Here is a 56,107-nt window from a genome sequence, read left to right as displayed (position 1 = left end):
TCTCCTGGGCACCTTCGTCGTGCAGCCGTTCGAGATTCCCAGCAGTTCCATGCAGCCGGGATTGAGGATCGGGGACCGCGTTCTCGTAAATAAGTTGGCGTACCGTTTCGGTGCCGAGCCGCAGCGGGGCGATGTCGTGGTGTTCGACGGTACGGGGTATTTCGGTGATGCCGACTACGTCAAGCGTGTGGTCGGTGTGGGCGGCGACCATGTGGTCTGCTGCGACAAGGAGGGGAGGGTGGCGGTGAACGGCCGGTCGGTCGACGAGACGGCGTTCCTGTACGCGGGGGACCGCCCGTCCGGTGTGCCATTCGACGTCGTCGTGCCCGACGGCACTCTCTTCCTGCTCGGCGACCACCGCGACGACTCCAGCGACTCCCGCGACCGTCTGGGCTCGCCGGGCGGCGGGATGGTCCCGGTGGAGCAGGTGATCGGCAGAGCCGACTGGATCGCCTGGCCCGCCGGTCACTGGACCCGGCTGGAGCGACCCGACGCCTACGCGCGCGTGCCCGCCGCGGACGGTGCCCATGGGTAATCGCGGCAAACCGCGCGGAGCCCCCAGCACCGCCGCCGACAATCTGCTGCCCACCGGCTCCCGGCGGGCCGGCGGCGCCGCCCGCCCCGGCCGGGCCGAGCGGCGCAAGCTCGCCCGCAAGGTCAAGCGGCGCAGACGCCGTTCCGCGATCAAGGAGATCCCCCTCCTCATAGGCGTAGCGGTGCTGATCGCGCTGGTGCTGAAGACGTTCCTGGTGCAGGCCTTCGTGATCCCGTCGGGCTCCATGGAGAACACCATCCAGATCGGCGACCGGGTCCTCGTCGACAAGCTCACCCCCTGGTTCGGTTCCAAGCCGCAACGCGGTGACGTGGTCGTCTTCCAGGACCCGGGGAACTGGCTCGCGGGCGAGAAGACCACCCCGAAGAACGACCCCGTCGTCGTCAAGCAGGTCAAGGAGGGCCTGACCTTCATCGGCCTGCTGCCCTCGGACAACGACAAGGACCTGATCAAGCGGGTTGTCGCGGTCGGCGGCGACACGGTCAAGTGCTGTGACGCGCAGGGCAGGGTGACCGTCAACGGGACGCCCCTGGAGGAGCCCTATATCCACCCGGGCAACAAACCGTCGGCGTTCGACTTCGAGATGACCGTGCCCCAGGGACGCCTGTGGGTCATGGGGGACCACCGCGCCAACTCCGCCGACTCCCGCTACCACCGCTCCGACAAATACGGCGGCACCGTCTCGGAGGACTCCGTCGTCGGCCGCGCCATGGTCATCGCCTGGCCGCTCGGCCACTGGACCCGGCTGAAGGAACCGGACACGTATGCCTCCGTGTCCACAGGGTCGGCCACCGCTCTCGGCCCGTCGCATAGGGTGGCGTCCGCGGATCGATACGGATTGATCCCCCTCCCGAGCCCTGCGGAACTCCCGCTCGTTATGGGAGTGGTGGGCCTGCGCCGGATGCGGCGCGGGCGGCGGCACGGACTGAGGAGTGGATGTGGGGGATTTGGCGGTCGGCGCACGATCCGGACACGAAGGCCCGGAAGAGCGGCCGGAGCGGGACGGCGACGCGGCTCCCCCCGCGGTGGAGCACGGCGCCGGCGCCGGCCCGGACTCCGCGAGTGAGCCCGTCGGTGCCGGGGACGGCCCGCCGCGGGCCGGGCGGGACGGCGAGGAGCCCAAGGGGGCCAAGGACCCGAAGAAGCAGCGGTCGTTCTGGAAGGAACTGCCGCTCCTCGTCGGCATCGCGCTGGTGCTCGCCCTGTTGATCAAGACCTTCCTGGTCCAGGCGTTCTCGATCCCCTCGGACTCGATGCAGAACACCCTGCAACAGGGCGACCGGGTGCTGGTCGACAAGCTGACCCCGTGGTTCGGCTCGGAGCCCGAGCGCGGCGAGGTCGTCGTCTTCCACGACCCCGACGAGTGGCTGGCGGGCGAGCCCACGCCGAACCCGAACGCCCTGCAGACGGCCCTGAGCTGGATCGGCCTGATGCCGTCCGCCGAGGAGAAGGACCTGATCAAGCGGGTCGTCGGCGTCGCGGGCGACACCATCCAGTGCGAGGGCTCGGGCCCGCTGAAGGTCAACGGCAAGGCGCTGAACGAGCCGTACGTCTACGCGGGGAACACCCCGTGCAGCGTCGACGACCAGGGCGGCCAGTTCAAGGTGACCGTGCCCAAGGGCAAGATCTGGGTGATGGGCGACCACCGGCAGAACTCGCTGGACTCCCGCTACCACCAGCAGGACAAGAACGACGGCTTCGTGCCGGTCGGCAACGTGGTGGGCCGCGCCGTCGTGATCGCCTGGCCGCCCACCCGGTGGAACACGCTGCCGGTGCCCGACACCTTCGACCAGAACCTGAGCGCGGCCGCTCCGGGCGCCCTCGGACTGGCCGGCGCGGTGCCGCTGGTGCTGTGGCGCCGGCGGCGGACGAACGCCGTCAACACCAGGGTTACCGGGCGCGGTACCGCCGGGTAGGGTGCCGTCCCAGATCGCCGATCTTCCGCGGCCCGCGCCCCGGGCCGCGACAGGTCGAATCTCCGAGCTGGGGAGCACTGGGATGAGCAGCACGACAGGCCGTACGGACGAGGGCCGCGGACGGCTCGGCAGCACGCTGTCGGGATTGGCCGTGGCCCTCGGCTGTGTGCTCTTCCTCGGTGGGTTCGTCTGGGGCGCCATCGTCTATCAGCCGTACACGGTGCCGACCGAGTCCATGTCTCCGACCATCGCCGCCGGAGACCGCATCCTGGCCGAGCGGATCGACGGCGGTGAGGTCAAGCGCGGTGACGTCGTCGTGTTCCAGCAGAAGTCCTGGGGCGACATGCTGATGGTCAAGCGGGTCGTCGCGGTCGGCGGCGACACGGTCGCCTGCTGCACCGACGACAAGCTGAGCGTCAATGGCAAGAAGATCGACGAACCGTATCTGCCCGAGGGGCAGGCGGCCGAGTCGAAGAAGATCCCGACCGTCACGGTCCCCGAGGGGCGGCTGTTCCTGCTCGGTGACGAGCGCAGCGGTTCGCTGGACTCCACGGCCCACCTCACCGAGGCTGGCAGCGGCTCGGTGCCGCGCAGCGCCGTGCAGGGCAGGGTGGAGGCCGTGGCCTGGCCCATGAACGGCTCCCTGGAGCGCCCGACGGGCTTCGAGGCCCTGGGCGCGATCTCCTCGCCGGGCCCGCTGCGGCTGATCCTGGCGGCCGTGGTGATCGGCGCGGTGCTGGTCCTCGGCGGCGCCGCCTACGGTCCCATCGCCAAGCGTGCGAGCCGTCGCGGGTCGGCGCGGACGGAGCCCGCCGGTGCCCGCTGACACGTCCTACGACGGAGGGGCACGGGAGGCGCGGCAGGACGGGCTCCGGCAGGACGCGCTGCGGAAGGTCGCCCGGGTAGTGCTCCTCGACCCCGAGGAGCGCATCCTGCTGTTGCACGGCCACGAGCCGGAGAACCCCGCCGACGACTGGTGGTTCACGCCCGGCGGTGGCCTGGAGGGCGACGAGACGCACGAGGAGGCCGCGCTGCGGGAGCTCACGGAGGAGACCGGCATCACCGAGGTCGACCTCGGCCCGGTGCTGTGGCGGCGGACGTGTTCCTTCCCGTTCGCCGGGCGCCGCTGGGACCAGGACGAGTGGTACTTCCTGGCCCGTACGACGCAGACCGCGGTCGCCGCCGCCGGGCTGACGGAGCTGGAGCGGCGCAGCGTCGCCGGAGCGCGCTGGTGGACGTGCCGGGAACTGACCGAGGCACATGAGACGGTGTATCCGACCAGACTCGCCGGGCTGCTGCGCAGGCTGCTCGACGAGGGTCCTCCGGCCAGGCCCGAGGTTCTCGACACGGAAATCGTCTAGGGGCTCGCGGGGCTGGCGCACAATAGGGGGACGCACGGCTGAAGGGGAACATGCCATGAGCGCCGAGGACCTCGAGAAGTACGAGACCGAGATGGAGCTGAAGCTCTACCGGGAGTACCGCGACGTCGTCGGTCTGTTCAAATACGTGATCGAGACCGAGCGGCGCTTCTACCTCACCAATGACTACGAGATGCAGGTGCACTCTGTCCAGGGCGAGGTGTTCTTCGAGGTGTCCATGGCGGACGCCTGGGTCTGGGACATGTACCGGCCGGCTCGATTCGTCAAGCAGGTACGGGTCCTCACGTTCAAGGACGTGAACATCGAGGAGCTGAACAAGAGCGATCTCGAGCTGCCGGGCGGCTGAGCGGCACTGAGTCACTCGTGTGAGTGGCGCGGTTTTCCACAACGGGACCGCTGTCCACCAAGATCCAACAGCGGATCGCTCCGGCCTCACTGTGGGGGCCGGAGGTGGTGCCGACATGAACGCACGCAGTGCACTCGGCAAGTACGGCGAGGAGCTGGCCGTCCGGCGGCTGACCGGCGCAGGCCTGACGGTCCTGGCGCGCAACTGGCGCGGTGGCAGGACCGGCGAGATCGACATCGTGGCCCGGGACGGCGAGACGCTCGTCGTCTGCGAGGTCAAGACCCGCAGCGGCGGAGCGTACGAGCATCCGATGGCGGCGGTGACGCCGGCCAAGGCGGAGCGATTGCGGGGCCTGGCCGAGCGCTGGGTGCAGGAACACGGCGGCGCACCACCCGGCGGCGTCCGCATCGACCTCGTCGGCGTCCTCGTACCGGAGCGCGGCGCCCCCGTCGTGGAGCATGCGCGGGGGGTGGCCTGAATGGCGTTCGCGCGTACGTGTGCGGTGGCCCTGGTCGGGGTCGAGGGCGTCGTCGTGGAGGTCCAGGCGGACCTGGAGCCCGGCGTCGCGGCCTTCACCCTGGTCGGCCTCCCCGACAAGAGCCTCACGGAGAGCCGCGACCGGGTCAGGGCCGCGATGGTCAACTCGGGCGCGGAGTGGCCCCAGAAGAAGCTCACGGTGGGACTGAGCCCGGCCTCGGTGCCCAAGGGCGGATCCGGCTTCGATCTGGCGGTGGCCTGTGCGGTCCTCGGGGCCTCGGAGCGGATCGACCCCCGGGCCCTCGCGGACATCGTGATGATCGGCGAGCTCGGGCTCGACGGACGCGTCAGGCCGGTCCGGGGCGTTCTGCCCGCCGTCCTCGCCGCCGCGGACGCCGGGTACGAGCAGGTGGTGGTGCCCGAGAGCGCGGCGGCGGAGGCGTCCTTGGTGCCCGGCGTCTCCGTGCTCGGGGTACGCAGCCTGCGCCAGCTCATCGCCGTGCTCACCGACGAACCGGTGCCCGAGGAGGAGCCGGACGACCAGAGCCGCCCCGACCCGCTGCTCGCGGGGCTGCGGGTACCGGGCACCGGAGAGGCCACCGGACTGTGCGCTCTGTCGGGACCCGAGCACGACCAGGGGCACGACCTCGCGGACGTGGTCGGCCAGTTGTCGGCGCGCACGGCGTTGGAGGTCGCCGCGGCGGGCGGCCACCACGTGTTCTTGCAAGGCCCGCCGGGCGCCGGGAAGACGATGCTCGCCGAGCGGATGCCGGCCGTCCTGCCGCGGCTCACCCGGCAGGAGTCGCTGGAGGTGACCGCGATCCACTCGGTCGCGGGTCTGCTCCCGCCGGGCAAGCCCCTCGTCGACGTCCCGCCCTACTGCGCGCCGCACCACTCCGCCACGATGCAGGCGCTGGTCGGCGGCGGCCGGGGGCTGGCCCGGCCCGGTGCGGTCTCGCTGTCACACAGGGGTGTGCTCTTTTTGGATGAAGCACCCGAATTCAGTGGTTTCACGCTGGATGCCCTGCGTCAGCCGCTCGAAGCGGGGCATGTCGTGATCGCGCGGAGCGCGGGTGTGGTGCGCTTCCCGGCCAAGTTCCTCATGGTGCTCGCCGCCAACCCCTGCCCCTGCGGCCGCTTCAGCCTGGGGCACGACTTCTGCGAGTGCCCGCCCTCCGCCGTCCGCCGCTACCAGGCCAGGCTGTCCGGACCGCTGCTCGACCGGGTCGACCTGCGGGTCGAGGTGGAGCCGGTCACCCGTGCCGAGCTGACGGCGACCGGGGCCCGCGGCGAGTCGACGCGCACCGTCGCCGACCGGGTACGCGCCGCCCGCGAGCGGGCGGCCCGGCGTCTCGCGGAGACGCCCTGGCACACCAACAGCGAAGTCCCGGGCCGGGAGCTGCGCAGCCGGTGGCAGGCCGTCCCCGGAGCGATGTACGAGGCCGAGCGCGGCCTGGAGCGCGGGGTGCTGACCGCGCGCGGCCTGGACCGCGTCCTGCGCGTGGCGTGGACCGTCGCCGATCTGTCGGGGCACGACCGGCCGGACGCGGGCGACGTCGCCCTGGCACTGCAACTGCGCACCGGCGTGCCCAGGGGCGTGCCCATGACGATCGGCGCACCGGCATGACGGACGGCGAGCGGCTGGCACGGGTCGTGCTCGCCCGCGTCCTCGAACCGGGGGACGAGATCGGCGGGCGCTGGGTGCGCGAGCTCGGGGCCGAGGAAGTGGCCCGGCGGCTGACACGGGGCGGCGATCGGCTGCCCGGGGTGAGCGAGACGCGCTGGAAGGGGCTGCGCGGACGCGCCGCGCTGGCCCGGCCGGAGCGTGACCTGACGCAGGCGCGGGACGCCGGGGCGAGATACGTGTGCCCCGGCGACGGCGAATGGCCCGCGCAGCTGGACACCCTGGGGGACGGCCGGCCGATCGGACTGTGGGTGCGCGGGCGGCCCAGCCTGCGGATGTGGGCCCTGCGGTCCGTCGCGGTCGTCGGCGCGCGGGCGTGCAGCGAGTACGGCGCACACATGGCGGCCACCCTCGGCGCGGGACTCGCCGAGCGTGGCTGGGTCGTCGTCTCCGGCGGCGCGTACGGAGTGGACGGGGCGGCGCACCGGGGCGCGCTCGGCGCGGGCGGTGCCACTGTCGCCGTCCTGGCCTGCGGCGTGGACCGGCCCTACCCGCGCGGGCACACGCAGCTCATCGGCAGGATCGCCGAGCAGGGGCTCGTGGTCGGTGAGCTGCCGCCCGGGGACCATCCGACGCCGAGCAGATTCCTCCAGCGGAACAGGGTCATCGCCGCGCTCACCCGGGGCACCGTCGTCGTCGAGGCCGCGTACCGCAGCGGGGCGCTCGTCACGGCCCGCGCGGCGCAGCGTCTCGGCCGGTTCGCCATGGGGGTGCCCGGACCCGCCACCAGCGCGCTCTCGGCCGGGGTGCACGAACTGCTGCGCGGCGGGGCGGTCCTCGTCACCGACGCGGCGGAGATCGGCGAGCTGGTCGGCGAGATCGGCGAGCTGGCCCCGGGCCGGCACGGTCCGGTGCTGCCGCGCGACCTGCTGGAGCCGGGCACCGCACGGGTGCTGTCCGCGCTGCCCGGGCGTGGCGTGGTCGGCGCGGACCGGATCGCGCTGGGCGCGGGCACGACCGAGGACGACGCGGTCGGGCGGCTGTACGAACTCCGAGCACTTGGTTTCGTCGAACGACACGGCGATGGCTGGAAGTTGACACGCCAAGGAGATGATCTCCAGTCGTAAAGGTCACCGTCGGTGTTGATCAAGGGCGTTCGGCCGTCCGGGCGATCCCGACAGCCGTGGCAGTGGCGGCAGTTGGCCCTCGGTGCTGATCACTCAGGGCGACGGGCGGCGCTCCGCGGAGCGCCCCGGGATACGTGTGCGCGTGCGGGTGACAGCCAGCCCTTCGCGCACTGCAACAGTCCAGTCACGCTACGCTCACAAAGATTCCGACGCAGACAGGCAACTCGACATCAGACAGACAGCTCACCCAGGCCCTCCCGATTCACGGCAGAACGGCACAAGGCGACGAATGCCTCAGCACACCTCCGGGTACGACCGGGCGGCAGTTCCCCCCGCCGCCCGTGGCGGCGTGCGTCCGCCCGCTCCCTCGACGCTCGAGGAGTTGTGGCGGTCGTACAAGGCGACCGGGGACGAGCTGCTGCGGGAGCAGCTGATTCTGCATTACTCGCCCCTGGTGAAGTACGTGGCGGGACGGGTCAGCGTAGGACTTCCGGCCAATGTGGAGCAGGCCGACTTCGTCTCGTCGGGGGTGTTCGGGCTGATCGACGCGATCGAGAAGTTCGACATCGAGCGTGAGATCAAGTTCGAGACGTACGCGATCACGCGGATCCGGGGCGCGATGATCGACGAGCTGCGCGCGCTCGACTGGATCCCGAGGTCGGTGCGGCAGAAGGCGCGCAGTGTCGAGCGGGCGTACGCCACCCTGGAGGCGCGGCTCAGGCGTACGCCGTCCGAGGGCGAGGTGGCCTCGGAGATGGGCATCCCGGTCGACGACCTGCACGCCGTTTTCAGCCAGTTGTCCCTGGCCAACGTGGTGGCCCTGGAGGAGCTGCTGCACGTCGGGGGTGAGGGCGGGGACCGGCTGAGCCTGATGGACACGCTCGAGGACACCGCGGCCGACAATCCCGTGGAGGTCGCCGAGGACCGGGAGCTGCGGCGGTTCCTGGCGCGGGCGATCAACACCCTGCCCGAGCGGGAGAAGACCGTGGTCACGCTCTACTACTACGAGGGCCTCACGCTCGCCGAGATCGGCAATGTCCTCGGGGTCACCGAGAGCCGGGTGAGCCAGATCCACACGAAGTCCGTGCTTCAGCTACGGGCGAAGCTGGCGAGCTTCGGCCGCTGAGGCCGGCGGGGATCGCCGACAGGCATCGACAGGCATCGACAGGCATCGACAGGGATTCAAGGACCGGGGTCGGGGCCGGCGGGGCGTGGTGGTGCCGTGGCGGGCGGGCGAAGAGGCTGGTCGGCCGGGTGGTCGACCGAGTGGCCGGAGCGGTGGGCCGGGGTTCGCCGGTGACCGGCTTCGGGCTTGTGCGACCGGCCGGGTGGGCAGACCGACTCCCGCCCGCGCCGGTCCGTCCGTAGAGTGGTTGACGTGCCAAGGATTCGAGCGGCCTCCGTGGCCGAGCACCGGTCGATGCAGCGAGCCGCCCTGCTGGACGCGGCGCGGTCGCTGCTGTCCGAGGGTGGTACGGAAGCGCTGACCTTCCCGGCTCTCGCCGAGCGAACGGGCCTGGCCCGGTCCTCCGTGTACGAGTACTTCCGCTCGCGGGCAGCCGTGGTGGAAGAGCTCTGCGAGGTGGACTTCCCGGTCTGGGCGGCCGAGGTCGAGGCCGCGATGGCGGCGGTGGACCGGCCCGCCGACAAGGTCGAGGCGTACGTGCGCAGCCAGCTCGCGCTGGTCGGCGACCGGCGGCACCGGGCCGTGGTCGCCATCTCCGCGAGCGAGCTGGACGCCGGTGCCCGCGAAAAGATCCGCGCGGCGCACGGCGGGCTCGTCGCGATGATCGTCGAGGCGCTGGGCGTCATGGGCCACGCGGAGCCGCGGCTGGCGGCGATGCTGCTCCAGGGGATCGTGGACGCCGCGGTGCGCAGGATCGAGCTCGGCGCCGCGGAGCATCCCGAAGCGATCACCGAAGCGGCCGTCGCCATGGCCCTGCGAGGGGTCCAGGGCTGACACCCGCGACCCCGCAGCGCTGGTCAGGGGCCGCTGCTCAGAGTCGTGCCCGGCATGCCGGGACGGCGTCCCCGGCCGGGTGGGGCTCAGGGTGGTGGCACGTCCATTACCGGCAGCAGCCTGGAAGGTCCCCGGCCCAGCAGCCACGGCGGGAGCAGTGAGAGCGGGTCGAGGTAGGTCCGTCCTCTGAGCAGGCCCCAGTGCAGGCACGACGCGGGGCAGTGGGAAGCGGCCGGTTCGAGGGTGCCCAGGATGTCGCCCGCGGCGACCGTGGCGCCCTTGCGGACCGAGGCCCGGACCGGTGTGTAGGTCGTCCGCAGAGGTGGCTCGCCCGTGCCCGACAGCTCCACCGAGACCGTTCCCCGTCCCGCGACCCGGCCCGCGAAGGACACCCGGCCCGGGGCGACCGCCCGTACCGGCGTGCCGGGAGCAGCGGCCAGGTCCACGCCCCGGTGCCCACGACCGTACGCCGTCGCCGGGGGCTCCCAGCCGCGGACGACCCGGGGGCGCACCCCGACGGGCCAGACACGGCCGACGGCCGGCACGGGGGCGCCGGGGTCCGGCGGTACCGGGGCATGGGCGTCCGGCGGTCCCGGGGCGGGGACCCCCGTCGCACGGGCTGTCGGCGCCGGCGCAGTCGCACCGGCCGTCGGCGGCGGTGACACCGTCGCGTCAGCCGTCGCGGGCGCAGGCGCCGGTCCGGTCGCCTCCGCCGCCCGTGCGATGCCAGGCGGCGGGAACGGAGCCGGCAGTGTCAGGGGCACCAGCAGCACGGCCGCCGTCACGAGCACCGCCAGGACACGCACCGGTACGGACAGCGGACCCCTCATCGCCCCCGGCGCAGGACCCCGCGGTGGTGGGTGCCGATCACGTACACGTCGTTTCGTTCGCATGCGAGAACCGTGCCGCAAAAGGGCCGTCGCGGCCGGGGCCTGTGGAGTACTCACCGGTTGTGGACAGCGGCGTCACCCGGCGCCTCGCGGGTCCCGTACACTTCTTGTGGCGATCCGGGTCACCGGGTCGACTTCGCACGCCCCGACATCAGGTCCACGTCGTACGACGCAAACCGATGTCAGCGCCCCTCGGTCCCTAGTGGCAAGGCGCACAGCGGGCGTCAGGCGCGAGTGCCGTCCGGCACACGCGGCACAACCGAGAAACCCAAGGAGAACGGCCATGGCCGTCGTCACGATGCGGGAGCTGCTGGAGAGCGGCGTCCACTTCGGTCACCAGACCCGTCGCTGGAACCCGAAGATGAAGCGCTTCATCTTCACCGAGCGCAACGGCATCTACATCATCGACCTGCTCCAGTCGCTGTCGTACATCGACCGCGCCTACGAGTTCGTCAAGGAGACCGTCGCCCACGGCGGCACGGTCATGTTCGTCGGCACGAAGAAGCAGGCGCAGGAGGCCATCGCCGAGCAGGCCACCCGCGTCGGCATGCCCTACGTCAACCAGCGCTGGCTGGGCGGCATGCTCACCAACTTCTCGACCGTCTACAAGCGTCTGCAGCGCCTCAAGGAGCTCGAGCAGATCGACTTCGAGGACGTCGCCGCTTCCGGTCTGACCAAGAAGGAGCTTCTCGTGCTCTCGCGCGAGAAGGCCAAGCTGGAGAAGACCCTCGGTGGTATCCGCGAGATGCAGAAGGTGCCCAGCGCCGTCTGGATCGTGGACACCAAGAAGGAGCACATCGCGGTCGGCGAGGCCCGGAAGCTCAACATCCCGGTCGTCGCCATCCTCGACACCAACTGCGACCCCGACGAGGTCGACTACAAGATCCCGGGCAACGACGACGCGATCCGCTCCGTCACCCTGCTCACCCGCGTGATCGCCGACGCCGTCGCCGAGGGCCTCATCGCCCGCTCCGGCGCCGGCAAGGCCGAGGGTGACAAGGCCGCGGGCGAGCCGCTCGCCGCGTGGGAGCGCGACCTGCTCGAGGGCGAGAAGAAGGCGGAGTCCGAGGACGCCGCCGAGAAGCCGGCCGAGGCCCCCGCCGCCGAGGCTCCGGCCGCTGAGGCCCCCGCCGCCGAGGCCCCCGCCACGGAGGCCCCGGCCGCCGAGGCTCCCGCCGCGGACGCCGAGCAGGCCTGACCCTCACCCCTTCGGGTTCCAGAACGGCGGGGGCACACCGAGCCCCCGCCGTTCGGCCCGTTGATCTTCAGACTTCGAGAGAGATTCCAGGAATCATGGCGAACTACACCGCCGCCGACGTCAAGAAGCTCCGTGAGCTCACCGGCGCCGGCATGATGGACTGCAAGAAGGCCCTGGACGAGGCCGAGGGCAGCGTCGACAAGGCCGTCGAGGCGCTCCGCATCAAGGGCCAGAAGGGCGTCGCCAAGCGCGAGGGCCGCTCCGCCGAGAACGGCGCCGTGGTCTCCCTCATCGCCGACGACAACACCTCCGGTGTCCTGGTCGAGCTGAAGTGCGAGACGGACTTCGTCGCCAAGGGCGAGAAGTTCCAGTCCGTCGCCAACCAGATCGCCCAGCACGTCGCCGCCACCTCCCCGGCCGACCTCGAGGCGCTGCTCGCCTCCGAGATCGAGGCCGGCAAGACGGTCCAGGCGTTCGTCGACGAGGCCAACGCCAACCTGGGCGAGAAGATCGTCCTGGACCGCTTCGCCCAGTTCTCCGGCGCGTACGTCACCGCGTACATGCACCGCACCATGCCCGACCTGCCCCCGCAGATCGGTGTCCTGGTCGAGCTGGACAAGGCCGACGCCGACCTCGCCAAGGGCATCGCCCAGCACATCGCCGCCTTCGCGCCGAAGTACCTCTCCCGCGAGGACGTCCCGGCCGAGGTCGTCGAGTCCGAGCGCCGTGTCGCCGAGGAGACCACCCGCGCCGAGGGCAAGCCCGAGGCCGCGCTCCCGAAGATCGTCGAGGGTCGCGTCAACGGCTTCTTCAAGGAGGCCACCCTCCTCGGCCAGCCCTACGCGCTGGACAACAAGAAGTCCGTCCAGAAGGTTCTGGAGGAGGCCGGTGCCACCCTGAAGCGCTTCACGCGCATCAAGGTCGGCATCTGAGTCCGTACCGCGATCGACGTTCGACCCCGCTAGGGTCGACAGCAGTCGTCCGCGTACGCCGGCACCCACGCGCGCGTGCCGGGCGACAGCAGATCTGACAGGGAGGCCATTGCCGAGCATGGGATGCGAACGACACCCCACCGGCAATGGCCTTCTTTGTATGTGTGCCAAGTAAAAGAGGCGAGTTCTCCATGACCACCAAGGCCGACAAGAGCGACGACGGCAAAGTACGCGGTCGCTTCCTGCTGAAGCTCTCCGGAGAGGCGTTCTCCGGCGGCGGGGGACTGGGCGTCGATCCCGACGTGGTGCACGCCATCGCCCGCGAGATCGCGGCCGTCGTGCGCGACGGCTCCGAGATCGCCGTCGTCATCGGCGGCGGCAACTTCTTCCGCGGCGCCGAACTCCAGCAGCGTGGCATGGACCGGGCCCGCTCCGACTACATGGGCATGCTCGGCACGGTCATGAACTGCCTCGCCCTCCAGGACTTCCTGGAGAAGGAGGGCATCGACAGCCGCGTACAGACGGCCATCACCATGGGGCAGGTCGCCGAGCCGTACATCCCGCTGCGGGCCGTCCGGCACCTCGAGAAGGGCCGTGTGGTCATCTTCGGTGCCGGTATGGGCATGCCGTACTTCTCCACGGACACCACCGCCGCGCAGCGCGCCCTGGAGATCGACGCCGAGGCCCTGCTGATGGGCAAGAACGGTGTGGACGGGGTCTACGACTCCGACCCGAAGACCAACCCCGGGGCCGTCAAGTTCGATGCGCTGAACTACGGCGAGGTCATCACCCGGGACCTCAAGGTCGCCGACATGACCGCGATCACCCTGTGCCGTGACAACAAGCTCCCCATCCTGGTGTTCGAGCTCCTTGCGGAGGGCAATATCGCACGGGCCGTCAAGGGTGAGAAGATCGGCACACTCGTGGGTGACCAGGACGGCCGGGCCTGACCGGGTACGGACCCTGACCGGGGGATGGACAATGTCCTGCCGGTCCGGAACCGTGCAGGAATAAGACGCGACGCAGCCGGCCGCCGACCCCGACGAGGAACAGCTGCCGGGCCTACTCAAGACACGCAGGAGCAAGTGGTGATCGAAGAGACCCTCCTCGAAGCCGAGGAGAAGATGGAGAAGGCCGTCGTGGTCGCCAAGGAGGACTTCGCCGCGATCCGCACCGGTCGTGCGCACCCGGCGATGTTCAACAAGATCGTGGCCGACTACTACGGCGCGCTGACGCCGATCAACCAGCTGGCCTCGTTCTCGGTGCCGGAGCCCCGGATGGCCGTGGTGACGCCGTTCGACAAGAGCGCGCTGCGCAACATCGAGCAGGCGATCCGCGACTCCGACCTGGGCGTCAACCCCAGCAACGACGGAAACATCATCCGGGTGGTGTTCCCCGAGCTGACCGAGGAGCGCCGCAAGGACTACATCAAGGTCGCCAAGACCAAGGGCGAGGACGCCAAGGTCTCGATCCGCTCCGTACGCCGCAAGGCCAAGGACGCCATCGACAAGCTCGTCAAGGACGGCGAGGTCGGCGAGGACGAGGGCCGCCGTGCGGAGAAGGAACTCGACGACACCACCGCGAAGTACGTCGCCCAGGTGGACGAGCTCCTCAAGCACAAGGAAGCGGAGCTGCTCGAGGTCTGATGAACGACTCTTCCTGGGGGGCGCCGCCGCAAGCCGGGTACTGGGGGCCGTCCGACCAAGGACCTGTCCAGGGGGCAGCCCCGGCGGGTCCCGCATACGATGCGCATGACGCCCAGCAGACTCGCCCCATGCCCATCGTGCCCGACGTACCCGCACATGGCGGAGACCAGGATGACGACCGGGGGGCCGCTCGGCCGGGCGGCCCCTCGTTCCGCGACGGCGAACCGCCGGCGGCGCCCTACGGGGAGCCCTCGCACAACCCGCCGCAGCAGAGTCCGCAGCACACGCAGAGCCCGCCGCATCCGCAGGCTCCGCACCACGCGCAGAGTCCGCACCACCCGCAGGCTCCGCACCTCTCGCAGAGTCCGCAGGAGCCCATGCCCAGCGCCCAGCCGTCAGCGCCCGCACCGCAGAAGAAGACCGCGGGCCGCGACCTCGGCGCGGCCATAGGGGTCGGTGTCGGACTCGGTGTGGTGATCATCGCGTCGCTGTTCGTCGTCAAGGCCGTGTTCGTCGGCGTGGTCGCGGTCGCCGTGGTGGTGGGCCTGTGGGAGCTCACGTCGCGGCTGGCCGAGCGCAAGAGCATCAAGGCGCCGCTCGTGCCGCTGGCGATCGGCGGCGCGGCGATGGTCGTCGCCGGGTACGTGCGGGGCTCCGAGGGCGCCTGGGTGGCGATGGCGCTGACCGCGCTGGCCGTCCTCGTCTGGCGCATGACGGAACCGCCGGAGGGCTACCTCAAGGACGTCACCGCCGGCCTCTTCGCGGCCTTCTACGTGCCGTTCCTGGCCACGTTCGTCGCGATGATGCTCACCGCGGACGACGGTCCCTGGCGGGTCCTGGTCTTCCTGCTGCTCACGGTGGTCAGCGACACCGGTGCGTACGCCGTCGGCTGGCGTTTCGGCAAGCGCAAGCTGGCTCCGCGGATCAGCCCCGGCAAGACCCGCGAGGGCCTGCTCGGCGCGGTCGCCTTCGCGATGGTGGCGGGCGCGCTGTGCATGCAGTTCCTGATCGACGGCGGCACCTGGTGGCAGGGTCTGCTCCTCGGCCTCGCGGTCGCGGTCAGCGCCACGCTCGGTGACCTCGGCGAGTCCATGATCAAGCGGGACCTCGGGATCAAGGACATGGGCACGCTGCTGCCCGGGCACGGCGGCATCATGGACCGCCTCGACTCACTGCTGCCGACGGCGCCGGTGGTGTGGCTGCTGCTGGTGGTGTTCGTCGGGTCGGGTTGACCGACCAGTGCCACCCGTCCTGCCCGCCGAATCGCCTTACCTGCTTTGAGCTGGGCTTTCGTCGGTGAGAGGTCCGTTGTCCACAGGGCGGCGGGCCTTCTCTTTTTGTCTGCGACACTGGTAGAGCCATGCCTAAGCCCGGAGAACTTACATTCGTCGCGCCGCGCGGAGCCAAGAAGCCGCCGCGGCATCTCGCCGATCTCTCGCCCGCCGAGCGGAAAGAAGCGGTGGCCGCGATCGGGGAGAAGCCGTTTCGCGCCAAGCAGCTCTCGCAGCACTACTTCGCGCGGTATGCGCACGACCCCGCGGAGTGGACGGACATCCCCGCCGCCGCCCGGGGCAAGCTCCAGGAGGCGCTGCTGCCGGAGCTGATGTCCGTCGTCCGGCACATCAGCTGTGACGACGACACCACCCGCAAGACCCTGTGGAAGCTGTTCGACGGCACGCTCGTCGAGTCCGTGCTGATGCGGTATCCGGACCGGGTCACCATGTGCATCAGCTCCCAGGCGGGCTGCGGGATGAACTGCCCGTTCTGTGCCACAGGACAGGCCGGACTCGACCGGAACCTGTCCACCGGCGAGATCGTCCACCAGATCGTCGACGGTATGCGGGCGCTGCGGGACGGGGAGATCCCCGGCGGGCCCGCGCGGCTGAGCAACATCGTGTTCATGGGCATGGGTGAGCCGCTCGCCAACTACAAGCGGGTGGTCGGCGCCATCCGCGCGCTCACCGACCCCGCCCCGGACGGGATCGGGCTCTCGCAGCGCGGGATCACCGTGTCGACCGTCGGTCTGGTCCCGGCCATCCACCGGTTCGCGGACGAGGGCTTCAAGTGCCGGCTCGCCATCTCCCTGCACGCACCGGACGACGAGCTGCGCGACACCCTCGTCCCGGTCAACACGCGGTGGAAGGTGGGCGAGGTGCTGGACGCGGGCTTCGAGTACGCCGCGAAGTCGGGACGCCGGCTGTCCATCGAGTACGCGCTGATCCGCGACATCAACGACCACGCGTGGCGCGGTGACCGGCTCGGCCGGCTGCTCAAGGGCAAGCCGGTGCACGTGAACCTGATCCCGCTGAACCCGACGCCCGGCTCCAAGTGGACCGCCTCGCGCCCCGAGGACGAGAAGGCGTTCGTCCAGGCCATCGCCGCGCACGGAGTGCCGGTCACCGTGCGGGACACCCGGGGGCAGGAGATCGACGGGGCGTGCGGGCAGTTGGCGGCGTCCGAACGGTAGAGCGGTAGCAGCGGAGGGTACGCTGGCCGGTACGTACATCTTCATATTCCGACAGGGGAGCGCCACAGCGCTGAGAGTGCGGCACCGGCCGCAGACCCTCTGAACCTCGCCCAGGTCATTCTGGGTAGGAAGTTCGGTCACCACTCAAGCTGTTGCGCCCTGCCCGGGAACTCGTCGGAGGTCCCGGGCAGGGCCGCGTCTTCTCCTGGTCATCCCAGGAGGAATCCAGTGAGCACCACCAGCAGCGCCGGCCGTGCCGGCAGGAAGTTCACGGCCGTGGTCGCGGTCACCGGGCTCGGGCTCGTCGCTCTGTCCGCGTGCGGCTCGTCCGGTTCCGGAAGCGGCGCGGGGGACGAGAAGACCGTGACCCTCGTCAGTCACGACTCCTTCGCCGCGTCCAAGAGCGTCATCGAGGAGTTCGAGAAGGAGTCGGGGTACAAGGTCCGGGTCCTCAAGGACGGCGACGCGGGACAGGCCGTCAACAAGGCGATCCTCACCAAGGACAACCCCCAGGGCGACGTCTTCTTCGGTGTCGACAACACCCTTCTCTCCCGCGCGCTCGACAACGGGCTCTTCCAGCCGTACGAGGCCAAGGGCGCGGACAAGGTGGCCGAGGAGTACCGGGCGGACCAGGACAAGCACCGGGTCACGCCCATCGACTCCGGCGACATCTGCGTCAACTACGACAAGGCGTACTTCACCGAGCACGAGCTGGACCCGCCGAAGTCCTTCGCCGACCTGACGAAGCCGAAGTACAAGAACCTGCTCGTCACGGAGAACGCGGCCACGTCCTCGCCGGGGCTCGGCTTCCTGCTCGGCACCGCCGCCGCGTACGGCGACGGTGGCTGGGAGGGGTACTGGAAGAAGCTGCGCGCCAACGGTGTGAAGGTGGTCGACGGCTGGGAGCAGGCGTACAACGAGGAGTTCTCCGGGTCGGCCGGCGGCAGGAAGGCGGGCGGCGACCGGCCGCTCGTCGTGTCGTACGCCTCCTCGCCGCCCGCCGAAGTGATCTACGCCGACCCGAAGCCGAAGACCGCGCCGACCGGTGTCGCCGACGGGACCTGCTTCCGGCAGACCGAGTACGCGGGGCTGCTGAGCAACGCGGAGAACACCGCGGGCGGCAAGGCGCTGATCGACTTCCTGGTCTCGAAGAAGTTCCAGGAGGACATGCCGCTGAACATGTTCGTGTATCCGGTGGTCGACGGGGCGAAGGTGCCCGGCGAGTTCACGGCGTACGGGCCGCAGGCCGAGGATCCCGCGACGCTCGCCCCCGCCAAGATCGCCGACAACCGTGACCAGTGGGTCAAGTCGTGGACCTCGCTCGTACTGAAGTGACCGACGTGGTTTCCGGAGACGCGGGAGTGGCTTCCGGGGGGCGCGGCGGGGCTGTCGGCAGGCGTGGCGGTGCGTTGCGGGTTCTGGGGCTCATGGGGCTGCCCGTCGCGTTCTTCGGGGTTTTCTTCGGGTATCCGGTCGTCGCGATCGTCGCCCGCGGCTTCAAGGCCGACGGGACCTGGCGGTTCGGACGGTTCGGCGAGGTGCTCGCACAGTCCGACATCCGGCACGTGCTGTGGTTCACCACCTGGCAGGCGCTCGCCTCCACCGCGCTCACGCTGCTGGTCGCGCTCCCCGGCGCCTACGTCTTCGCGCGCTTCGAGTTCAGGGGCAAGCAGGTGCTGCGGGCCGTCGTGACCGTGCCCTTCGTCCTGCCGACCGTGGTCGTCGGGACGGCGTTCCTGGCCCTGGTCGGGCGCGGCGGGCTGCTGGACGACTTGTGGGGCGTACGCCTCGACACCACCGTCTGGGCGATCCTCCTCGCCCACGTCTTCTTCAACTACGCGGTCGTCGTACGGACCGTCGGCGGCCTCTGGTCGCTGCTCGACCCCCGGCAGGAGGACGCGGCGCGGATGCTCGGCGCCTCCCGGTTCGCCGCCTGGCGCCGGGTCACGCTTCCGGCGCTGGCCCCGGCCGTCGCCGCTGCCGCGCTGATGGTTTTCCTGTTTACGTTCACTTCGTTCGGTGTGGTGCAGATCCTCGGCGGGCCGGCCTTCTCCACCCTGGAGGTGGAGATCTACCGGCAGACCGCGGAGATCTTCGACCTCGCCACGGCCGCCGTGCTGACCGTCGTGCAGTTCGTGGTGGTCGGCGTGATCCTCGCCGTGCACGCCAGGACCGTACGCCGCCGGGAGACGGCCCTGCGGCTCGTCGACGCCTCCGTGACCGCACGGCCGCCGCGCGGCGCGGGGCAGTGGGCGCTGCTCGCCGGAGTGCTGGCAAGCATCGCCGTACTGCTCGTGCTGCCCCTCGGCGTACTGGTGCAGCGGTCCCTCGACACCCCCGGCGGCTACGGCTTCGGGTACTACCGGGCGCTGACGTCGGCCGACGGCGCTGTGTTCCTGGTGGCGCCGATCGAGGCGATCGGGAACTCGCTGCGGTTCGCGGCCGCGGCGACCGTCATCGCCGTGGTCATCGGTGGGCTCGCCGCGGCGGCGCTCACCAGGACCGGCCGGCGTACGCCGTCCCTGAGCGCCCGGCTCGTGCGCGGCTTCGACGCGCTGCTGATGCTGCCGCTCGGCGTCTCTGCGGTGACGGTCGGCTTCGGCTTCCTGATCGCCCTGGACGAGCCGCCGCTTGATCTGCGGGCCTCCTGGATCCTGGTGCCGCTGGCACAGGCCCTGGTCGGCGTCCCCTTCGTTGTACGGACGATGCTTCCCGTGCTGCGCTCCGTCGACCAGGGGTTGCGGGAGGCGGCCGCGGTGCTCGGGGCGTCGCCCTGGCGGGTCTGGCGCGAGGTGGATCTGCCGATGGTGCGGCGGGCGCTGCTCGTCGCCGCCGGGTTCGCCTTCGCGGTGTCGCTGGGCGAGTTCGGGGCGACCGTCTTCATCGCGCGGCCCGACCGTCCGACGCTGCCGGTCGCGGTGGCCCGGCTGCTCGGCCGCGCGGGCGACCTCAACTACGGGCAGGCGATGGCCCTTTCGACGATCTTGATGGTGGTGTGCGCGGTGGCGCTGCTCGTCCTTGAGCGGGTACGGGCCGATCGGATCGGTCGGATCGGTCGGATCGGTCGAGGCGATCGGATCGATCGGACGGGGGAGTTCTGATGGTGCGGTTCGGTAAGTGGGACGCGAGCGTTGAGCGGGTTGGTCAGCGGGATGAGCGGGGCGGTGGGCTGGACGGGCGGGGCGGTGCGGGTGCGTTGTTGCGGCTCGATGCCGCGACCGTGCGCTTCGGCGGGCGGCCCGTGCTCGACGGTGTGTCCCTGGACGTCGCGTCCCACGAGATCGTGTGCGTGCTCGGGCCCAGCGGCAGCGGCAAGTCGACGCTGCTGCGGGCCGTGGCGGGGCTTCAGGCGCTGGACTCCGGGCGGGTGCTGCTCGACGGGCGCGACCAGGCCGCCGTACCCGCGCACAGGCGTGGCGTGGGGCTCATGTTCCAGGACCATCAGCTCTTCCCGCAGCGCGACGTGGGCGGCAACGTCGCCTTCGGGCTGCGTATGCACGGTGCCGCGAAGGGGGAACAGGGCGCGCGGGTAAATGAGTTGCTGGAGCTCGTCGGGCTGCCGGGGGCCCGGTCCAGGGCCGTCGCCGCGCTCTCCGGCGGAGAGCAGCAGCGGGTGGCGCTCGCCCGCGCCCTCGCGCCCCGGCCCCGGCTGCTGATGCTGGACGAACCGCTGGGCCAGCTCGACCGGTCGCTGCGGGAGCGGCTGGTCATCGAACTGCGCCAGCTCTTCGGCGAGTTGGGTACGACCGTGCTCGCCGTCACGCACGACCAGGGCGAGGCGTTCGCGCTCGCCGACCGGGTCGTGGTGATGCGCGACGGGCGTATCGCCCAGTCCGGTACGCCGCTGGAGGTCTGGGAGCGGCCGGCGGACGAGTTCGTGGCGCGGTTCCTCGGCTTCGACAACGTGGTCGGGGCGACGGTGAGCGGCGCGGTCGCGGACACGCCGTGGGGCAAGGTGCCGGTGCCGGACGGGGCGGTCCAGGGGGCCGGTACGGTGCTCGTCCGGCCCGCCGGGGTGCGGCTGGTCGCTCCGGCCGACGGGCTGCGCTGCGCGGTGGCCGCGCGTACCTTCCGGGGGACGCATGTCGCCTTGCGGCTTCAGCCGGAGGGGGCGCCCGCTATCGAGGCGGCTTGCGGGTTGCGGGACGCGCCCGCGGTGGGGGCGGAGGTCGGGGTGTCGTTCGACGCGGCCGAGACGGTTGTTCTTGGCGGGTGAGTGGCGCTGCGGGGTGTTTTCGGTGGGTGCGTGGCGTTGCGCTGTGCTCTCGTGGGTGAGTGGCGCTGCGCTGTGCTTTCGGCGGGTGAGTGGCGTTGCGCGGTGTTTTCGGTGGGGTGCGTGGCGCTGCGGGGTGTTTTCGGTGGGGTGCGTGGCGTTGCGCGGTGCTTTCGGTGGGTGCGTGACGCCGTCCGTCTCGGTTGGTCCGACTTCGCCGGAAGTGTGCGGACGGCCTTCGGGTGACGGCCGGGGCGGCAACCTGTCGGCCGGGGCCGGGAGGTGAGTTCCCGGCCCCGGTTCCACGCGGTGCGGCAGGCTCCGGCGGTGCTGTGTCAGCCCGTCTTCGACGCGCCGCGGCGGCGCATGCCGAAGTAGACGGCGCCGCCGCCCACCACGACGAACGCGCCGGCGATTCCGGCGATCATGCCGGTGTTGGAGCTGGCGCCGGTCTCCGCCAGGTTCGAGTCACCGACCGCGGGGGACGGGGAATTGTCCCCGGTGGACCCGGTCGAACCGGCGGGCGCCGTGCTCTCCGACTCCGGCGCGGACGGCTGCGCCTCCGACGGGGTGGCGGACGAGGACGGGGTGTCCGAGGGCTGCGGGGTCTCCGACGGCTTCGGAGTCTCCGTCTCCTCGGACGTGCACGCCTCGGACGGGGCGGTCAGGTTCGGCGAGATGTCCTCGTCGACCTGGTTCCCCGCCTTGATGTGGATGCGGTACTGGGCCTTCGGGGCCCAGTCCTCGGAGAAGGTCACGGTGGCGCCCTGCTTGGTGCCCTTGACCGTCTCCTCCCCGACCTTCTTCGCGTCGGAGCCGTTCGACTCGAGGTAGACCGAGACGGTGGCCACGACACCCGAGGCGTCGACGTCGGTGACGGTGATGGTGCCCTTCCCGTTGTCGTCGCAGGCTGCGACGGCGGAGAAGTCACGGATGTTGCAGGCCAGTGCGTTGCCCGCGGCGCCCAGCGCGAGCGCGGCCGTGGCGGAGGCGACACCGAGGATGCGCATGGAACGTGCGGTACGGCGGGATGGACGAGATATGGACACGATTGCCCTTCACGGGATGTGCAACTGCGGGGGGTTGGGTGCTCCGCCGGAAAACGAAGTCCCCAGGAGCCTCACAGGTTTATAAGTGCCGCGTGAGCGCTGTCAATCCGTAAGCGCCGTACGGGCGTTGGCTTTACGCTGTCATTAACCGCGCAGGCGTTTGAGCGCCGCCGGAGCGTCTTCGATACGGTCCACGAGAGTGATCTTCGACTCCATGGAACGGTCCTTGGCCAGTGACCGGAGCAGGGGCCAGGTGGGGTGGCGGTCCGTCCAGTGAGCGCGGTCCACCAGCACCATCGGGGTGGGTTCGCCGCGCGACTCGTAGTAGTTCGGGGTCGCGTTGTCGAAGATCTCCTGTACGGTTCCGGCGGCGCCCGGCAGGAAGACGACACCGGCGTTGCAGCGGGCCAGCAGGCCGTCCTCGCGGGTGGCGTTGGCGAAATACTTGGCGATGTGCGCGGCGAAGGCGTTCGGCGGCTCGTGCCCGTAGAACCAGGTCGGGATGGCTACCGAGGTGCCGCCCTCGGGCCAGCGGCCGCGGACGTCGAAGGCGGTTCTCGCCCAGTCCGTCACCGAGGGGCGGAACGACGGGGCCTTCGCGAGGATCCGGAGTGCTTCGGTGAGCATCTCGTCGTCGCAGGGGGACGCGTAGGCGCCGAGGTTGGCCGCCTCCATCGCGCCCGGGCCGCCGCCCGTGGCGACCGTGAGTCCGTCGCGGGCGAGTGCGCGGCCGAGGCGGGCGGCGCCCTCGTACGCCTGAGTGCCGCGTTCCATCGCGTGGCCGCCCATGATGCCGACCACCTGGGCGCCGGTGAGGAGTTCGTCCAGGGCGTCGGAGACCGAGTCGTCGTGGACCGAGCGGAGCATCGACGTGAAGATGTCGCCGTCCGTCTTGGTGCGCTCGAACCAGGCGTACGTGCCGGCGTCCGGTGTCGCCTCGTAGCCCCTGTCCAGGTCGGCGAAGAGCTCCTGGGGGGTGTACGTGTGGCCCCGGTACGGGTTGAAGGGCAGGTTCGGTACGGGTGGGAAGACGAGGGCGCCGGTGGCGCGGACGTGCGTTGCCGCCTCCGGGGTCATCAGGCAGCCGAGGAAGACGGCGCCTTCGCAGTCCGCGTTGAGCAGCGCCTCCGTGCGGGGTGTCAGGTCCAGTGCCTGTAGGCGGTACTGGGCCAGGGTGCCGTGCTCTGCCAGTACCTCGTCGAACTCTGCGAGCGATTCGATCTCGTGGTCGTGGGATGCGGTGGGGGGCTGCGGTATCGGGTGCATTCGGCTGATGCTAGGGGTGGCCCGTGTCCGTCGTGTTCTCACGGCCCGTCGTGGTGCGGCGCCGTGCGTCCGTGGGTCGGGGCCGCGCCGGTACATCCGCCCGTCGATTGCGCGGTCGCCCGGCCTCGTCAGCAGGGCGCCCTTCATGACGACCACGCAATCGACGGGCATCTGATGTACCGGCACGGCCCCTTCCGCGCGTGCCCGGCCGCGGGCCGTGGGTGGCCGGGGTGCGTTCGGTGGCGGGTGCGCGGACCCCCGTGCCGCGCGCCCGTGAGGTGGTCAGCTCCGGATCGCTGCCGGGTCCATCCACATGACCTCCCAGGTGTGGCCGTTCGGGTCGTCGAAGGCCCGGCCGTACATGAAGCCCTGGTCCTGGGTCTCGCCGGTGGCGGAGCCGCCCGCCGAGATCGCCCGGTCGACCAGTTCGTCGACCTTCTCGCGGCTCTCGGCGCTCAGGCAGAGCAGCACCTCGCTGGTGGTGGCGGCGTCCGCGATCCGCTTCTTGGTGAAGTTCGCGTAGTGCTGCTTGCTCAGCATCATCGCGATGATCGTGTCGCTGATCACCACGCAGGCGCAGTCGTCGGTCGAGAACTGGGGGTTGATCGTGTAGCCGAGCTCCGTGAAGAACTTCCTCGTGGTGGCCACGTCGTTCACCGGAAGGTTCACGAAGATCATCTGCTGGTACATGGTCTCTCCCGTCGGTGTGATGCCGTTCGGGGGACAGACCCGGGGGACTGTGAGAACTCATCGGTCCCGGCCGAATTTGTTCGCGCGTTGCGTTCAGGTGGTCAGCGGGAGTGCCGCCAGGGCGGCCACCAGCCATGTCAGGGGGGTGAAGACGGTCAGCAGTGCGGCTGTGCGCAGGGCCGCCGCGTTGCGCAGGGCCGACGCCGGTGCTCCCAGGCGCAGCAGGGCCGCCGTGGTGTCCGCCCGCTCCTGTCTGGCCTCTACGGCGGCGGTCAGCAGGGTCAGTACGGCACAGCCCGCCACGACCAGTACGCCGATGGTGGTGAGCGGTCCGAACGTGGGGCGCGTGCCCGCGTACAGTGCCGCCATCGCGTACGTGCCCGACGCCACCGCGCAGACCACGCCGAGCGGCCGGCCGATGCGCCGGGCCTCCGTCTGGAGCACGCGTCCCGCCAGCAGCCGCAGTGCGCCGGGGCGTGCGGCCTGGAGCAGCCGGCCGCAGGCGTAGGTGATCGCCGGTCCCGCCATGGCGAGGCCGATCGCGGTGAGTGCCCAGCCGGCGAGTGCTCCGGCCGTGCCGCCGGACAGTGTGGGGGTACGGCCGGAACGGCTCCCGTACGCCTCCACGGCCAGGCCCGCGGCCAGCAGTGCCGCGCCCCAGGGGAGGCCGGACGGTGTGGAGGGCTCTGGGTCGGGGGCGGGCTCCGTGGCGGGGCGGCTGCCGCGTCGGGGCTCCCCGTACCGGGCGTGCAGGGTCAGTGCGGTGGCCGCCGAGGCGGTGATCGGGGTCAGGGCCAGCAGGGTCAGGGTCGCGGGGAGCGGCAGGGGGCGGTCCGCGGCCAGGAAGCCCGCCGCCGTGCCGTTCAGCGGCAGGGCCGTCAGGTTGCCGCGCAGGTGGAAGAAGGCGAGCAGCGCGGTCAGTGAGCCGAGGACGGTCGACAGCGCGGTGGTCATGACCGAGAGGGCCAGCAGGCCGCCGGGGCCGAGGCCGACCGCCGTCAGGCCGGCACGGGGGCGGGTCGCGGGGTCGGTACGGGCGACCGCCGCCGCGAAGTACACGGTGGCGGCCAGCGGTACGACGCACCAGGCCAGCCGGAGCGCGGACGTGGCCGATGCCTCGGGGTGCGCCAGGGCGTACCCGAGCGTGCACAGCAGCAGGAAGCCGGTGCCCGCGGACGCCGCGGCGACCAGGAGCCTGCGGAGCTGGACCAGGGGCTGTCCCCGGCGGGCTAGGCGGAGAGCGAGCACGCGGCCCGGCCTTCCGTCTCGGCGACCGGGGGCAGATGGACGGTCTCCACGTGCCGTCCGTCCAGCAGCGAGACCGTGCGGTCGGCGAGGGCCGCGGTGTCCGTGTCGTGGGTGGCCAGCACGACCGTGATGCCGTGGCTGCGGGCCGCCGAGGTCAGGGTGCGCAGCACCTGGATGCGGTCGGCGCGGTGCAGGGGGGCCGTCGGTTCGTCGGCGAACAGGACCGTCGGGTGGGAGACCAGGGCGCGGGCGATGGCCACACGCTGGCGTTCCGCCTGGAGCAGGGCGTGCGGGCGCTTGCGGGCGCAGCCGCCGATGTCCAGGTGCCCGAGCCACTCCAGGGCCAGCGCCTTGGCGGAACGGCGCCGGGTGCCGCACAGCATCAGCGGCAGCGCGGCGTTCTCCCAGGCGGTCAGCTCCGGTACGAGGGCGGGGGCGGGGTCGATCCAGCCGAAGCGGTCGCGGCGCAGCCGTTCGCGGGCGAACGAGCCCATGGAGTGGACGGGGGTGCTGCCGAACCAGACCTCGCCCTGCTGCGGCACGAGCTGTCCCGAGAGGCAGCGCAGCAGCGTCGTCTTGCCGCTGCCGCGCGGGCCTCCGACGGCGAGGATCTCGGCCTCCCGGACATCGAGCGAGACACCGCTGAGCGCGGGCGAGCCGTTGTGCTTGACGTGCAGGGAGCGTGCCCAGAGCACGTCGTTGTCCGGCGGGGCCACCATCGCGTACACCTCGGTTCAGATCTGCTGTGCCGTGCTTCCCTGATCCCCCGGACGGGGGAACGAAGCAGGCGCCGATCGGTCACTGGCACGCTAGGGAGTCGGGGGCGGGACGCCGGACAGTACGCGGCCCCGGACCGCCCATTCTCACTCGAACGGGCGGTTCCGGGGCCGGTGCTGATCAGCTGATCGGATTGCGGAAGCGGGAGGACGCGCACGGGGCGGGAGCTGAGCCGATCGGCCCACACCACGCCGGTCAGTGCTCCTTCCGCGCCCCGGTCAGAGCTTCGTCCACGCCTCCGTCAGGACCTGGCGGACGATTCCCTCGATCTCGTCGAAGGTGGACTGGTCGGAGATCAGCGGCGGGGAGAGCTGGATGACCGGGTCCCCGCGGTCGTCGGCACGGCAGTACAGGCCGTACTCGAAGAGTTTCTTGGAGACGAAGCCGTAGAGGATCCGCTCGGACTCCTCGTCGGTGAACGTCTCCTTGGTCGCCTTGTCCTTGACCAGTTCGATGCCGTAGAAGAAGCCGTTGCCCCGTACGTCGCCGACTATCGGCAGGTCGTGCAGCTTCTGGAGGGTGGTGAGGAACGCGCTCTCGTTGTCCAGCACGTGCTGGTTCAGGCCCTCGCGCTCGAACAGGTCCAGGTTCGCCAGGCCCACCGCCGCGGAGACCGGGTGGCCGCCGAAGGTGTAGCCGTGCAGGAAGGTGTTGTCGCCCTGGTAGAACGGCTCGGCGATGCGGTCCGAGACGATGCACGCGCCTATCGGGGAGTAGCCCGAGGTCATGCCCTTGGCGCAGGTGATCATGTCCGGTACGTAGCCGAACTTGTCGCAGGCGAACATCGTGCCCAGGCGGCCGAAGGCGCAGATCACCTCGTCGGAGACGAGGAGCACGTCGTACTGGTCGCAGATCTCGCGGACGCGCTGGAAGTAGCCGGGCGGGGGCGGGAAGCAGCCGCCCGCGTTCTGCACCGGCTCCAGGAAGACCGCCGCCACCGTCTCCGGGCCCTCGAAGAGGATCTGCTGCTCGATCTGGTCGGCGGCCCAGCGGCCGAACGCCTCCGGGTCGTCGCCGTGGATCGGCGCCCGGTAGATGTTGGTGTTCGGGACCTTGTGGGCGCCGGGGACCAAGGGCTCGAACGGGGCCTTCAACGCCGGCAGGCCCGTGATGGACAGCGCGCCCTGCGGGGTGCCGTGATAGGCGACCGCGCGCGAGATGACCTTGTACTTGGTGTGCTGCCCGCGCAGCTTCCAGTACTGCTTGGCCAGCTTCCACGCGGTCTCGACCGCCTCGCCGCCGCCGGTCGTGAAGAAGACCTTGTTCAGGTCGCCCGGGGCGTGGTGGGCCAGGCGCTCGGCCAGCTCCACGGCCTTGGGGTGGGCGTAGGACCACACCGGGAAGAAGGCGAGCTGCTGCGCCTGCTTCGCGGCCGTCTCGGCCAGCTCGGCGCGGCCGTGGCCCGCCTGGACCACGAACAGGCCCGCCAGACCGTCGAGGTAGCGCTTGCCCTTGTCGTCGTAGATGTAGGTGCCCTCACCCCGCACGATGGTGGGCACGGGCGCGTTCTCGTACGAGGACATGCGGGTGAAGTGCATCCACAGGTGGTCGTACGCGGTCTTGCTGAGGTCCTTGGCGGTCACGGCTATCGGGTTCCCCACATGTAGGTCTGCTTCTTGAGCTTCAGATAGACGAAGCTCTCGGTGGAGCGCACGCCGGGCAGGGCCCGGATGCGTTTGTTGATGACGTCCAGCAGGTGGTCGTCGTCCTCGCAGACGATCTCGGCGAGGATGTCGAACGAGCCCGCGGTCATCACCACGTACTCGACCTCCGGCATGGCGGTCAGCGCCTCGGCCACCGGGTCGAGATCGCCCTCGGCGTTGATGCCGACCATCGCCTGCCGGCGGAAGCCCACGGTGAGCGGGTCCGTGACGGCGACGATCTGCATCACGCCCTGGTCGAGCAGCTTCTGCACCCGCTGGCGCACGGCCGCCTCGGAGAGGCCGACGGCCTTGCCGATGGCGGCGTACGGGCGGCGTCCGTCCTGCTGGAGCTGCTCGATGATGGCGAGGGAGACGGCGTCCAACTGGGGGTTTCCGCCGTTCCTGGACTCGCGGGAGTCCCTGGGGTCTGCGCTTCGACTGGCCACGGCCTCACTGTGCACGACGTCTCGACAGTTCCGCAAGGCCGTAGCGATGAAATTCGTTGTTTACGGTCGCGTTGCTTGCGGATTTCGCAGGTATCGAGCAATCGGGGGTGTTGAAAACGTCGGCCACCCGATTAGGGTGGGTGTCTCGCTGTCTCAGTGAGTGGACACCCCGACACATCCGACAGCACATCCGACAGCACATCCGACAGCACATCCGACAACACACCCGACACCCCTGACAGGAGGGCCGGCAGTGAGCACCGAGCTGCGTCGTCTGCGCAACTACATCGATGGTGAGTTCCGGGACGCCGCCGACGGACGGACCACCGAGGTGGTCAATCCCGCGACCGGAGAGGCGTACGCGACCGCGCCGCTGTCCGGGCAGGCGGACGTCGACGCCGCGATGGCGGCCGCCGCCGCGGCCTTCCCGGCCTGGCGGGACCAGACCCCGGCCGAGCGGCAGAAGGCCCTGCTGAAGATCGCGGACGCCTTCGAGGAGCGGGCCGAGGAACTGATCGCGGCCGAGGTGGAGAACACCGGCAAGCCGATCGGGCTCACGCGGTCCGAGGAGATCCCGCCGATGGTCGACCAGATCCGCTTCTTCGCGGGCGCGGCGCGGATGCTGGAGGGGCGCTCGGCCGGCGAGTACATGGAGGGTCTGACCTCGATCGTCCGCCGCGAGCCCATCGGGGTCTGCGCGCAGGTCGCGCCGTGGAACTACCCGATGATGATGGCGGTGTGGAAGTTCGCCCCCGCGCTCGCGGCCGGCAACACCGTCGTCCTCAAGCCCTCGGACACCACGCCCGCCTCCACCGTCCTGATCGCCGAGATCATCGGTTCCGTCGTCCCCAAGGGCGTTTTCAACGTCGTGTGCGGCGACCGTGACACCGGCCGCCTCATGGTCGAGCACTCCACTCCGGCGATGGCCTCCATCACCGGCTCCGTGCGCGCCGGCATGCAGGTCGCCGAGTCCGCCTCGAAGGACCTCAAGCGCGTCCACCTCGAACTGGGCGGCAAGGCCCCCGTCGTCGTCTTCGAGGACACCGACATCGCCAAGGCCGTCGAGGACATCTCCGTCGCGGGCTTCTTCAACGCGGGCCAGGACTGTACGGCCGCCACCCGCGTCCTCGTCCAGGAGTCCATCCACGACGAGTTCGTACAGGCGCTCGCCAAGGCCGCCGCCGAGACGAAGACGGGACAGCCCGACGACGAGGACGTCCTCTACGGGCCGCTCAACAACCCCAGCCAGCTGGGGCAGGTGTCCGGCTTCGTCGAGCGGCTGCCCGCCCACGCCAAGGTCGAGGCCGGCGGCCACCGGGTCGGCGAGCAGGGCTACTTCTACGCCCCGACCGTCGTCTCGGGCCTGAAGCAGGACGACGAGATCATCCAGAACGAGGTCTTCGGGCCCGTCATCACCGTGCAGTCCTTCACCGACGAGGCCCAGGCGGTGGAGTACGCCAACGGCGTCGAGTACGCCCTCGCGTCCTCCGTGTGGACCAAGGACCACTCCCGCGCCATGCGGATGTCCAAGGTCCTCGACTTCGGCTGCGTGTGGATCAACACCCACATCCCGCTGGTCGCCGAGATGCCGCACGGCGGCTTCAAGAAGTCCGGCTACGGCAAGGATCTGTCGGCGTACGGCTTCGACGACTACACGCGCGTCAAGCACGTGATGACTTCGCTCGACGCCTGACGGGGACGACTCCTGACGGGGATGACTCCTGACGGGGACGACGCCTGACAGGGGAGCTCTCAACGCCGGTGCCCCGGACGGAAGTCGATCCGTCCGGGGCACCGGCGTTCCCCTGTTCCGGCGGTGGTCGGGTGGGTGCGGTGGCGGCGGTCAGGGGTTCCTGACGGCGACCGTCAGGTGTTCTCGGCGGTGGTCGTCAGGGTGGGGGCGTCCGGCTCGCCCGGCTCTCCGGACTCGTCGAGGCGCTGCTTGGAGTGCCACTCGCCCTTGCCCGACGTCCCCGACGTCCCCGACTTCCCCGGCTTCCCCGGTTTTTCCGGCAGCGGCGGGAGGCCGTCCGGGCCGTCCGGGAACGTGATCCCGGCCTTCTCCATGATCGGCGCGCACGCGTCCAGGGCGTCCTGGTAGGCGTCCGCGGTGGGGTCGAAGCCCTTGCCGCCGATCACCTTCACCTCCAGGCGGATCGCCCCGTTCTCGTCCTTCGACGCGTGGAAGTCGGGGAAGTACTTCTGGCCCTGCTCGCGCATGCACGCGGCGAACCTGCGGTTGGCGGCGTTCACGTCACCGGGCGCGTGCGCGGTGGGCTTGTACGCGATCGCCGCCGGGGGCTTGCCGGGCTTCTCGTGCTTGCCGAGCTTTCCGGCGGTGCGGTCGTCCGACGTGCCGGACGCGGTGTACGTGCCCGACGCGGCGTGCGTCCTCGGTGCCGCGCCGGTCGCCGTGGCCGCCGACGCGCCGGCCGTGGTGAGCGTGACGGACGCGACGAGGGCGCAGGCCAGGGCGAGCCGCCGGGGCCGGGTGGCCAGAGCGTTCATCGTTCCTCCCGATGTCGTCTGCGGGGTGGTGGGCTCCAGACAAGCGCCGGGGCGGTTACGGCACGGGAACGGCGGCGCTTATCCCGGTGTAACCGCCGGCCCGCCACACTGACCGGCATGCGTGTGCTGGTGGTCGAGGACCACGAAGAGCTCGCCGAGACCGTGGCCGCCGGACTGCGCCGCGAGGGCATGGCCGTCGACCTCGCGCTGGACGGACCCACGGCGATGGAGCGCGCCGAGGTCAACGGGTACGACGTCGTCGTCCTCGACCGGGATCTGCCCGGCGTCCACGGGGACCAGGTGTGCCGGGCGCTGGCCGCCGGGGGCAGCCGCGCCCGGGTGCTGATGCTCACCGCGTCCGGCACGGTCGCCGACCGGGTCGCCGGGCTCGGGCTCGGCGCGGACGACTATCTCCCGAAGCCGTTCGCCTTCGTCGAACTCGTCGCCCGCATACGGGCGCTGGCGCGTCGCGCGCAGCCCGCGCTGCCGCCGGTGCTGGTCCGCGGTGAGCTGCGGCTCGACCCGGCCAGGCGGCAGGCGACCCGCCGCGGCGCGGACCTGGCGCTGAGCCCGAAGGAGTTCGCCGTGCTCGAACTCCTGCTGGCCGCGCAGGGCGCCGCGGTGTCCACCGAGGAACTGCTCGAACGCGCCTGGGACGAGGCGGCCGACCCCTTCAGCCAGACCGTCAAGGTCACGGTGAGCCGCCTGCGCCGCAAGCTGGGCGAGCCACCGCTGATCGAGACGGTGGACCGGGCCGGGTACCGGATCCGGTGAGGCGGCCGGAGGGAATCGCAGGGCCGGGGGAGGGGCGTGGCCGTGAGAGAGCTGAGGGTGGGGGCGTGGCTGTGAGGGGGCCGGGGGCGGGGGCGCGCTGGGCCGTTCTGCTCGCGCCGCGCAGCATCCGTATGCGGCTGACGCTGCTCTACAGCGCGCTGTTCATGGTGGCGGGGACGGCGCTGCTGGGCTTCACCTACTTCCTGGCGACGCGGTCCGGGCCGTCGGCGAGCGTGAGCGGCAGCGTGCGGGCGGGGGAGGCCGGGCTCCCGGCCACCGGGCCCGACCCGCCGCAGCTCACGATGTACGCCGAGGCCCTGCGCGCCGACCAGCTCCACCGGCTGCTGATCGGCTCCGCCGTCGCGCTGGCCGTCATGACGTGCGCGTCCGTCGCCCTGGGCTGGCTGATGGCGGGCCGCGTCCTGGCGCCGCTGCGCACCATGACCGCGGCGGCCCGGCGGATCTCCGCGGACAACCTCGGACGGCGGCTCGCGGTACCGGGGCCCGACGACGAGCTGAAGGCGATGGCGGACACCTTCGACGGCGTACTGGCGCGGCTCGAGGACGCGTTCGAGGCGCAGCGGCGGTTCGTCGCCAACGCCTCGCACGAGCTGCGCACCCCGCTGACCCTCCAGCAGGCGATCGTGGACGTCGCGCTCGCCGACCCCGGCGCCTCGGCCGAGTCGCTGCGCGCGGCCTGCCTGCGGGTCCGCGCCGCGGGCCGGGAACAGGAACGGCTCATCGAGGCCCTGCTGACGCTGGCCCGCGGACAGGGCGGCATCCAGCGACGCGAGCGGATGGACCTGGCGGAGGTGGTCCGCGAGCGACTGGTGGAGACGGGGTACGAGGGGGCGACGGGTGCGGGGAGCGGCCGGGCGGCGGCGGGGCTGACGGGGGTGGGTGTGGGGAGCGATCGGGTGGCCCAGGCGGAGTCGGGTGAGGGGAACGACCGGGCGGCGCGGGTGGAGGCGGGTGTGGGGTGCGATCCGGTGGGGTCGACGGGGGTGGGTGTGGGGCGGGGGCAAGCAGCGGGGGCGGAGTCGGGCGCGGGGCGCGGCGAAGTGGCGTGGGTGGCGGCGGGTGTGGGGCGCGATCCGGTGGGGTCGACGGGGGTGGGTGTGGGGCGGGGGCAAGCAGCGGGGGCGGAGTCGGGCGCGGGGCGCGGCCAAGTGGCGCAGGTCGCGGCGGATGTGGGGCGCGAGCGCGCGGCGCAGGCGGCAGTCGGCCGGCCACGCGTCGAGGCTCGGCTCGAACCGGCCCCCGTGCGGGGCGATCCGCAGCTCATCGAGCGGCTGGTCGCCAACCTCGTCGACAACGCCGTACGGCACAACGTCCCGGAGGGCTGGGTGAGTGTGTGGACCGGAGTGCACCAGGGGCACGCGGCGCTGCGGTTCACCAACAGCGGTCCGGTGATCCCGCCCGAGCGGGCGCCGGAGCTGTTCCGGCCCTTCCAGCGGCTGGGCGCGGAACGGGTGCGGTCGCGCACCGGTCTCGGTCTCGGTCTGTCCATCGTGGCCGCCGTCGCCGCCGCCCACGGCGGCCGGGTGGTCGCCCGGCCGCGCCCGCAGGGCGGACTGACGGTGGAGGTGAGCCTGCCCTCCGCGAGCCCCTCGGCGGAATGATCCGTAAGGTCCGTCCGTGCGATCCGTGCGATCCGTGCGATCTGTGCGATCCGTGCGATCCGTGCGGTGATCGACAGGGTGTCGGGTCGGCGCCCCACCGCTCGACGCAGCGTCCATTGTCCGGGCGATGGCCGCGGCGACATGCTGAGCCGGTGCCTGTGACGAGGAAGCCCCCGCCCGTGCCCCGCCGGTCCGTCGCCCTGTCCCGCCGGTCCGTATCCCGTAGGTCCGCCTCCCTGTCCCGTCGGTCCCTGTCCCGCCGGTCCCTGCTCCGGGCCGTCGGCGGCGGTGCCGCGCTCGGTGCGCTCGCCGGCTGCGGGGTGCCCGCCGCCTACGTGGCCCCCGGCGACCGGGCCGCCGCCGACCTCTCGGCCAAGGACAAGCGGCTGACCTGGGCGAACTGGCGCCGCCGCGCCGGCCGCCTGGGTCAACTACGTCTGCCCGGTCCCGGCTGCACAGGACGTGCTCGCGTCCGACAAGGACAAGGACATCGCGGCCCTCGCCGAGGATCGGCTGATCTTCCCCGACCGCGCCATGCGCGAGCGGCTGGCCATCGCCCGGGACATCACCTCCGCCGAACGCACGGAGTTCGCGAAGCGGTGGAACGCGATCGTGGGGCTCTAACCGCCGCCGCCGTCGTGTTCGTACCGTTCCTGGGCGGCCATCACCTCGTCGCCGTGCTCGAAGGCCCACGCGCCGAAGGCGCCGACAGGGGCGAGCAGCGTCCGGCCGAGTGCGGTGAGCGCGTACTCCACCCGGGGCGGTGACCCGCCGTACGCGCGCCGGGTCACGAGCCCGTTGAACTCCAGCCGCCGCAGCGTCTCGGTCAGCACCTTCTGGCTGATGCCGCCGATGTGCGTACGCAGTTCCCCCGGCCGTCGCGGGCCGTCCCGCAGGGCCCACAGCACCACGCAATTCCAGGTGTTGGCGAGCAGGTCGAACGCGAGCCGGGCCCGGCAGTCGGCGAGGAAGACGGGTCCGTGGCCGGGCACGGGGGCGGTGGTCACGCACCACATGGTGCCCGAGCCCCCTCTTACGGTCGACGGCAGGACCCCGAAGCCAGGGGGCCGCGGGACGGCAGAGGACGGCAGGGCGAAAGGGGCACGGGCCGATGCGGATCGGGATTCTCGGTACGGGCGGGATGGCGGACGCGCTGGGCACGCGGTGGGCGCGGGCGGGGCACGACGTGTGCGTCGGCGGCCGGGACGCGGCACGGGCCGCCGCTCTCGCCGCGCGCCTCGGGGGCCGCTCGGGCGAGCTGCGGGCGGCGGCGGAGCACGGCACCGACGCGGTACTGCTCGCGCTGCCGTACGGGGTCGCGGCCGAGGTCGTCGGCGCGTTGGAAGTGCCGCTGCGCGGGCGTACGTTGATCGACTGCACCAACCCGGTCGGGCCGGGGTTCCGGCTGCTCACCGCGGGCGGTCCCGGGGCGGCGCGGCGGGTGGCGGACGCCGCGCCGGGGGCCCGGGTGGTCAAGGGTTTCAACCTCTGCCACGAGGACGTCTGGCGGCTGGACCCACCCGTCTTCGCCGGGCGTCCGCTGGCCGTGCCGCTGTGCGGGGACGACGAGCACGCCCTGTCCGTCGTCCGGCGGCTCGTCCGCGACCTGGGCTGCGAGCCGCTGGACGCGGGCGGTCTGGAGCGGGCGGAGCTGCTGGAGGCGACGGCCGCGCTGCTGATCGGGCTCTGGGTGGGCGAGGGCGCGGACGCCCAGGCGATCGCGCCGCCACTGGAGTTCTCCGGCCCCCGGACGGGGTGACCGGAGCGCGTCAGTAGTCCCCGCGCAACGCACACAACGTGTCGACGCGGTTGGTGGTGATGGAGTCGACGCCCGCGTCCAGCAGACGGCGCATCGAGCGGCGGGTGTCGGGCGTCCACACCGACAGCAGGTGTCCGCCGCGGTGCACCCGGGCGGCCAGCTCGCGGTCGACCAGGCCGAAGCGGTAGTTGAGCCAGCGCGGGCGCACCGCGTCGAGCAGCGCGGGCCGCGGCGGTGCCAGCGTCGTCCAGGTCAGCGCGATCTCCGCGGCGGGGTCGGCCGCGCGCACGGCCAGCATCGTCGCCGCGCCCGCGCAGTAGTACACCCGCTCCTCGGCCCCGTACTCGCGGACCACACCGACCACCCGGCGCACGGCCGCGGCGTCCGCACCCGGCAGGTCGATCATGACGCGGCTGCCGTCGGTCGCCGCCAGTGCCCGCACCAGGTCCGGCACCCCGCCGGCCGTGAGCCCGCGCACCTCGTCCGAGGAGAGCGAGCGCAGCGGCCGGTCCTGCTCCCACAGCCGTTTCAGCGTGGCGTCGTGCAGCAGTACGGGGACGCCGTCCCGGGTCAGCCGGACGTCGATCTCGACGGCGTCCGCGCCCTGCCGGAGCGCGGAACGCAGCGAGTCGATCGTGTTCTCGCGGACACGGTAGGGGTCGCCGCGATGGGCCACGGCAGTCACGGTGCGCATGCGCCCATTGTGCGGGGCGACGATCACCGCCCGCCCGGCCGGGGTTCGGACACCGGCACTCAGGGGGCGAGCCAGGCCGCCGTGTACGTGTCGATCTCCTCGGCGATCCGTGCCTTGCCGGGCGCGTCGAGGAAGGACGCCTCGACGGCGTTCTTGGCGAGGGCGGCCAGGCCCCGCTCGTCCAGGTCGAGCAGCCGGGCGGCGACCGCGTACTCGTTGTTGAGGTCCGTGCCGAACATCGGCGGGTCGTCGGAGTTGATGGTGACCAGGACGCCCGCGTCCACCATCTGCCTGATCGGGTGCTCGTCGAGCGTGCGGACCGCGCGGGTGGCGATGTTGGAGGTGGGGCAGACCTCCAAAGCGATGCGGTGCTCGGCGAGGTGGGCGAGCAGTTCCGGGTCCTGCGCGGAGCTGGTGCCGTGCCCGATGCGCTCGGCGCGCAGTTCGCGCAGCGCGTCCCACACGGTCGCGGGGCCCGTCGTCTCACCGGCGTGCGGCACCGAGTGCAGTCCGGCCGCGATGGCCCGGTCGAAGTGGGGCTTGAACTGCCCGCGCGGGATGCCGATCTCGGCCCCGCCGAGGCCGAAGGAGACCAGCCCCTCCGGCCGTACGCGGTCGTCGGTGGCGAGCCGGGCCGTCTCCTCGCCGCCGGGGACCCCCAGCTCGCCGGGGATGTCGAAGCACCAGCGCAGCACGACGCCGAGCTCGGCCTCCGCCGCCTTGCGGGCGTCCTCGATGGCCGCCATGAAGCCGAGTTCGTCGATACCGCGCCGGGTGGAGGAGATCGGGGTGATGGTCAGCTCGGCGTACCGCACCTGCTGGCGGGCCATGTCCCGGGCGATCTCGTAGGTGAGCAGCCGGACGTCCTCCGGGGTGCGGATCAGATCGACCACCGACAGGTACACCTGGATGAAGTGGGCGAAGTCCGTGAACGTGAAGTAGTCGGCGAGCGCCTCGGGGTCGGTCGGCACCTTGGAGTCCGGGTGGCGGGCGGCCAGCGTCGAGACGATCCGGGGGGAGGCGGAGCCCACGTGGTGCACGTGCAGTTCGGCCTTGGGCAGTCCGGCGATGAAGGCGTGCAGGTCGCGGGTTGCGTGGTGGGTGGTCAAGGTTCCTCCCCGGAACGGCGCCCCGTGCCGCTGTGGTCGGCGTCGGCGGGACGCGGGTGATCGGCTGATCGATGACTCGGGGATCATCGTATGCGGACCGGCCGACACCGTGGCCGGTGCGTGCCCGTAGCATGGCGGGCCGAGGAAACGAGGGGGCTGAACGTGACGGACGATGCGCGCCCGCGAGGGGATGCCGGGACGGGCGGGGACCCGTGGGCACCGCCCGAGCACAAGGAGTCGTACGACGGGCGGGCGTCGGGGCAGCCGGTGCCGCTGGGCAAGGGCGGGGCGACGCCGCCCGCGCAGCCGCCGGCCGCGGGCGGTGCCGCGTGGCAGCCGCCCGGACCGGACGTGAACGCGGGGCGGCCCCCGGTGCAGGACCGGCCGCCGTCCGTCCACGACCAGCCGACCATGGCCGCGATGCCGGCCGCGGACGGCTCCGTGCCGCCGGGCTTCGCACCGCCCGGTTCCGTGCCGCCCGGTTCCGTGCCGCCGCACGCGCCCGCCGGGTTCGCGCCGCCCATGGGCGGCGGCCCGTCCGCCGTACCGCCGCCGCCGGCCGCGCCGGCCGACCCCGCGGCCGCCTACCCGGGAGATCCCGGCGGCTACGGCTATCCCGGCCAGCCGGGCTATCCCGGTCAGGCCGGTTACCCCGGTCAGCCCGGCTATCCCGGTTACCCCGGTCAGTCCGGTTACCCGGGCTATCCCGGCCCGCAGGGATACGGCTGGCCCGGCATGCCGATGAGCCCGCAGAACGGGTTCGGGGTCGCCGCCATGGTGCTCGGCATCCTCTCGATCTGCCTCTTCTGCCTCTACGGCGTGGTCTCGCTGGTGCTCGGCATCCTCGCGGTGGTCTTCGGCGTCAAGGGGCGCAAGCGGGTCGAGCGCGGCGAGGCCGACAACCACGGGCAGGCCCAGGCCGGTTTCATCATGGGCATCATCGGCATCGTCCTGGGCATCGCGGTGCTCGTCCTGCTGGGCATCGGCATCGGGGCCGCGATCAGCGACTACGACGACTACGACAGCGATCCCTACGTCGGCGACGCCCTCGGCGTCTCCGCACCCGCGTTCCCCATCTCCCCCGAGTCCTCCGGGGCCCACGAGGCTCCCGCGTCCCCGCGGGGCTGACGGTCGCGCGGCGCGGGCGCCGGTCCTGTGCAGACCCGGTCAACGGGCCTTCCCGAGGTGACCTGGCCCATTACGATGCTTGACGGTCAACGAGGGGAGATCAGTTCATGTCCGACTCCAATGTCGGGCCCGGGGGATTCGGGCCGCCGCAGCAGCCGCCGGCACCCGGCTACGGCTATCCGCAGCAGTCCGCCCCGGGTTACGGCTATCCGCAGTCCGGGCCGTCCTATCCCGCCGCGCCCGCGGCGCCGTACCCGCAGACGCCGGGCTACGGGATGCCCATGCAGCCGAGCAACGGCATGGGGACCACGGGGCTGGTGCTCGGCATCATCGGCGTGGTGTGCAGCCTGACGTTCTTCCTGTGGTTCTTCGGGGTCATCCTGGGGATCCTCGGGATCATCTTCGGCGCCATCGGCCGGGCGAAGGCCAACCGTGGCGAGGCCACCAACAAGGGTGCGGCGACCGCCGGACTCGTCTGCGGGATCGTCGCCACGGTCCTGCTGCCGCTGCTGGGCGTACTGCTCTTCGCAAGCCTCATGGGCGCCTCCTGAGCACGAGCCTCGTGAACGCGGCCTGAGCAGGTCCAGGACCGGACCACGAGAGGGCGCTCCCGGCCTGCGGGAGCGCCCTCCCGCCTCACGAGTCCGTGCCCCGCAACCGCTCCCGTGCCGTCATCAGGGCGAAGCCCAGCAGGTTCGGGCCCCGCCAGCGCTGCGGATCCGTCGCCCGCTCGTCGTCCGCGGCGAGGCCGATGCCCCATATCCGGTCCACCGGGCTGGCCTCGACGAGCACCCGGTCGCCCGTGTTCAGCAGGAACCCGCGCAGCTCGGCGTGGGCGGCGAACTTGTGGACGCTGCCCTCGACCACGATCCCGTACCGCTCGCGCTCCCAGACGGTGTCGTCGAAACCGCGGACCAGCCGCCCCGCCTTCTTCGCGAGCGCCGGATTCGCCGCGTCGAGCGCGCGCCGCTCCGCCTCCGCGTCGCCGAACAGCCGCGCCTTGCCCGCCATCATCCAGTGCTCGGCCGTCGCGTAGGTCACGCCGTCGACGGTGAACGGGGAGGGCCACCACTGGCTGAGACAGCTCGCCCCGATCCGGCCGTCAGGGCGCGGCCGGTGCCCCCAGAAGTACAGATACTTGATCCGCTCCCCGGGGTTCTCCTCGTCCCCCTCGCCCGAGCGGACGGCGTCGACCAGGGCTTCCCACGTATCGATCTTCCCCATGCGGCCGAGTCTCGCAGGCGCCACTGACACTCCGTCCCGCTTTTTCCGGGCCGACTCGACACCTGGTCCACCCCGGTCGACAGATTCCGTCGCGTAACCAAATGGCAACAACGGAATCACTTGTTGAGGTCACTCCCCTCTGTCAGGATCGGCACTCAAATCGAGCTGGAGCTACGCCGACCCCCGTGGGACGGGGAGGGCGGCGGAGGAGAGCGACATGCACAATCCGGGCCATCGCTTCCAGGCGCGGGACCGTTTCGCGGACGGTGCGCAGTACATCGCGGGCCGGCCGGCCGAGGGCACCTCGGGCCGTACGCACGCGGTCGTCGATCCGGCCACGGGCGAGGAGGTCCACCGGTACGAACTGGCCGGCACCGACGACGTGGACGCGGCCGTCGCCGCCGCGCGCGAGGCGTTCCCCGGCTGGGCGGGCGCCACCCCGGGCGAGCGCTCGGACGCGCTGCACCGCTTCGCCGCCGTACTCGCCGAACGCGCGGAGGAGTTCGCGCAGGCCGAGTCGCTCCAGTGCGGCAAGCCGCTGAAGCTGACCCGGGAGTTCGACGTCCCGGGGACCGTCGACAACACCGCCTTCTTCGCGGGCGCCGCCCGGCACCTCCAGGGCCAGTCCGCGGGCGAGTACTCCGGCGACCACACCTCCTACGTGCGCCGTGAGCCCATCGGGGTCGTCGGCTCCATCGCGCCCTGGAACTACCCGCTCCAGATGGCCGCCTGGAAGGTGCTTCCGGCGATCGCCGCCGGGAACACGATCGTGCTGAAGCCGAGCGAACTGACCCCGTTCACCGCGCTGCTGTTCGCCGGGGCCGCCACGGAGGCGGGCATCCCGGCGGGTGTCGTCAACATCGTCACCGGCGCGGGCCGGGACGCGGGCGAGCACCTCGTCGGCCACCCGGACGTCGCGATGACCTCCTTCACCGGGTCCACGGCGGTCGGCAGGCGGGTCGCCGAGATCGCCACCGCCACCGTCAAACGGCTCCACCTGGAACTGGGCGGCAAGGCGCCCTTCGTGGTCTTCGACGACGCGGACCTTCAGGCCGCCGTGCACGGCGCGGTCGCGGGCGCGCTGATCAACACAGGGCAGGACTGCACGGCCGCCACGCGCGCGTACGTGCAGCGGCCCCGCTACGAGGAGTTCGTCGCGCGCACCGCGGAGCTGATGGAGAGCGTCCGCGTCGGCGACCCCTTCGCACCCGACACCGACCTCGGCCCGCTGATCTCGCTCGCCCAGCGCGACCGCGTCGCCGGTTTCGTCGACCGGGCGCGCGCCTACGCGCGCGTGGTCACCGGCGGCGAGATCCCGGCGGAGTTGGAGGGCGGCGCGTACTACCGTCCGACGCTCGTCGCGGACGCCGCCCAGGACAGCGAGATCGTGCGGTCCGAGATCTTCGGACCCGTCCTGGTCGTGCTGCCCTTCGACAGCGACGACGAGGGCATCCGGCTGGCCAACGACACCCCCTACGGGCTCGCCGCCTCCGCCTGGACCCGCGACGTCTACCGGGCGAACCGCGCCACCCGCGAGATCAAGGCGGGCTGCGTGTGGGTCAACGACCACATCCCGATCATCAGCGAGATGCCGCACGGGGGATACAAGGCGTCCGGCTTCGGCAAGGACATGTCCGCGTACTCCTTCGAGGAGTACACCCAGGTCAAGCACGTCATGTTCGACAACACCGCGGTCGCCGCGAAGGACTGGCACCGGACGGTCTTCGGGGACCGGCGGTAAGGGCCCGTACGCGGACTCCCTGTACGGGCCCCACGGAGTCCTCGTACGGGGTCCCCGTACGGGTTCCACGGGGCTCACCCGCACCGCCGGGTGGCAATCAGGCCGCGACCACGGCCGCGACGACACTGACGGAAAGGGCACCACGCGCATGGAGCAGTATCAGCCCGACCGCCCCTCCCCGGCCCGGACGGCCGCCGCGCGGCGCAGTCCCACTGGTGGCAGGGGAGCGCTCACCCGGCGCTCCCTGCTGCGCGCCTCCGCGGGCGGCGCGCTCGCCGTGGGCGGCCTCGGGGCGCTGAGCGGCTGCGGCATCCCGGCGGCCGGCCGGACGCAAGGCGGCGTCTCCGCCGACGACCGCTCGGCCGAGGAGAAGACGGTCGACTTCTCCAACTGGACCGAGTACATGGACGTCGACGACAGCGAGCGGCACCATCCCACGCTCGACGCGTTCACCAAGCGCACCGGCATCCAGGTCGAGTACACCGAGGACATCAACGACAACGTCGAGTTCTTCGGCAAGATCAAGCCGCAGCTCGCGGCGGGCCAGGACACCGGGCGCGACCTCATCGTGGTCACCGACTGGCTGGCCGCCCGGCTGATCCGGCTCGGCTGGGTGCAGAAGCTGGACCCGGCCAACCTGCCGCACGCGTACGCGAACCTGTCGGCCCAGTTCCGCAGCCCCGACTGGGACCCCGGACGCGCCTACTCCTACCCCTGGCAGGGCATTTCGACGGTCATCGCCTACAACAGGAAGGCGCTCGACGGAGTCGAGGTGAAGTCGGTCTCCGACCTGCTCGACAACGCGAAGCTCAAGGGGCGCGTCGGCTTCCTGTCGGAGATGCGCGACACCGTGGGGATGACGCTGCTGGACCAGGGCAAGGACCCGGCCGACTTCACCGACGACGACTTCGACGCGGCGATCGCCCGCCTCCAAAGGGCCGTCGACCAGGGCCAGATACGCCGCTTCACCGGCAACGACTACACCTCCGACCTGACCAAGGGTGACCTGGCGGCCTGTCTCGCCTGGGCCGGTGACGTCGTCCAGCTCAAGGCGGACAGCCCGGACGTCGACTTCCTGATCCCCGACAGCGGCTATCTGACGTCCACGGACAACCTGCTGATCCCCAACAGGGCACGGCACAAGACCAACGCCGAGCGGCTGATCGACTACTACTACGAGCCGGAGCCGGCCGCCGAGCTCGCCGCCTACATCAACTACGTGTGTCCCGTCGACGGGGTGAAGGCGGAACTGGCGAAGATCGACAAGGCCGCGGCGGAGAACCCACTGATCATTCCCGACCAGGCCATGGCCGCGAAGTCGCACGCCTTCCGCTCACTGACGCAAGTGGAAGAGACGGCCTACGAAGAGAAGTTCGCGAAGCTCACAGGGGCGTGACGATCATGACGACAGACAGCAGCGGCGACGTCCGCCTCACCGGCATCGGCAAGACCTACGGCTCCTTCACCGCCGTGCACCCGCTCGATCTGACCGTGCCCGAGGGCTCGTTCTTCGCGCTCCTCGGCGCCTCGGGCTGCGGCAAGACCACCACCCTGCGGATGATCGCGGGCCTGGAGGAGCCCACCTCGGGGACGGTGTCCCTGGGGGAGCAGGACGTGACGCACCTGCCCCCGTACAAGCGGCCGGTGAACACGGTCTTCCAGTCGTACGCGCTCTTCCCGCACCTCGACATCTTCGAGAACGTCGCCTTCGGGCTGCGGCGGCGCGGCATCAAGTCGGTGAAGAAGCAGGTCGGCGAGATGCTCGACCTCGTACAGCTCGGTGAGCAGGCCCGCAAGAAGCCGCACCAGCTCTCCGGCGGCCAGCAGCAGCGCGTCGCGGTCGCCCGCGCGCTGATCAACCACCCCAAGGTGCTCCTGCTGGACGAGCCGCTCGGCGCCCTCGACCTCAAGCTGCGCCGCCAGATGCAGCTGGAACTCAAGCGCATCCAGACCGAGGTCGGCATCACCTTCGTGCACGTCACGCACGACCAGGAGGAGGCCATGACGATGGCCGACACGGTCGCCGTGATGAACGCGGGCCGCGTCGAGCAGCTCGGCTCGCCCGCCGACCTCTACGAGAACCCGCGCACGACGTTCGTCGCGAACTTCCTCGGCATCTCCAACTTCATCGAGGCCGAGGTCGACTCCACCAGCGGCGGCGACGTCGTGCTCAGGGCGGGCGGCGGCAAGCTCATCCTGCCCGCGGCGCGATGTCCGGCCCCCACGACGACCGGCGGCAAGATCCTGGCCGGGGTCCGCCCCGAGAAGGTCACCCTCACGCACGCCGACGACGCGGGGGAGATCCCGGCCGGCCGCAACCGCATCACCGGCCGGATCGCCGACTCCAGTTTCATCGGCGTCTCCACGCAGTACGTCGTCGACAGCGCCGTCTGCCCCGAGTTCGAGGTGTACGCGCAGAACATCGACCGCGATCCCCGGCTCGTCCCCGGCGCCGAGGTCGTCCTGCACTGGAGCCCCGCGCACACCTTCGGCCTCGACGCCGCGCAGGACATCGACGCGGGCGTGGAAACGGTCGAGTCCGCCGAGGAGGAGGCAGCCCGATGACGACCGTCACGGAGGCACCGCCTCTGCCGCCGGATCCTGCCCCCGAGCGGCGCCCGCCGCGCAGGCGCGGCCGCCTCACCCCGTACTGGCTGCTGCTGCCCGGCATCCTCTGGCTCGTCGTGTTCTTCGCGCTGCCGATGGTCTACCAGGCGTCCACGTCCGTGCAGACGGGTTCCCTGGAGGAGGGCTTCAAGGTCACCTGGCACTTCGCGACGTACTGGGACGCGCTGGCCGACTACTGGCCGCAGTTCCTGCGCTCGGTGCTCTACGCCGCCGCGGCGACCGGCCTGTGCCTGCTGCTCGGCTATCCGCTGGCATATCTGATCGCCTTCCGCGCGGGCCGCTGGCGCAACGTCGTACTGATCCTGGTCATCGCGCCGTTCTTCACCAGCTTCCTGATCCGTACGCTCGCCTGGAAGACGATCCTCGCGGACGGCGGCCCGGTCGTCGGCGCCCTCGGCTCACTGCACGTCCTGGACGTCACGAGCCGGCTGGGCATCACCTCGGGCGACCGGGTCCTCGCCACCCCGCTCGCGGTGGTCTGCGGCCTGACGTACAACTTCCTGCCGTTCATGATCCTTCCGCTCTACACCTCCCTGGAACGGATCGACGGACGCCTGCACGAAGCGGCGGGCGACCTGTACGCCGCGCCCTTCACCACCTTCCGCAAAGTGACATTCCCGCTGTCGATGCCGGGCGTGGTCTCCGGAACACTGCTGACCTTCATCCCGGCCAGCGGCGATTACGTGAACGCCGACCTGCTCGGCTCCACGGACACCCGGATGGTAGGGAACGTCATCCAAACCCAGTTCCTGCGCATTCTCGACTACCCGACGGCCGCGGCCCTCTCCTTCATCCTGATGGCCGCGATCCTCTTGATGGTCACCTTCTACATCCGCCGATCAGGGACGGAGGACTTGGTCTGACATGGCCTTCGTGCACCGGCTGAAGCGCCACCTGGTAGTCGCAGCAGGACTACTGACCCTCGGCTACCTGCTCCTGCCGAACATCGTCGTAACCGTCTTCTCCTTCAACAATCCGAAGGGCCGATTCAATTACGAGTGGCAGAACTTCTCCCTGGACGCCTGGCGCGATCCGTGCGGCGTGGCCGACATGTGCGGCTCGCTCTCGCTCAGCCTCCAGATCGCCTTCTGGGCGACGCTAGGGGCCACCGCGCTGGGCACGATGATCGCGTTCGCCCTGGTCAGATACCGTTTCCGAGCCCGGGGTGCGGTAAATTCCCTCATCTTCCTACCGATGGCGATGCCCGAGGTGGTCATGGCTGCCTCCCTGCTCACCCTCTTCCTCAACATGGGCGCCCAACTTGGCTTCTGGACCATCCTCATAGCCCACATCATGTTCTGCCTGAGTTTCGTCGTCACCGCTGTGAAAGCCCGGGTGATGTCGATGGACCCCCGCCTGGAACAGGCCGCACAGGACCTCTACGCGGGCCCCGTCCAGACCTTCCTCCGCGTCACTCTCCCGATCGCCGCCCCGGGAATAGCGGCGGGCGCACTGCTGGCCTTCGCGCTCTCCTTCGACGATTTCATCATCACCAATTTCAACGCGGGCTCGACCGTCACCTTCCCCATGTTCGTCTGGGGTTCGGCGCAGCGCGGCACACCCGTACAGATCAACGTCATAGGTACGGCCATGTTCGTGACAGCCGTGCTCTTCGTCCTGGCCGGAATGGCCATAGGAACCCGCAAAAAGCACCGAAAGTCATAGCGGCGCAGACCCTGTTGGGAGTTGAAATCATGGCCCCGAGCGCCATGAACCGCTGGACCGCGTCCCTTTCCGACGCGCAGCCGGTCCCGTACTGGCTGGACGACCCCGGCAGGCCCCGCCCCGAGCCGGCCCTGACCGGCCCCGAGAGCTGTGACCTGCTCGTCGTCGGCGGCGGCTACAGCGGACTGTGGACCGCGCTGGAGGCCAAGCAGCGCGACGCGAAGCGCGACGTGGTGCTGCTGGAGGGCCGCGAGGTGGGCTGGGCCGCCTCGGGCCGCAACGGCGGCTTCTGCGCCGCGTCCCTCACCCACGGCCTGTCCAACGGCCTGACCCGCTGGCCCGGCGAGATCAGGAGACTGGAGGAACTGGGCGCCCGGAACCTGGCCGAGATCGAAATGACCATCGGCCTGTACTCCATCGACTGCGACTTCGAGCACACCGGCGAGATCGACGTAGCCACAGAACCCCATCAGGCGGCCGAACTACGCGACTGGCACGCGGAGTTGCAGCAGAAGGGCCTGGCGGACGGCATGGAGTACCTGGACGCCGAAGCGGTACGCGAACAGGTCGACTCCCCGACCTTCCTCGGCGGCCTGCACGACCCCCGGGGCGTAGCCCTGCTCAACCCGGCCAAGCTGGCCTGGGGCCTCAAACAGGCGTGCCTGCAACACGGGGTGCGCATCTACGAGCACACCCCCGCCCTGACCCTGACCAGGTACGGCGCGGGCATGTCCGTACGCACCCCGTACGGCGCGGTCCGCGCCCGCCAAGCAGCCCTCGGCACCAACGTCTTCCCGAACCTGATCAAACGCGTACGCCCGTACACGGTCCCGGTCTACGACTACGCGCTGATGACCGAACCCCTGACCACCGGCCAACTGGCGTCGATCGGCTGGAAGAACCGCCAGGGCCTGGGCGACAGCGCCAACCAGTTCCACTACTTCCGGCTCTCCGCCGACAACCGGATCCTGTGGGGCGGCTACGACGCCGTGTACCCGTACGGCGGCCGGGTGCGCGCCGAGTACGACGACCGCCCGGAGACGTACGCGAGGCTGGCCGGGCACTTCTTCGCCTGCTTCCCGCAGCTCGAAGGGGTCCGCTTCACCCACGCGTGGGGCGGCGCGATCGACACCTGCTCGCGCTTCTCGGCCTTCTTCGGCACGGCGCACCAGGGCCGGGTCGCCTACGCGGCGGGCTACACGGGCCTCGGGGTGGGCGCGACCCGGTTCGGCGCGGAGGTGATGCTGGACCTGCTGACAGGCAGGCCCACGGAACTCACCGAACTGGAGATGGTCCGCACGAAGCCGCTGCCCTTCCCTCCGGAGCCCTTCGCCTGGACGGGCATCGCGCTGACCAAGTGGTCACTGGCACGCGCGGACAGCCACGGCGGCCGCCGCAACCTGTGGCTGCGCACGATGGACAGACTGGGCCTCGGCTTCGACAGCTGAAAATCCGCGACCACCCGCGTAATGCGAGCCCAAAACCTCCCTCTCTCCCAGGACGGTCGACACGAGAGAGGGAGGTCCTGTCATGACAGGGGCAAGGACGGCGGTCGAGTGGCTGACGGCGGTGGCTCCGGACCCCGAGGCCTGCCGGTGGGAGTGGGAGCGCAACCCGCTGGGGGTGGTGCTGCTGCCCGCGGGCCGGGCCTGGGACGTGCTGATCCTGCCGGGCGAACTGGGCTTCCGCACGCTGGACGTACTGACCCGGGTGATCGACCGGCCGGGCCCCGTACTGGCCGGCTTCGGCGACGCCAGGCTGGGCTACTTCGTACCCGCCGGGACCGCGGCCCGCTGGCTCGGCACGGGGGTACGCGCGGCGGGCGGCGGCACGTGGATCGTGGTGCCGTACCCGGGCCGGACGTCCGGCGGAGTCCGCTGGCTGATCCCCCCGGACGGCTCCGGCACCCTCACCGATCCGTCGTTACTGGAACTGTCGATGCACGAGGCGGCGGCCACCCTGGCGGACGAGTAAAACCTCCGAAGGGGGCCGAACGGTCCACGCCCGCACCCGCCCACGGCCGGAAGGGTCGCCGCCGAACCGTCCACGACCCGCACCCGCCATTGCGCGGAAGGGGCCGTGCCGGTACATCACATGCCCGTCGATCACGTGGTCGCACACCAAGTCGATCATCCGAACCCCTTGGGTGACCGCGGGAGCGACGGGCGGATGTACCGGCACGGCCCCGACCCACCCACCTGGTTGGGCGCGGAGCGCAACGGCCCCGCACACAGGTCTTGACAACCGAATTGGTCTGGACCAAATTGGGCGCGCTCCACCCTCCAACTCCCCCATGCCCGGAGGCAACCGTGGACCGTACCGGACCCGACCGTAGACCCTCAAGGCCGAGTACGGCGACGACTTCGTGCTGACGATGGCCCCGGAGACGTTCTTCGTGCAGCTCGGCTACCAGTACTACGGCACCGGCAAGTGGGGCGGCCAGGACCCGCGCGCGGGCGCCTACCTGCCCGTCATCCACGCCCTGCGCGACGACCTGTCGCTGCTGCACGTCCAGGACTACAACTCGGGCTCGATCATGGGCCTGGACAACCAGTACCACTCGATGGGCGGCGCCGACTTCCACGTCGCGATGACGGACATGCTGCTCACCGGCTTCCCGGTGGCGGGCGACGCGAACAACGTCTTCCCGCCGCTGCGCCCGGACCAGATCGCCGTCGGCATGCCGGCGTCCGTGAACGCGGGCAACGGCTACGTGTCCCCGGCCGAGGTCACCAAGACCCTGAACTGCCTCACGAAGAAGACGGACTGCGGCTCGTACGCGACGCACGGAACGTGGCCCGCCCTGCGCGGTCTGATGACGTGGTCGATCAACTGGGACCAGTTCGCGGGCGGGGAGTTCTCCCGGACCTTCAGCGGCTACTTCGGCTGAGCGCCCGAGAGGTCACCCGGCGGAGGAACACCGCAAGCCCCGCCAGCAGAGGCAGGCACAGACACCAACTACCCACCACGTCCAGCGGAAAGTGATATCCCCGGCGCACCAGCCCAGCAGCGACCGCAAGATTGAGCACCGCGCAGAACCCGATCAGAACGCGCCGAGCGAGCGCCGTACGGAACCAGGGAAGCAGCACCACAACCGCGGCCCCGTAAGCGACGACGGCGGTCGCCGTGTGCCCCGAGGGATAGAAGCCCGTGCCCGGACCCATCACCGGTGGGCCGGGGCGGGCGACCACTTCCTTGAGCGGGACGATCAACCCCGGCAGGAGGGCCATCAGCCCGGCCGCGGCGGCGGGCGCCGCCCACCACCGCGGCAGTCCACGCGACCGGGCGCACAGGCCCGCGTACCCGAGGGCCACGACGAGCACGGGAACGGCGACCGCGACACCGCCGAGGTCGGCCAGGAGTTCCGCGAACCGTCCGGGACGCACGACGGCGTCACTGAGACGTTCGTCGGCACGGGCCAGGGGACCACCGACGACGACCTGCCAGGTGATCAACGCGAAGAAAAGGGCCGACGGCCCGAGAAGAAGAAGGAGAGAGAGGAAGGTCGGCCGCCCCGGAACAGGGGGGGTGGTTCCGAGGCGGCCGTCCTGATCGGTTTGCCGCGCGCCCCGGGGGGTTTGGGGCGAGCGGCCATCCGATCGGTGAGGAGATCCGGAGCCGGAAGCTCCGGGTGTGTGCGCGAGGGCACGACCAGGGCGAAGCTGGGGAGGCCCCGACCCGGTGTCACCCACAGTCCCCTGTGGGCGGGGTGTATCTCTCATCTGGGTAGAACCTACGACAGCCACTGCGGCTCCGACAGACGCAATCGCGTCCCGTCATCCACCTCGCACACGTTCTTCACACCCTCTGCTCCCGCCGCTCCCGCCCGGGAAGCGAACCGGAATCCCGTGGCGGGGCCGGTTCGTTTCCCGGGCTGCGACGCCTGTGGCGTCAGATACGGGCGAGGGCCTGCTCGATGATGTCCAGGCCCTCGGTGAGGAGGTCCTCGCCGATCACCAGCGGGGGCAGGAAGCGGAGGACGTTGCCGTAAGTGCCACAGGTCAGGACCAGCAGGCCCTCCTGGTGGCAGGCCTTGGCGAGCGCGGCGGTGGCCTGCGGGTCCGGCTCCTTGGTGGCGCGGTCCTTGACCAGCTCGATGGCGATCATCGCACCGCGGCCGCGTACCTCGCCGATGACGTCGTACTTCTCGGCCATGGCGCCGAGCCGGGCCTTCATGACCGCCTCGATCTTCTTGGCCCTGGCGTTGAGGTCGAGCTCCTTCATGGTCTCGATGGCGCCGAGCGCGCCCGCGCAGGCGACCGGGTTGCCGCCGTAGGTGCCGCCGAGGCCGCCGGAGTGCGCGGCGTCCATGATCTCGGCGCGGCCGGTCACGGCGGCCAGCGGCAGTCCGCCCGCGATGCCCTTGGCCGTGGTGATCAGATCGGGCACGATGCCCTCGTCCTCGCAGGCGAACCACTGGCCGGTGCGGCAGAAGCCGGACTGGATCTCGTCCGCGACGAAGACGATGCCGTTGTCGGCGGCGAACTCGCTGATGGCCGGCAGGAAGCCCTTCGCGGGCTCGATGAAGCCGCCCTCGCCGAGTACCGGCTCGATGATGATCGCGGCCACGTTGTCCGGGCCGACCTGCTTGGTGATCTCGTCGATGGCCTGCGCGGCGGCCTCCGGGCCCGCGTTCTCCGGGCCGGTCGGCCAGCGGTAGCCGTAGGCCACCGGGACCCGGTACACCTCGGGCGCGAACGGCCCGAAGCCGTGCTTGTACGGCATGTTCTTGGCGGTCAGCGCCATCGTCAGGTTGGTCCGGCCGTGGTAGCCGTGGTCGAAGACGACGACGGCCTGCCGCTTGGTGTACGCGCGGGCGATCTTGACGGCGTTCTCCACGGCCTCGGCGCCCGAGTTGAACAGGGCCGACTTCTTGGCGTGGTCGCCCGGCGTCAGCTCGGCCAGCGCCTCGGCGACGGCGACGTAGCCCTCGTACGGCGTGACCATGAAACAGGTGTGGGTGAAGTCCTGGAGCTGGGCGGAGGCGCGGCGCACGACGGCCTCGGCGGAGGCGCCGACCGAGGTCACGGCGATGCCGGAGCCGAAGTCGATGAGCCGGTTGCCGTCGACGTCCTCGATGATGCCGCCGCCGGCCCGCGTGGTGAACACCGGCAGCACGGAGCCCACACCGGCCGCGACCGCGGCGGTGCGGCGGGCCTGAAGCTCCTGCGACTTCGGGCCCGGGATGGCGGTGACGACGCGGCGCTCCTGCGGAAGTGCGGTCATGGGGGCTCCCTGCTGGTCATGCGGTGACGAAAGGACGGTGGTGCAGGCGAGGACGATGTCGTGCCCGCTTCCTTCTCCGCAGGCTAGGGCCGGTCCGAGGGGGTGGGCATGCTCCATGTGGGCGGTGTCGGCGGACGCCGTTGTCCGCCGTGGACATAGAACGGCGGCGGCCCGCCGGACCCGGGACCGCGCGGATCCGGCCGCGTAAACGGTGAACTACCCCCGCCGGGGCACTAGATTGACCCGCGTACGAGGCACGGAGCGCAGGTCAGGGGGCACAGGCGATGGACAGCGACGGCACGCAGGACGCACGGGGCACGCAACGGAACCCCGTGCCGCGCCCGGCGGGCCCGCCCCGGATGCCCGCGACGCCGCCACGGCCCGCCCAGGCACCGGGAATGCCGCCGCTGCCGGACGGCTCCGCCTTCCTCACCTGGGTCCGCACCCCGCGCCCCGAGGCGGCGCCCGGGGTGTGGCGGTTCGGCCACCGGCCGCGGCCCGCGGAGGAGCCCGAGCAGATCCCCACGCGGCAGCTGCTCAGCGGGGCGGTGATCGCGTTCCTGGTGGGCTGGCTCATCTGGTCCCTGCTGGACAACGGCTACCTCGGCGGCTGGTGGATCCTGCCGCTCCAGCTCCTCGCCCCCGACGCCTGGCTGAACAGCGACAGCTCCGTCGTACGGGCCTTCCTCTACGACGGCTACACCCTCCTGGTCGCCCTCGCCATCCTGGTCGGGGTCGGGCGGCTGGGCCGCTGGGGCGAGGTGTGGCGCCGCTTCGGCGCCCCTCGGCTGCGGCAGCGGCCGGCCGGTGAGCCGGCCCCCGCCCCCCAGGAGGACCCCGCCGAATGGCCCGCCCTGCGGGCCGCCGGGGCGGCCGACGCCGCCGACCGGCTCGCCGCCGAGGCCCGTACCGGGCTGATGCGGGACGTCGACCACGCCCGGATCGCCCGCGCCTGGCAGGGCGTACGCAACGGGCGGCACAGCCTCGCCACGTTCACCGGCGCGGTGCTCAAGGACGGCGCCGCCGCCTGTCTGCACCCCTCCGGGGAGCGGGACCTGCCAGGCAGGAGCGCCCGGCACGACCTGGTGACCGGGCAGGTACGGCTCGGCACCACGGCCGACGACGCCCGCAACCCGTACGCCTACCGCGGCACCGGGCTCGCCCTCGGGCCCGAGCTGCTCGCCACCTCGCTGCTCGCCGTCGGCCCGGCCGGTTCCGGCAAGACCACCGCCGTCGTCCGGCCGCTCGCCGAGTCGCTGTGCCTGCACGCGCTCGCCGGGCGGGCCGCCGTCGTGGTGGTGGGCGCGGCCGGCGCCGGGGTCGGCCCGGCCGACGCCTACGACGTCGTCGTGCGCATCGGCCACCCCGACTCCGTCTACGACCTCGACCTGTACGGCGGCACCACCGACCCCGACGAGGCCGCCGCGGTGCTCGCCGAGGCGCTGGTCGGGGACCTCTCCGATCCGCAGCCCGGCGCGGACAGCCGGCGCTCCACCACCGTCCTCGCCCAGCTCCTCGGGCCCTTCCGGGGCGTCCACGGCCGCTTCCCGTCCGTGCCCGAGCTGCGCCGGCTGCTCGACGGCACGCCCGGGGCGCTCGGCGAGCTGCGCCAGGCCCTGGAGGAGACAGGGCAGGAGTCGCTGCTGCGGGAACTCGACGCGCGCGAGCGGCAGTCGGGCCGTCCCGGAGACGTCAGCGCCGTGCTGGCGGACCGGGTGGCGCTGCTCGACCGGCCCGCCTTCGCGGCGTTCTTCGACACCTCGGGGAAGTCGCGGCCGTTCACGCTGCGCGCCCTCGACCACCCGGTGCGGGTCCGTATCGACCTGCCGGAGCGCGGCCACGCCGACGCCTCGCGGATCCTCGCGCGGCTGGTGCTCGCGCAGTTCACGGCCGCCGTCGCGGTCCGCGAGGACCGCTCCCTGTTCGCCTGTCTGATCCTCGACGACGCGACCGCGACGGTCACCCCGGCCGCAGTGCGCGGCGTCCAGCGGCTGCGGTCGGCGGGCGCGGGCGCCGTGCTGACCCTGCGCACGCTGGACGACGTGCCCCGGCCGCTGCGCAGCCCGCTGCTCGGCGCGATCGGCTGCCGGGTGGCGCTGTCCGGCCTCACGCCCTGGGACGGCCAGGACTTCGCGGAGGTCTGGGGCAAGGAGTGGACCGAGACGCGGGACGTCACCGACCGGCAGATCATCGCCGAGACCCCGGCGGGCAAGGCCGTGCACATGCTGCGCCGGGTGATCACCGGCCACGCGCCGACCGCGCGGGCGGTCACCGTGCGGCAGGTCGAGCGGGAGCGGTGGTCGGCGTCCGAGCTGGCGCACGCGGTGCCGCCGGGTCACGCGGTGCTGTCACTCACAAGCGTGAAGGGCGAGCACGCGCCGCCGCTGCTCGTGGACCTCCGGGGCTGAGTTCTCCCGGGCAGGGCGGGTACCGGAGAAGGATGCGGCACCGGCTCGTGCGGTCACGGGCCGACCGTACGGTGAGGCAGAATCGGCATAAGCCGTTCATACGCGGTGGCCAAAAGATCACAGCCGCCGTCGGAGATCCACAGGCGTCACGGGCGTCCGTCCGGGCGTGCTGTGGACGCGCCCCGGGGCCCCGGGGACGCACGGCCGCCGATCCGCCCGCCGCAGACCGACCGACCGACCGCCGAAAGACCCGTGACGATCTGAAGGTCCCATGCCTCCCACGCTCGCCTCGCTCGTCCACCACTCAGCACTCAAGCTCACCGTGCGGGCGGGCGGAGACCACCTGGACGTACCCGTCCGCTGGGCCCACGTCAGCGAGCTCGCCGACCCGGTGCCGTACATGGAGGGCGGGGAGCTGCTGCTGATCACCGCGCTCAAGCTGGACGCCGAGGACTCCGAGGCCATGCGGCGCTATGTGAAGCGGCTGGCCGGGGCGGGCGTCGTGGGCCTCGGGTTCGCGGTCGGCGTCAACTACGACGACGTCCCCGAGGCGCTCGTCGAGGCGGCGGCCAAGGAGGGCCTGCCGCTGCTCGAAGTGCCGCGGCGCACCCCGTTCCTCGCCATCAGCAAGGCCGTCTCGGCCGCCATCGCCGCCGACCAGTACCGCGCCGTGACCGCGGGCTTCGCCGCCCAGCGCGAGCTGACCAAACAGGCCCTGAACGGCGGGCCCGAAGGGCTGCTCGCCGCGCTCGCCGGACAGGTCGACGGCTGGGCCGCGCTGTACGACGCCTCGGGCTCCGTCGTCGCCACCGCGCCCGAGTGGGCCGGGCGCCGGGCCGCGCGGCTGACCCCCGACGTGGAGCGGCTGCGCGAGCGGCCCGCGCCCGCCAGCTCCGTGGTGGGCGGCCCCGGCGGCGAGGACCGTATCGAGCTGCACTCGCTTGGCACCGGGCGGCGCCCGCGCGCCGCGCTCGCCGTCGGCACCGCCGCCGCCCTGGGCACCGCCGAGCGGTACGCCGTGCACTCGGCGATCGCCCTGCTGACCCTGACCACCGAGCGGTCCGAGTCGCTGCACGCCGCCGAGCAGCGGATCGGCGCGGCCGTGCTGCGGATGCTGCTCGCCGGGGAGCCCGACCACGCCCGCGCGGTCGCCGGCGACTTGTACGGCGGGCTGCTCGACGCCCCCTTCCGGCTGGTCCTCGCCGAGTCCGCGTCCGCGTCGGCCGGGCGGGCGCACGCCGACGGGCACGCCAGGGTGACCGCGCAGCCCCCGGCGCCCGCGGCCGCCGCGCCCCGGAGCGCCGGCGATCCGCTCGGCGGGCTCGTGGACGTCGTCGAGTCGGCCGCCGCCCGCTCCGGGGAGTCCGTGCTGCTCGTGCCCGACGGGGAACGGCTCGTGGTGCTCGCCGCGGACGGGGGCGCCGCCGTCGGCGCCGTCCAGGAGTACGCGGCGGCCCTGGAGGCCGCCCGCGCGGCGGCCAGCCAGCGGCCGCCCGCCGACGAGGACGAACTGGTGGTGGGCCTGTCCGCACCCGCGGGACCGATCGCCGCGGGCGCCGCGTACAAGCAGGCCGAACAGGCGCTGTCGGTGGCCAGGCGCCGGGGCCGTGCTCTGGTCGAGCACGAGGAGCTGGCCGCCGGGTCGGTGCTGCCGCTGCTCGCGGACGACGCGGTGCGCGCCTTCGCCGACGGGCTGCTGCGGGCGCTGCACGAGCACGACGCCACCGGGCGCGGCGACCTGGTCGCCTCGCTGCGCGCCTGGCTCTCCCGGCACGGCCAGTGGGACGCCGCCGCCGCGGACCTGGGCGTCCACCGGCACACGCTGCGGTACCGGATGCGCCGGGTCGAGGAGATCCTGGGGCGCTCCCTGGACGACCCGGACGTCCGCATGGAGCTGTGGCTCGCCCTCAAGGCGACGGCGACGGTGGGGGAGTAGCCGCTGCCCCCGGCGGACGCGCCCTCTTCACCGGACCGCGGCACGCGGACGCGCCTTCCCACCGCCCCAAGCCCGCGAACGCGCGCCTGACCGGACCGGCACCCGCGCGCCTGACCGGACCGGCGCCCGGACGCGCCTCCCGCTCGACCAGGAGCCCGCGTCCGCGCGCCTCGCCGACCCTCAGCGCCCGGACGCGCCTCCCTGCCAAAGCGGAGCATCCGTGCCCCCGACTGCTACGACGCGGACAAGCGACCCCTGGCCACCCCGGCCCTACCGTTGACCCGTAAACCAAGGACATCTCCACCTCGGAAGGGCCGGGACTCGTACATGGCACAGGACACTGCGGCAGCCGCCCACGGCTTCTGGCTCGCCGGCCGCCGGGCCACCGGTGGGACCACCTTCGACGTCACCTCGCCGTGGGACGGACGGCTCGTCGGCACGGTCGGCGTGCCGACCGAGGAGCAGACCGAGGAGGCGGTGGCCGCCGCGTACGCGGTGCGCGAGGAGTTCGCCGCGACCCCGGCGCACGTGCGCGCCGCCGCGCTCGACCACGTCAGCAAGCGGCTCGTGGAGCGCACCGAGGAGATCGCGCAGCTCATCTCCGCGGAGAACGGCAAGCCGGTGAAGTGGGCGCGCGGCGAGGTCGGCCGCGCGGTCTCCGTCTTCCGGTTCGCCGCCGAGGAGGCCCGCCGGTTCAACGGCGGCGAGGCACAGCGGCTCGACACGGACGCGGGCGGGCAGGGGCGCCTCGCGCTCACCCGCCGCTTCCCGAAGGGCGTCGTCCTCGGCATCGCGCCCTTCAACTTCCCGCTCAACCTGTGCGCCCACAAGATCGCCCCGGCGATCGCGGCCGGCGCGCCGATCATCCTCAAGCCGGCGCCCGCGACCCCGCTGTCCGGCCTGGTCATCGGCGACCTGCTCGCCGAGACGGAGCTGCCGGCCGGTTCCTGGAGCATCCTGCCGGTCCCGAACGACCGGATGCCCGCCCTGGTCCAGGACGAGCGGCTGCCCGTCATCTCCTTCACCGGCTCCGAGCAGGTCGGTTACGCGATCATGGACTCGGTGCCGCGCAAGCACTGCACCCTTGAGCTGGGCGGCAACGGCGCGGCCGTCGTGCTCGGCGACTGGGCGAGCGACGCCGACCTGGACCTGGCCGCGTCCCGGATCGCCACCTTCTCCAACTACCAGGGCGGCCAGTCCTGCATCTCGGTGCAGCGGGTGATCGCGGACGCCGCGGTGTACGAGCGGCTGCTGCCGAGGATCGTCGCCGCCGTCGAGGCCCAGGTCACCGGCGACCCGTCGGACGCCGCGACCGACGTCGGCCCGCTGGTCAGCGAGGACGCCGCCAAGCGCGTCGAGTCCTGGGTGGACGAGGCCGTCGCCGCCGGGGCCGTGCTGCGTACCGGCGGCAAGCGCGACGGGGCCTCGTACGCGCCGACCGTGCTCACCGACCTGCCGGCGGACACCACCCTGGCCTGCGAGGAGGTCTTCGGCCCGGTCCTCAGTGTGCAGCGCGTGGACGGCGAGGACGCGGCCTTCGCCGCCGTCAACGACTCCAAGTACGGCCTCCAGGCGGGCGTGTTCACGCACGACCTCCAGGCCGCCTTCCGCGCCCACCGCGCGCTGGAGGTCGGCGGCGTCGTCATCGGCGACGTGCCGTCCTACCGCGCCGACCAGATGCCGTACGGCGGGGCGAAGCAGTCCGGTGTGGGCCGCGAGGGCGTGCGGTTCGCGATGGAGGACTACACCTACGAGCGCGTTCTCGTGCTCACGGGCCTCGCCCTCTGAGCACACCTGAGAACACCGCGACGGCCGGAGCCCGCTGTGCGGGCTCCGGC

At 71.7% G+C, this 56,107-nt stretch carries 50 protein-coding genes, 3 pseudogenes and 1 riboswitch (1 of these 54 cut by a window edge); of the genes and pseudogenes, 38 read left to right on the top strand and 15 right to left on the bottom strand.

The features are described from left to right. From lepB (ACFV6E_RS19660) to ACFV6E_RS19610, 11 genes are all read left to right on the top strand, one after another. Window positions 1-535, top strand: the 3' portion of a protein-coding gene (gene lepB / locus ACFV6E_RS19660; RefSeq protein ID WP_385463049.1) for a signal peptidase I. 182 nt of this gene lie to the left of the window's left edge; only the last 535 of its 717 coding nucleotides appear in the window; the start codon falls outside the window, past its left edge; its stop codon occupies window positions 533-535. Then, complete coding sequence (gene lepB, locus ACFV6E_RS19655; protein WP_385162584.1) at window positions 528-1,619, top strand: signal peptidase I; 1,092 nt, start codon at window positions 528-530, stop codon at window positions 1,617-1,619. The genes lepB (ACFV6E_RS19660) and lepB (ACFV6E_RS19655) overlap by 8 nt, the downstream gene beginning before the upstream one ends. After that, window positions 1,501-2,469, top strand: coding sequence for a signal peptidase I (lepB, locus tag ACFV6E_RS19650; RefSeq protein ID WP_385162655.1), 969 nt, complete (start codon window positions 1,501-1,503; stop codon window positions 2,467-2,469). Before lepB (ACFV6E_RS19655) ends, lepB (ACFV6E_RS19650) begins: the two co-directional genes overlap by 119 nt. Window positions 2,470-2,551: 82 nt before the next feature. After that, on the top strand, window positions 2,552-3,295 hold the full coding sequence (gene lepB, locus ACFV6E_RS19645) for a signal peptidase I (protein ID WP_385162585.1): 744 nt from the start codon (window positions 2,552-2,554) through the stop codon (window positions 3,293-3,295). Further along, window positions 3,285-3,830: an NUDIX hydrolase gene (locus tag ACFV6E_RS19640; RefSeq protein ID WP_385463046.1), complete on the top strand. Its 546-nt coding sequence runs from the start codon at window positions 3,285-3,287 to the stop codon at window positions 3,828-3,830. The genes lepB (ACFV6E_RS19645) and ACFV6E_RS19640 overlap by 11 nt, the downstream gene beginning before the upstream one ends. 55 nt (window positions 3,831-3,885) lie before the next feature. After that, window positions 3,886-4,194: a DUF2469 domain-containing protein gene (locus ACFV6E_RS19635; protein WP_003965949.1), complete on the top strand. Its 309-nt coding sequence runs from the start codon at window positions 3,886-3,888 to the stop codon at window positions 4,192-4,194. 115 nt (window positions 4,195-4,309) lie between these two features. Next, entirely contained in the window at window positions 4,310-4,672 is a 363-nt protein-coding gene (locus ACFV6E_RS19630; RefSeq protein ID WP_385162589.1) for a YraN family protein, read from the top strand. Further along, window positions 4,673-6,298, top strand: a complete 1,626-nt coding sequence (locus ACFV6E_RS19625; RefSeq protein ID WP_385463043.1) for a YifB family Mg chelatase-like AAA ATPase — start codon at window positions 4,673-4,675, stop codon at window positions 6,296-6,298. It begins immediately after the preceding gene. Beyond that, window positions 6,295-7,422 (top strand): DNA-processing protein DprA, encoded by a 1,128-nt coding sequence (gene dprA / locus ACFV6E_RS19620; protein WP_385463040.1) that lies wholly within the window; start codon window positions 6,295-6,297, stop codon window positions 7,420-7,422. The genes ACFV6E_RS19625 and dprA overlap by 4 nt, the downstream gene beginning before the upstream one ends. 289 nt (window positions 7,423-7,711) lie before the next feature. Then, window positions 7,712-8,548 (top strand): RNA polymerase sigma factor WhiG, encoded by an 837-nt coding sequence (gene whiG / locus ACFV6E_RS19615; protein WP_385162594.1) that lies wholly within the window; start codon window positions 7,712-7,714, stop codon window positions 8,546-8,548. A 276-nt stretch (window positions 8,549-8,824) separates the two neighbouring features. Continuing rightward, window positions 8,825-9,382, top strand: coding sequence for a TetR/AcrR family transcriptional regulator (locus ACFV6E_RS19610; protein WP_385162657.1), 558 nt, complete (start codon window positions 8,825-8,827; stop codon window positions 9,380-9,382). 86 nt (window positions 9,383-9,468) lie between these two features. Here ACFV6E_RS19610 and ACFV6E_RS19605 read toward each other — a convergent pair whose 3' ends face one another. Continuing rightward, window positions 9,469-10,047 (bottom strand): murein hydrolase activator EnvC family protein, encoded by a 579-nt coding sequence (locus ACFV6E_RS19605; protein WP_385162659.1) that lies wholly within the window; start codon window positions 10,045-10,047, stop codon window positions 9,469-9,471. A gap of 508 nt (window positions 10,048-10,555) precedes the next feature. On the opposite strand from ACFV6E_RS19605, the gene rpsB reads away from it, so the two are divergent. The 9 genes from rpsB (at window position 10,556) to ACFV6E_RS19560 (ending at window position 20,731) form a co-directional block, all read left to right on the top strand. Then, window positions 10,556-11,470 carry a 30S ribosomal protein S2 gene (gene rpsB / locus ACFV6E_RS19600; protein ID WP_385463037.1) on the top strand — a complete coding sequence of 305 codons (915 nt, stop codon included), beginning with the start codon at window positions 10,556-10,558 and terminating at the stop codon, window positions 11,468-11,470. A gap of 95 nt (window positions 11,471-11,565) precedes the next feature. After that, window positions 11,566-12,402 carry a translation elongation factor Ts gene (gene tsf / locus ACFV6E_RS19595; protein ID WP_385162597.1) on the top strand — a complete coding sequence of 279 codons (837 nt, stop codon included), beginning with the start codon at window positions 11,566-11,568 and terminating at the stop codon, window positions 12,400-12,402. A gap of 191 nt (window positions 12,403-12,593) precedes the next feature. Further along, complete coding sequence (gene pyrH, locus ACFV6E_RS19590; RefSeq protein ID WP_385162599.1) at window positions 12,594-13,352, top strand: UMP kinase; 759 nt, start codon at window positions 12,594-12,596, stop codon at window positions 13,350-13,352. A 138-nt stretch (window positions 13,353-13,490) separates the two neighbouring features. Further along, complete coding sequence (gene frr, locus ACFV6E_RS19585) at window positions 13,491-14,048, top strand: ribosome recycling factor (RefSeq protein ID WP_162469747.1); 558 nt, start codon at window positions 13,491-13,493, stop codon at window positions 14,046-14,048. Beyond that, window positions 14,048-15,280, top strand: coding sequence for a phosphatidate cytidylyltransferase (locus ACFV6E_RS19580; RefSeq protein ID WP_385162600.1), 1,233 nt, complete (start codon window positions 14,048-14,050; stop codon window positions 15,278-15,280). Before frr ends, ACFV6E_RS19580 begins: the two co-directional genes overlap by 1 nt. Before the next feature lie 128 nt (window positions 15,281-15,408). After that, the gene (gene rlmN, locus ACFV6E_RS19575) at window positions 15,409-16,515 is read left to right on the top strand and encodes a 23S rRNA (adenine(2503)-C(2))-methyltransferase RlmN (protein ID WP_385162602.1); all 1,107 of its coding nucleotides are present in this window, start codon (window positions 15,409-15,411) and stop codon (window positions 16,513-16,515) included. Window positions 16,516-16,558: 43 nt separating this feature from the next. Then, window positions 16,559-16,664, top strand: a riboswitch (TPP riboswitch). 79 nt (window positions 16,665-16,743) lie between these two features. Beyond that, window positions 16,744-17,850, top strand: coding sequence for a thiamine ABC transporter substrate binding subunit (locus tag ACFV6E_RS19570; RefSeq protein ID WP_385463034.1), 1,107 nt, complete (start codon window positions 16,744-16,746; stop codon window positions 17,848-17,850). Window positions 17,851-17,942: 92 nt separating this feature from the next. Next, the gene (locus ACFV6E_RS19565) at window positions 17,943-19,616 is read left to right on the top strand and encodes an ABC transporter permease (RefSeq protein ID WP_385463031.1); all 1,674 of its coding nucleotides are present in this window, start codon (window positions 17,943-17,945) and stop codon (window positions 19,614-19,616) included. A 95-nt stretch (window positions 19,617-19,711) separates the two neighbouring features. After that, the gene (locus tag ACFV6E_RS19560) at window positions 19,712-20,731 is read left to right on the top strand and encodes an ABC transporter ATP-binding protein (protein ID WP_385463028.1); all 1,020 of its coding nucleotides are present in this window, start codon (window positions 19,712-19,714) and stop codon (window positions 20,729-20,731) included. Window positions 20,732-21,063: 332 nt separating this feature from the next. Here ACFV6E_RS19560 and ACFV6E_RS19555 read toward each other — a convergent pair whose 3' ends face one another. The 7 genes from ACFV6E_RS19555 to ACFV6E_RS19525 all read right to left on the bottom strand — a co-directional run bounded on the left by ACFV6E_RS19555 (window position 21,064) and on the right by ACFV6E_RS19525 (window position 27,862). Continuing rightward, window positions 21,064-21,738, bottom strand: a complete 675-nt coding sequence (locus tag ACFV6E_RS19555; RefSeq protein ID WP_385162608.1) for an LAETG motif-containing sortase-dependent surface protein — start codon at window positions 21,736-21,738, stop codon at window positions 21,064-21,066. Window positions 21,739-21,921: 183 nt separating this feature from the next. Next, on the bottom strand, window positions 21,922-23,043 hold the full coding sequence (locus ACFV6E_RS19550) for an LOG family protein (RefSeq protein ID WP_385463025.1): 1,122 nt from the start codon (window positions 23,041-23,043) through the stop codon (window positions 21,922-21,924). 282 nt (window positions 23,044-23,325) lie between these two features. Then, complete coding sequence (locus tag ACFV6E_RS19545; protein ID WP_385463022.1) at window positions 23,326-23,733, bottom strand: VOC family protein; 408 nt, start codon at window positions 23,731-23,733, stop codon at window positions 23,326-23,328. Between the two features lie 93 nt (window positions 23,734-23,826). Continuing rightward, on the bottom strand, window positions 23,827-24,981 hold the full coding sequence (locus ACFV6E_RS19540; RefSeq protein WP_385463019.1) for a hypothetical protein: 1,155 nt from the start codon (window positions 24,979-24,981) through the stop codon (window positions 23,827-23,829). After that, complete coding sequence (locus ACFV6E_RS19535) at window positions 24,963-25,700, bottom strand: ABC transporter ATP-binding protein (protein ID WP_385162616.1); 738 nt, start codon at window positions 25,698-25,700, stop codon at window positions 24,963-24,965. The genes ACFV6E_RS19540 and ACFV6E_RS19535 overlap by 19 nt, the downstream gene beginning before the upstream one ends. Before the next feature lie 276 nt (window positions 25,701-25,976). Continuing rightward, entirely contained in the window at window positions 25,977-27,359 is a 1,383-nt protein-coding gene (locus ACFV6E_RS19530; RefSeq protein ID WP_385162618.1) for an aspartate aminotransferase family protein, read from the bottom strand. Continuing rightward, window positions 27,344-27,862, bottom strand: a complete 519-nt coding sequence (locus ACFV6E_RS19525) for an Lrp/AsnC family transcriptional regulator (protein ID WP_385162620.1) — start codon at window positions 27,860-27,862, stop codon at window positions 27,344-27,346. Before ACFV6E_RS19525 ends, ACFV6E_RS19530 begins: the two co-directional genes overlap by 16 nt. A gap of 238 nt (window positions 27,863-28,100) precedes the next feature. On the opposite strand from ACFV6E_RS19525, the gene ACFV6E_RS19520 reads away from it, so the two are divergent. Continuing rightward, window positions 28,101-29,540: a gamma-aminobutyraldehyde dehydrogenase gene (locus ACFV6E_RS19520; protein WP_385162621.1), complete on the top strand. Its 1,440-nt coding sequence runs from the start codon at window positions 28,101-28,103 to the stop codon at window positions 29,538-29,540. 173 nt (window positions 29,541-29,713) lie between these two features. Here the strand turns inward: ACFV6E_RS19520 and ACFV6E_RS19515 are convergent, their stop codons facing one another. Next, entirely contained in the window at window positions 29,714-30,355 is a 642-nt protein-coding gene (locus ACFV6E_RS19515; RefSeq protein ID WP_385463017.1) for a hypothetical protein, read from the bottom strand. Window positions 30,356-30,472: 117 nt separating this feature from the next. On the opposite strand from ACFV6E_RS19515, the gene ACFV6E_RS19510 reads away from it, so the two are divergent. From ACFV6E_RS19510 to ACFV6E_RS19500, 3 genes and pseudogenes are all read left to right on the top strand, one after another. Beyond that, window positions 30,473-31,129 (top strand): response regulator transcription factor, encoded by a 657-nt coding sequence (locus ACFV6E_RS19510; RefSeq protein ID WP_385162624.1) that lies wholly within the window; start codon window positions 30,473-30,475, stop codon window positions 31,127-31,129. 65 nt (window positions 31,130-31,194) lie between these two features. After that, window positions 31,195-32,751, top strand: a complete 1,557-nt coding sequence (locus ACFV6E_RS19505; protein ID WP_385463015.1) for a sensor histidine kinase — start codon at window positions 31,195-31,197, stop codon at window positions 32,749-32,751. 405 nt (window positions 32,752-33,156) lie between these two features. Further along, window positions 33,157-33,375: pseudogene (locus ACFV6E_RS19500) on the top strand (spermidine/putrescine ABC transporter substrate-binding protein); the annotation flags it as partial. Here the strand turns inward: ACFV6E_RS19500 and ACFV6E_RS19495 are convergent. Further along, entirely contained in the window at window positions 33,372-33,767 is a 396-nt protein-coding gene (locus ACFV6E_RS19495) for a winged helix-turn-helix transcriptional regulator (protein ID WP_385162628.1), read from the bottom strand. The pseudogene ACFV6E_RS19500 and the gene ACFV6E_RS19495 overlap by 4 nt on opposite strands. A 95-nt stretch (window positions 33,768-33,862) precedes the next feature. On the opposite strand from ACFV6E_RS19495, the gene ACFV6E_RS19490 reads away from it, so the two are divergent. Beyond that, on the top strand, window positions 33,863-34,510 hold the full coding sequence (locus ACFV6E_RS19490; RefSeq protein ID WP_385162630.1) for an NADPH-dependent F420 reductase: 648 nt from the start codon (window positions 33,863-33,865) through the stop codon (window positions 34,508-34,510). A 10-nt stretch (window positions 34,511-34,520) separates the two neighbouring features. Here the strand turns inward: ACFV6E_RS19490 and ACFV6E_RS19485 are convergent, their stop codons facing one another. Both ACFV6E_RS19485 and ACFV6E_RS19480 read right to left on the bottom strand, forming a co-directional pair. Next, window positions 34,521-35,204 carry a glycerophosphodiester phosphodiesterase gene (locus ACFV6E_RS19485; RefSeq protein WP_385463012.1) on the bottom strand — a complete coding sequence of 228 codons (684 nt, stop codon included), beginning with the start codon at window positions 35,202-35,204 and terminating at the stop codon, window positions 34,521-34,523. 59 nt (window positions 35,205-35,263) lie between these two features. Then, a pseudogene (locus ACFV6E_RS19480) lies at window positions 35,264-36,446 on the bottom strand (adenosine deaminase). Window positions 36,447-36,475: 29 nt separating this feature from the next. Here ACFV6E_RS19480 and ACFV6E_RS19475 point away from each other — a divergent pair. Continuing rightward, window positions 36,476-37,441, top strand: coding sequence for a DUF4190 domain-containing protein (locus ACFV6E_RS19475; RefSeq protein WP_385162634.1), 966 nt, complete (start codon window positions 36,476-36,478; stop codon window positions 37,439-37,441). A gap of 107 nt (window positions 37,442-37,548) precedes the next feature. Beyond that, the gene (locus tag ACFV6E_RS19470) at window positions 37,549-37,992 is read left to right on the top strand and encodes a DUF4190 domain-containing protein (protein WP_385162636.1); all 444 of its coding nucleotides are present in this window, start codon (window positions 37,549-37,551) and stop codon (window positions 37,990-37,992) included. Window positions 37,993-38,077: 85 nt separating this feature from the next. Here ACFV6E_RS19470 and ACFV6E_RS19465 read toward each other — a convergent pair whose 3' ends face one another. Further along, window positions 38,078-38,665 (bottom strand): NADAR family protein, encoded by a 588-nt coding sequence (locus ACFV6E_RS19465; protein WP_385162638.1) that lies wholly within the window; start codon window positions 38,663-38,665, stop codon window positions 38,078-38,080. A 217-nt stretch (window positions 38,666-38,882) separates the two neighbouring features. On the opposite strand from ACFV6E_RS19465, the gene ACFV6E_RS19460 reads away from it, so the two are divergent. The 8 genes and pseudogenes from ACFV6E_RS19460 to ACFV6E_RS19425 form a co-directional block, all read left to right on the top strand. Beyond that, window positions 38,883-40,406 (top strand): gamma-aminobutyraldehyde dehydrogenase, encoded by a 1,524-nt coding sequence (locus tag ACFV6E_RS19460; protein WP_385162640.1) that lies wholly within the window; start codon window positions 38,883-38,885, stop codon window positions 40,404-40,406. A gap of 148 nt (window positions 40,407-40,554) precedes the next feature. Beyond that, window positions 40,555-41,802 carry a spermidine/putrescine ABC transporter substrate-binding protein gene (locus ACFV6E_RS19455; RefSeq protein WP_385162643.1) on the top strand — a complete coding sequence of 416 codons (1,248 nt, stop codon included), beginning with the start codon at window positions 40,555-40,557 and terminating at the stop codon, window positions 41,800-41,802. A gap of 5 nt (window positions 41,803-41,807) precedes the next feature. Further along, window positions 41,808-42,971, top strand: coding sequence for an ABC transporter ATP-binding protein (locus tag ACFV6E_RS19450; RefSeq protein ID WP_385162645.1), 1,164 nt, complete (start codon window positions 41,808-41,810; stop codon window positions 42,969-42,971). After that, window positions 42,968-43,897, top strand: a complete 930-nt coding sequence (locus tag ACFV6E_RS19445; protein ID WP_385162647.1) for an ABC transporter permease — start codon at window positions 42,968-42,970, stop codon at window positions 43,895-43,897. The genes ACFV6E_RS19450 and ACFV6E_RS19445 overlap by 4 nt, the downstream gene beginning before the upstream one ends. Window position 43,898: 1 nt before the next feature. Next, window positions 43,899-44,699 (top strand): ABC transporter permease, encoded by an 801-nt coding sequence (locus ACFV6E_RS19440; protein WP_385162649.1) that lies wholly within the window; start codon window positions 43,899-43,901, stop codon window positions 44,697-44,699. A gap of 29 nt (window positions 44,700-44,728) precedes the next feature. Further along, window positions 44,729-46,147 (top strand): NAD(P)/FAD-dependent oxidoreductase, encoded by a 1,419-nt coding sequence (locus tag ACFV6E_RS19435; protein ID WP_385162651.1) that lies wholly within the window; start codon window positions 44,729-44,731, stop codon window positions 46,145-46,147. 82 nt (window positions 46,148-46,229) lie between these two features. Continuing rightward, on the top strand, window positions 46,230-46,673 hold the full coding sequence (locus tag ACFV6E_RS19430) for a hypothetical protein (protein ID WP_385463009.1): 444 nt from the start codon (window positions 46,230-46,232) through the stop codon (window positions 46,671-46,673). A gap of 361 nt (window positions 46,674-47,034) precedes the next feature. Continuing rightward, window positions 47,035-47,589 (top strand): annotated as a pseudogene (locus tag ACFV6E_RS19425) (chitinase); the annotation flags it as partial. Here the strand turns inward: ACFV6E_RS19425 and ACFV6E_RS19420 are convergent. Continuing rightward, window positions 47,570-48,154: a phosphatase PAP2 family protein gene (locus ACFV6E_RS19420; protein WP_385463006.1), complete on the bottom strand. Its 585-nt coding sequence runs from the start codon at window positions 48,152-48,154 to the stop codon at window positions 47,570-47,572. The pseudogene ACFV6E_RS19425 and the gene ACFV6E_RS19420 overlap by 20 nt on opposite strands. Window positions 48,155-48,590: 436 nt before the next feature. After that, the gene (gene gabT / locus ACFV6E_RS19415) at window positions 48,591-49,925 is read right to left on the bottom strand and encodes a 4-aminobutyrate--2-oxoglutarate transaminase (RefSeq protein WP_385463003.1); all 1,335 of its coding nucleotides are present in this window, start codon (window positions 49,923-49,925) and stop codon (window positions 48,591-48,593) included. Window positions 49,926-50,209: 284 nt separating this feature from the next. Between gabT and ACFV6E_RS19410 the strand changes: the two genes are divergently transcribed. The 3 genes from ACFV6E_RS19410 to ACFV6E_RS19400 all read left to right on the top strand — a co-directional run bounded on the left by ACFV6E_RS19410 (window position 50,210) and on the right by ACFV6E_RS19400 (window position 56,057). Beyond that, window positions 50,210-52,333, top strand: a complete 2,124-nt coding sequence (locus ACFV6E_RS19410; protein WP_385177045.1) for an ATP-binding protein — start codon at window positions 50,210-50,212, stop codon at window positions 52,331-52,333. Between the two features lie 271 nt (window positions 52,334-52,604). Next, on the top strand, window positions 52,605-54,269 hold the full coding sequence (locus tag ACFV6E_RS19405) for a PucR family transcriptional regulator (protein ID WP_385177043.1): 1,665 nt from the start codon (window positions 52,605-52,607) through the stop codon (window positions 54,267-54,269). Window positions 54,270-54,596: 327 nt separating this feature from the next. Next, complete coding sequence (locus tag ACFV6E_RS19400) at window positions 54,597-56,057, top strand: aldehyde dehydrogenase family protein (RefSeq protein ID WP_385177042.1); 1,461 nt, start codon at window positions 54,597-54,599, stop codon at window positions 56,055-56,057. Window positions 56,058-56,107: the final 50 nt, after the last annotated feature.

It is taken from the genome of Streptomyces sp. NPDC059785 (assembly GCF_042732375.1).
Lineage (GTDB): Bacteria > Actinomycetota > Actinomycetes > Streptomycetales > Streptomycetaceae > Streptomyces.
The sequence above is the reverse complement of the archived record's forward strand: the minus strand, read 5'-3'. Positions and strand labels throughout refer to the sequence as shown.

Bases quoted from the DNA above. Each gene is read 5' to 3' on its own strand.
- ACFV6E_RS19510 (WP_385162624.1), top strand. From the start codon at position 30,473: ATGCGTGTGCTGGTGGTCGAGGACCACGAAGAGCTCGCCGAGACCGTG.
- ACFV6E_RS19435 (WP_385162651.1), top strand. From the start codon at position 44,729: ATGGCCCCGAGCGCCATGAACCGCTGGACCGCGTCCCTTTCCGACGCG.
- lepB (WP_385162584.1), top strand. From the start codon at position 528: ATGGGTAATCGCGGCAAACCGCGCGGAGCCCCCAGCACCGCCGCCGAC.
- ACFV6E_RS19550 (WP_385463025.1), bottom strand. From the start codon at position 23,043: ATGCACCCGATACCGCAGCCCCCCACCGCATCCCACGACCACGAGATC.
- ACFV6E_RS19555 (WP_385162608.1), bottom strand. From the start codon at position 21,738: ATGCGCATCCTCGGTGTCGCCTCCGCCACGGCCGCGCTCGCGCTGGGC.
- whiG (WP_385162594.1), top strand. From the start codon at position 7,712: ATGCCTCAGCACACCTCCGGGTACGACCGGGCGGCAGTTCCCCCCGCC.
- ACFV6E_RS19535 (WP_385162616.1), bottom strand. From the start codon at position 25,700: ATGGTGGCCCCGCCGGACAACGACGTGCTCTGGGCACGCTCCCTGCAC.
- ACFV6E_RS19565 (WP_385463031.1), top strand. From the start codon at position 17,943: ATGGGGCTGCCCGTCGCGTTCTTCGGGGTTTTCTTCGGGTATCCGGTC.
- ACFV6E_RS19410 (WP_385177045.1), top strand. From the start codon at position 50,210: ATGGACAGCGACGGCACGCAGGACGCACGGGGCACGCAACGGAACCCC.
- rlmN (WP_385162602.1), top strand. From the start codon at position 15,409: ATGCCTAAGCCCGGAGAACTTACATTCGTCGCGCCGCGCGGAGCCAAG.
- ACFV6E_RS19630 (WP_385162589.1), top strand. From the start codon at position 4,310: ATGAACGCACGCAGTGCACTCGGCAAGTACGGCGAGGAGCTGGCCGTC.
- rpsB (WP_385463037.1), top strand. From the start codon at position 10,556: ATGGCCGTCGTCACGATGCGGGAGCTGCTGGAGAGCGGCGTCCACTTC.
- ACFV6E_RS19400 (WP_385177042.1), top strand. From the start codon at position 54,597: ATGGCACAGGACACTGCGGCAGCCGCCCACGGCTTCTGGCTCGCCGGC.
- ACFV6E_RS19580 (WP_385162600.1), top strand. From the start codon at position 14,048: ATGAACGACTCTTCCTGGGGGGCGCCGCCGCAAGCCGGGTACTGGGGG.
- ACFV6E_RS19470 (WP_385162636.1), top strand. From the start codon at position 37,549: ATGTCCGACTCCAATGTCGGGCCCGGGGGATTCGGGCCGCCGCAGCAG.
- lepB (WP_385162585.1), top strand. From the start codon at position 2,552: ATGAGCAGCACGACAGGCCGTACGGACGAGGGCCGCGGACGGCTCGGC.
- ACFV6E_RS19625 (WP_385463043.1), top strand. From the start codon at position 4,673: ATGGCGTTCGCGCGTACGTGTGCGGTGGCCCTGGTCGGGGTCGAGGGC.
- ACFV6E_RS19405 (WP_385177043.1), top strand. From the start codon at position 52,605: ATGCCTCCCACGCTCGCCTCGCTCGTCCACCACTCAGCACTCAAGCTC.
- ACFV6E_RS19460 (WP_385162640.1), top strand. From the start codon at position 38,883: ATGCACAATCCGGGCCATCGCTTCCAGGCGCGGGACCGTTTCGCGGAC.
- ACFV6E_RS19490 (WP_385162630.1), top strand. From the start codon at position 33,863: ATGCGGATCGGGATTCTCGGTACGGGCGGGATGGCGGACGCGCTGGGC.
- ACFV6E_RS19465 (WP_385162638.1), bottom strand. From the start codon at position 38,665: ATGGGGAAGATCGATACGTGGGAAGCCCTGGTCGACGCCGTCCGCTCG.
- tsf (WP_385162597.1), top strand. From the start codon at position 11,566: ATGGCGAACTACACCGCCGCCGACGTCAAGAAGCTCCGTGAGCTCACC.
- ACFV6E_RS19440 (WP_385162649.1), top strand. From the start codon at position 43,899: ATGGCCTTCGTGCACCGGCTGAAGCGCCACCTGGTAGTCGCAGCAGGA.
- dprA (WP_385463040.1), top strand. From the start codon at position 6,295: ATGACGGACGGCGAGCGGCTGGCACGGGTCGTGCTCGCCCGCGTCCTC.
- ACFV6E_RS19545 (WP_385463022.1), bottom strand. From the start codon at position 23,733: ATGTACCAGCAGATGATCTTCGTGAACCTTCCGGTGAACGACGTGGCC.
- ACFV6E_RS19485 (WP_385463012.1), bottom strand. From the start codon at position 35,204: ATGCGCACCGTGACTGCCGTGGCCCATCGCGGCGACCCCTACCGTGTC.
- pyrH (WP_385162599.1), top strand. From the start codon at position 12,594: ATGACCACCAAGGCCGACAAGAGCGACGACGGCAAAGTACGCGGTCGC.
- ACFV6E_RS19515 (WP_385463017.1), bottom strand. From the start codon at position 30,355: ATGAACGCTCTGGCCACCCGGCCCCGGCGGCTCGCCCTGGCCTGCGCC.
- ACFV6E_RS19450 (WP_385162645.1), top strand. From the start codon at position 41,808: ATGACGACAGACAGCAGCGGCGACGTCCGCCTCACCGGCATCGGCAAG.
- ACFV6E_RS19455 (WP_385162643.1), top strand. From the start codon at position 40,555: ATGGAGCAGTATCAGCCCGACCGCCCCTCCCCGGCCCGGACGGCCGCC.
- ACFV6E_RS19430 (WP_385463009.1), top strand. From the start codon at position 46,230: ATGACAGGGGCAAGGACGGCGGTCGAGTGGCTGACGGCGGTGGCTCCG.
- gabT (WP_385463003.1), bottom strand. From the start codon at position 49,925: ATGACCGCACTTCCGCAGGAGCGCCGCGTCGTCACCGCCATCCCGGGC.
- ACFV6E_RS19495 (WP_385162628.1), bottom strand. From the start codon at position 33,767: ATGTGGTGCGTGACCACCGCCCCCGTGCCCGGCCACGGACCCGTCTTC.
- ACFV6E_RS19635 (WP_003965949.1), top strand. From the start codon at position 3,886: ATGAGCGCCGAGGACCTCGAGAAGTACGAGACCGAGATGGAGCTGAAG.
- ACFV6E_RS19445 (WP_385162647.1), top strand. From the start codon at position 42,968: ATGACGACCGTCACGGAGGCACCGCCTCTGCCGCCGGATCCTGCCCCC.